The organism is Nocardioides caeni (assembly GCF_004912195.1).
GTDB lineage: Bacteria > Actinomycetota > Actinomycetes > Propionibacteriales > Nocardioidaceae > Nocardioides > Nocardioides caeni.
In genome coordinates, this window is record NZ_STGW01000007.1 from 118,235 (window position 1) to 175,411 (window position 57,177).

50 protein-coding genes (1 of these 50 running past the window's edge) are annotated in these 57,177 nt (G+C 71.9%); 23 read left to right on the forward strand and 27 right to left on the reverse strand.

From position 1 onward, the window contains the following. Positions 1-134: 134 nt before the first annotated feature. Positions 135-1,070: a DMT family transporter gene (locus E9934_RS12405; protein WP_193556908.1), complete on the reverse strand. Its 936-nt coding sequence runs from the start codon at positions 1,068-1,070 to the stop codon at positions 135-137. A gap of 119 nt (positions 1,071-1,189) precedes the next feature. Here E9934_RS12405 and E9934_RS12410 point away from each other — a divergent pair, with 119 nt between their 5' ends. Beyond that, positions 1,190-2,899 (forward strand): alkaline phosphatase D family protein, encoded by a 1,710-nt coding sequence (locus tag E9934_RS12410; protein WP_158294991.1) that lies wholly within the window; start codon positions 1,190-1,192, stop codon positions 2,897-2,899. Between the two features lie 32 nt (positions 2,900-2,931). On the opposite strand, the gene E9934_RS12415 is transcribed toward E9934_RS12410, so the two are convergent. Continuing rightward, complete coding sequence (locus E9934_RS12415; RefSeq protein ID WP_136563195.1) at positions 2,932-3,438, reverse strand: type III secretion system chaperone family protein; 507 nt, start codon at positions 3,436-3,438, stop codon at positions 2,932-2,934. Beyond that, a complete protein-coding gene (gene mshA, locus E9934_RS12420) occupies positions 3,422-4,717 on the reverse strand; it encodes a D-inositol-3-phosphate glycosyltransferase (protein WP_136563196.1) in 1,296 nt (431 codons plus the stop codon). The genes E9934_RS12415 and mshA overlap by 17 nt, the downstream gene beginning before the upstream one ends. A gap of 145 nt (positions 4,718-4,862) precedes the next feature. Here mshA and E9934_RS12425 point away from each other — a divergent pair, with 145 nt between their 5' ends. Then, complete coding sequence (locus tag E9934_RS12425; RefSeq protein ID WP_136563197.1) at positions 4,863-5,615, forward strand: SDR family NAD(P)-dependent oxidoreductase; 753 nt, start codon at positions 4,863-4,865, stop codon at positions 5,613-5,615. A gap of 12 nt (positions 5,616-5,627) precedes the next feature. Here E9934_RS12425 and E9934_RS12430 read toward each other — a convergent pair whose 3' ends face one another. Then, entirely contained in the window at positions 5,628-6,317 is a 690-nt protein-coding gene (locus E9934_RS12430) for an aspartate/glutamate racemase family protein (protein ID WP_136563198.1), read from the reverse strand. Positions 6,318-6,383: 66 nt separating this feature from the next. On the opposite strand from E9934_RS12430, the gene typA reads away from it, so the two are divergent. From typA to E9934_RS12450, 5 genes are all read left to right on the forward strand, one after another. Then, entirely contained in the window at positions 6,384-8,288 is a 1,905-nt protein-coding gene (typA, locus tag E9934_RS12435) for a translational GTPase TypA (RefSeq protein ID WP_136563199.1), read from the forward strand. Between the two features lie 199 nt (positions 8,289-8,487). Beyond that, positions 8,488-8,622, forward strand: coding sequence for a hypothetical protein (locus E9934_RS20460; RefSeq protein WP_275106631.1), 135 nt, complete (start codon positions 8,488-8,490; stop codon positions 8,620-8,622). Continuing rightward, on the forward strand, positions 8,619-9,755 hold the full coding sequence (locus E9934_RS12440) for a N(5)-(carboxyethyl)ornithine synthase (protein WP_136563200.1): 1,137 nt from the start codon (positions 8,619-8,621) through the stop codon (positions 9,753-9,755). Before E9934_RS20460 ends, E9934_RS12440 begins: the two co-directional genes overlap by 4 nt. A gap of 121 nt (positions 9,756-9,876) precedes the next feature. Continuing rightward, the gene (locus E9934_RS12445; RefSeq protein ID WP_136563201.1) at positions 9,877-11,034 is read left to right on the forward strand and encodes an acyl-CoA dehydrogenase family protein; all 1,158 of its coding nucleotides are present in this window, start codon (positions 9,877-9,879) and stop codon (positions 11,032-11,034) included. Then, complete coding sequence (locus E9934_RS12450; RefSeq protein WP_202977284.1) at positions 11,031-12,071, forward strand: phosphotransferase family protein; 1,041 nt, start codon at positions 11,031-11,033, stop codon at positions 12,069-12,071. The genes E9934_RS12445 and E9934_RS12450 overlap by 4 nt, the downstream gene beginning before the upstream one ends. A gap of 36 nt (positions 12,072-12,107) precedes the next feature. On the opposite strand, the gene E9934_RS12455 is transcribed toward E9934_RS12450, so the two are convergent. Both E9934_RS12455 and E9934_RS12460 read right to left on the reverse strand, forming a co-directional pair. Continuing rightward, the gene (locus tag E9934_RS12455; protein ID WP_136563202.1) at positions 12,108-12,704 is read right to left on the reverse strand and encodes a TetR-type transcription factor C-terminal domain-containing protein; all 597 of its coding nucleotides are present in this window, start codon (positions 12,702-12,704) and stop codon (positions 12,108-12,110) included. A gap of 60 nt (positions 12,705-12,764) precedes the next feature. Continuing rightward, positions 12,765-14,099 carry an MFS transporter gene (locus tag E9934_RS12460; protein WP_136563203.1) on the reverse strand — a complete coding sequence of 445 codons (1,335 nt, stop codon included), beginning with the start codon at positions 14,097-14,099 and terminating at the stop codon, positions 12,765-12,767. A 119-nt stretch (positions 14,100-14,218) separates the two neighbouring features. Between E9934_RS12460 and E9934_RS12465 the strand changes: the two genes are divergently transcribed. After that, the gene (locus tag E9934_RS12465; protein WP_136563204.1) at positions 14,219-15,595 is read left to right on the forward strand and encodes an MFS transporter; all 1,377 of its coding nucleotides are present in this window, start codon (positions 14,219-14,221) and stop codon (positions 15,593-15,595) included. Between the two features lie 39 nt (positions 15,596-15,634). On the opposite strand, the gene E9934_RS12470 is transcribed toward E9934_RS12465, so the two are convergent. Further along, a complete protein-coding gene (locus E9934_RS12470) occupies positions 15,635-16,765 on the reverse strand; it encodes an ABC transporter ATP-binding protein (protein WP_136563205.1) in 1,131 nt (376 codons plus the stop codon). Between the two features lie 259 nt (positions 16,766-17,024). On the opposite strand from E9934_RS12470, the gene E9934_RS12475 reads away from it, so the two are divergent. The 6 genes from E9934_RS12475 (at position 17,025) to E9934_RS12500 (ending at position 23,877) form a co-directional block, all read left to right on the forward strand. Continuing rightward, positions 17,025-18,365 (forward strand): ABC transporter substrate-binding protein, encoded by a 1,341-nt coding sequence (locus E9934_RS12475; protein ID WP_238694933.1) that lies wholly within the window; start codon positions 17,025-17,027, stop codon positions 18,363-18,365. Positions 18,366-18,412: 47 nt separating this feature from the next. Beyond that, on the forward strand, positions 18,413-19,414 hold the full coding sequence (locus E9934_RS12480) for a carbohydrate ABC transporter permease (protein ID WP_136563207.1): 1,002 nt from the start codon (positions 18,413-18,415) through the stop codon (positions 19,412-19,414). After that, positions 19,411-20,277, forward strand: coding sequence for a carbohydrate ABC transporter permease (locus E9934_RS12485; RefSeq protein ID WP_136563208.1), 867 nt, complete (start codon positions 19,411-19,413; stop codon positions 20,275-20,277). The genes E9934_RS12480 and E9934_RS12485 overlap by 4 nt, the downstream gene beginning before the upstream one ends. Beyond that, a complete protein-coding gene (locus E9934_RS12490; protein WP_136563209.1) occupies positions 20,274-21,728 on the forward strand; it encodes a glycoside hydrolase family 1 protein in 1,455 nt (484 codons plus the stop codon). The genes E9934_RS12485 and E9934_RS12490 overlap by 4 nt, the downstream gene beginning before the upstream one ends. A 10-nt stretch (positions 21,729-21,738) precedes the next feature. Beyond that, on the forward strand, positions 21,739-22,773 hold the full coding sequence (locus tag E9934_RS12495) for a LacI family DNA-binding transcriptional regulator (protein ID WP_238694934.1): 1,035 nt from the start codon (positions 21,739-21,741) through the stop codon (positions 22,771-22,773). A gap of 99 nt (positions 22,774-22,872) precedes the next feature. Further along, positions 22,873-23,877, forward strand: a complete 1,005-nt coding sequence (locus E9934_RS12500) for a TIGR03617 family F420-dependent LLM class oxidoreductase (protein WP_136563211.1) — start codon at positions 22,873-22,875, stop codon at positions 23,875-23,877. A gap of 128 nt (positions 23,878-24,005) precedes the next feature. On the opposite strand, the gene E9934_RS12505 is transcribed toward E9934_RS12500, so the two are convergent. Continuing rightward, entirely contained in the window at positions 24,006-24,692 is a 687-nt protein-coding gene (locus E9934_RS12505) for an iron-dependent transcriptional repressor DtxR (protein ID WP_136563212.1), read from the reverse strand. Positions 24,693-24,784: 92 nt separating this feature from the next. On the opposite strand from E9934_RS12505, the gene E9934_RS12510 reads away from it, so the two are divergent. Next, positions 24,785-25,498 carry a hypothetical protein gene (locus tag E9934_RS12510; RefSeq protein WP_136563213.1) on the forward strand — a complete coding sequence of 238 codons (714 nt, stop codon included), beginning with the start codon at positions 24,785-24,787 and terminating at the stop codon, positions 25,496-25,498. Further along, on the forward strand, positions 25,495-27,084 hold the full coding sequence (locus E9934_RS12515) for a glycoside hydrolase family 13 protein (RefSeq protein WP_136563214.1): 1,590 nt from the start codon (positions 25,495-25,497) through the stop codon (positions 27,082-27,084). Before E9934_RS12510 ends, E9934_RS12515 begins: the two co-directional genes overlap by 4 nt. A 4-nt stretch (positions 27,085-27,088) precedes the next feature. Here E9934_RS12515 and E9934_RS12520 read toward each other — a convergent pair whose 3' ends face one another. The 6 genes from E9934_RS12520 to E9934_RS12545 all read right to left on the reverse strand — a co-directional run bounded on the left by E9934_RS12520 (position 27,089) and on the right by E9934_RS12545 (position 35,750). Then, positions 27,089-27,547: a MarR family winged helix-turn-helix transcriptional regulator gene (locus E9934_RS12520; protein ID WP_136563215.1), complete on the reverse strand. Its 459-nt coding sequence runs from the start codon at positions 27,545-27,547 to the stop codon at positions 27,089-27,091. After that, entirely contained in the window at positions 27,544-29,136 is a 1,593-nt protein-coding gene (locus E9934_RS12525; protein ID WP_238694935.1) for an MFS transporter, read from the reverse strand. Before E9934_RS12525 ends, E9934_RS12520 begins: the two co-directional genes overlap by 4 nt. Positions 29,137-29,553: 417 nt before the next feature. Further along, a complete protein-coding gene (locus tag E9934_RS12530) occupies positions 29,554-31,638 on the reverse strand; it encodes an ABC transporter ATP-binding protein (RefSeq protein WP_202977285.1) in 2,085 nt (694 codons plus the stop codon). Beyond that, positions 31,638-33,374, reverse strand: coding sequence for an ABC transporter ATP-binding protein (locus tag E9934_RS12535; protein WP_136563216.1), 1,737 nt, complete (start codon positions 33,372-33,374; stop codon positions 31,638-31,640). Before E9934_RS12535 ends, E9934_RS12530 begins: the two co-directional genes overlap by 1 nt. Further along, on the reverse strand, positions 33,374-33,967 hold the full coding sequence (locus tag E9934_RS12540; RefSeq protein ID WP_136563217.1) for a TetR/AcrR family transcriptional regulator: 594 nt from the start codon (positions 33,965-33,967) through the stop codon (positions 33,374-33,376). The genes E9934_RS12535 and E9934_RS12540 overlap by 1 nt, the downstream gene beginning before the upstream one ends. 43 nt (positions 33,968-34,010) lie before the next feature. Next, positions 34,011-35,750 (reverse strand): CocE/NonD family hydrolase, encoded by a 1,740-nt coding sequence (locus E9934_RS12545; RefSeq protein WP_136563218.1) that lies wholly within the window; start codon positions 35,748-35,750, stop codon positions 34,011-34,013. A 285-nt stretch (positions 35,751-36,035) separates the two neighbouring features. On the opposite strand from E9934_RS12545, the gene E9934_RS12550 reads away from it, so the two are divergent. Then, positions 36,036-37,028 carry a patatin-like phospholipase family protein gene (locus E9934_RS12550; RefSeq protein WP_136563219.1) on the forward strand — a complete coding sequence of 331 codons (993 nt, stop codon included), beginning with the start codon at positions 36,036-36,038 and terminating at the stop codon, positions 37,026-37,028. A 64-nt stretch (positions 37,029-37,092) separates the two neighbouring features. Then, entirely contained in the window at positions 37,093-38,640 is a 1,548-nt protein-coding gene (locus E9934_RS12555; RefSeq protein ID WP_136563220.1) for a serine/threonine-protein kinase, read from the forward strand. Here the strand turns inward: E9934_RS12555 and pdxH are convergent. After that, positions 38,592-39,260, reverse strand: coding sequence for a pyridoxamine 5'-phosphate oxidase (gene pdxH / locus E9934_RS12560; RefSeq protein WP_136563221.1), 669 nt, complete (start codon positions 39,258-39,260; stop codon positions 38,592-38,594). The two genes, E9934_RS12555 and pdxH, sit on opposite strands and share 49 nt — an antisense overlap. An 85-nt stretch (positions 39,261-39,345) precedes the next feature. Between pdxH and E9934_RS12565 the strand changes: the two genes are divergently transcribed. After that, on the forward strand, positions 39,346-40,449 hold the full coding sequence (locus tag E9934_RS12565) for a citrate synthase 2 (RefSeq protein WP_136563222.1): 1,104 nt from the start codon (positions 39,346-39,348) through the stop codon (positions 40,447-40,449). Positions 40,450-40,591: 142 nt separating this feature from the next. Here E9934_RS12565 and E9934_RS12570 read toward each other — a convergent pair whose 3' ends face one another. After that, positions 40,592-41,191, reverse strand: a complete 600-nt coding sequence (locus E9934_RS12570; RefSeq protein WP_136563223.1) for a VldE C-terminal domain-containing protein — start codon at positions 41,189-41,191, stop codon at positions 40,592-40,594. Positions 41,192-41,377: 186 nt separating this feature from the next. Here E9934_RS12570 and E9934_RS12575 point away from each other — a divergent pair, with 186 nt between their 5' ends. Further along, positions 41,378-42,811, forward strand: coding sequence for a S1 family peptidase (locus tag E9934_RS12575; RefSeq protein WP_136563224.1), 1,434 nt, complete (start codon positions 41,378-41,380; stop codon positions 42,809-42,811). Positions 42,812-42,882: 71 nt separating this feature from the next. On the opposite strand, the gene E9934_RS12580 is transcribed toward E9934_RS12575, so the two are convergent. Beyond that, on the reverse strand, positions 42,883-44,211 hold the full coding sequence (locus E9934_RS12580) for an aminotransferase-like domain-containing protein (RefSeq protein ID WP_136563225.1): 1,329 nt from the start codon (positions 44,209-44,211) through the stop codon (positions 42,883-42,885). A 68-nt stretch (positions 44,212-44,279) separates the two neighbouring features. Between E9934_RS12580 and E9934_RS12585 the strand changes: the two genes are divergently transcribed. Further along, positions 44,280-44,969, forward strand: a complete 690-nt coding sequence (locus E9934_RS12585; RefSeq protein ID WP_136563226.1) for a pyridoxamine 5'-phosphate oxidase family protein — start codon at positions 44,280-44,282, stop codon at positions 44,967-44,969. Positions 44,970-44,978: 9 nt separating this feature from the next. Here E9934_RS12585 and E9934_RS12590 read toward each other — a convergent pair whose 3' ends face one another. After that, complete coding sequence (locus E9934_RS12590; protein ID WP_136563227.1) at positions 44,979-45,482, reverse strand: GNAT family N-acetyltransferase; 504 nt, start codon at positions 45,480-45,482, stop codon at positions 44,979-44,981. A gap of 118 nt (positions 45,483-45,600) precedes the next feature. Here E9934_RS12590 and serC point away from each other — a divergent pair, with 118 nt between their 5' ends. Beyond that, positions 45,601-46,719, forward strand: coding sequence for a phosphoserine transaminase (gene serC / locus E9934_RS12595; RefSeq protein WP_136563228.1), 1,119 nt, complete (start codon positions 45,601-45,603; stop codon positions 46,717-46,719). Positions 46,720-46,744: 25 nt separating this feature from the next. Here serC and E9934_RS12600 read toward each other — a convergent pair whose 3' ends face one another. The 6 genes from E9934_RS12600 to E9934_RS12625 all read right to left on the reverse strand — a co-directional run bounded on the left by E9934_RS12600 (position 46,745) and on the right by E9934_RS12625 (position 51,936). Beyond that, complete coding sequence (locus E9934_RS12600; RefSeq protein WP_136563229.1) at positions 46,745-47,038, reverse strand: hypothetical protein; 294 nt, start codon at positions 47,036-47,038, stop codon at positions 46,745-46,747. Positions 47,039-47,195: 157 nt separating this feature from the next. Next, complete coding sequence (locus E9934_RS12605) at positions 47,196-47,975, reverse strand: SDR family oxidoreductase (RefSeq protein WP_136563230.1); 780 nt, start codon at positions 47,973-47,975, stop codon at positions 47,196-47,198. After that, positions 47,972-48,562, reverse strand: a complete 591-nt coding sequence (locus E9934_RS12610; protein ID WP_136563231.1) for a carboxymuconolactone decarboxylase family protein — start codon at positions 48,560-48,562, stop codon at positions 47,972-47,974. Before E9934_RS12610 ends, E9934_RS12605 begins: the two co-directional genes overlap by 4 nt. Before the next feature lie 51 nt (positions 48,563-48,613). Further along, a complete protein-coding gene (locus tag E9934_RS12615) occupies positions 48,614-49,600 on the reverse strand; it encodes a DNA topoisomerase IB (protein ID WP_136563232.1) in 987 nt (328 codons plus the stop codon). Between the two features lie 54 nt (positions 49,601-49,654). Next, positions 49,655-50,680 carry a WD40 repeat domain-containing protein gene (locus tag E9934_RS12620; protein WP_136563233.1) on the reverse strand — a complete coding sequence of 342 codons (1,026 nt, stop codon included), beginning with the start codon at positions 50,678-50,680 and terminating at the stop codon, positions 49,655-49,657. Between the two features lie 5 nt (positions 50,681-50,685). Then, positions 50,686-51,936 carry an SAM-dependent methyltransferase gene (locus E9934_RS12625; protein WP_136563234.1) on the reverse strand — a complete coding sequence of 417 codons (1,251 nt, stop codon included), beginning with the start codon at positions 51,934-51,936 and terminating at the stop codon, positions 50,686-50,688. 302 nt (positions 51,937-52,238) lie between these two features. Here E9934_RS12625 and E9934_RS12630 point away from each other — a divergent pair, with 302 nt between their 5' ends. After that, on the forward strand, positions 52,239-54,350 hold the full coding sequence (locus E9934_RS12630; protein WP_136563235.1) for a hypothetical protein: 2,112 nt from the start codon (positions 52,239-52,241) through the stop codon (positions 54,348-54,350). A 37-nt stretch (positions 54,351-54,387) separates the two neighbouring features. Here the strand turns inward: E9934_RS12630 and E9934_RS12635 are convergent, their stop codons facing one another. The 3 genes in view from E9934_RS12635 to E9934_RS12645 are tightly spaced (at most 50 nt apart) and all read right to left on the reverse strand, a layout consistent with a single transcriptional unit that may run on beyond the window. Beyond that, positions 54,388-55,671 carry a hydroxyacid-oxoacid transhydrogenase gene (locus E9934_RS12635; protein WP_136563236.1) on the reverse strand — a complete coding sequence of 428 codons (1,284 nt, stop codon included), beginning with the start codon at positions 55,669-55,671 and terminating at the stop codon, positions 54,388-54,390. Then, complete coding sequence (locus E9934_RS12640; protein ID WP_136563237.1) at positions 55,668-56,552, reverse strand: NUDIX hydrolase; 885 nt, start codon at positions 56,550-56,552, stop codon at positions 55,668-55,670. The genes E9934_RS12635 and E9934_RS12640 overlap by 4 nt, the downstream gene beginning before the upstream one ends. A gap of 50 nt (positions 56,553-56,602) precedes the next feature. Continuing rightward, a protein-coding gene (locus E9934_RS12645; protein WP_202977286.1) for a geranylgeranyl reductase family protein crosses the window boundary here: on the reverse strand, positions 56,603-57,177 show its final stretch. It continues 700 nt past the right edge of the window; 575 of the gene's 1,275 nt are visible here — the last part of the coding sequence; the start codon falls outside the window, past its right edge; it ends in the stop codon at positions 56,603-56,605.

Below are 57,177 nucleotides of genomic sequence, written 5' to 3' on the forward strand. Positions count from 1 at the left end.
CCGGCAGCACCTCGCCGGGTCTCGAGACGGCCGCGGGCGGCCTCCTCGACCACCGGGACGGGCGAGTCCCGGCAGCACCTCGCCGGGTCTCGAGACGGCCGCGGGCGGCCTCCTCGACCACCGGGACGGGCGAGTCAGACCGGGTCCGGCTCGCCCTCGACCTCGATGACGATGTCGGTGCCGGGCTCGGCGCCGGCGGCGGTCGTCGCGTCGGCGTGCGCGGCCCGGCCACCCGCGGCGACGACACAGCCGACGAGGATGAGCGGGAAGCCGACGACCATGCCGGTCGTGATCGCCTCGTCGAGGAACAGCACGCCCAGCGCGATGGCGACGGCGGGGTTGACGTAGGTGATGATCGTCGAGCGGGTCGGTCCGGCCTCACGGACCAGGTGCAGGAAGACCATGAAGGCCAGGGCCGTGCAGACGAGGGCGAGCACCACGATGCTGAGCCAGGCCTCCGCCGGCGCCTCGGTGGGCACGTCGAGTACGCCGAACGGCAGGTAGACGAGTGCGGTGAGGGTGAGAGCGCAGGACATCACCCCGAGCCCGGACAGGTCGGCCAACCAGCGCGTGAGGATGATCGGACCGACGGCGTAGCAGACCGCCACGACCATCAGCTCCGCGACGGCGAGCATGTCGATGTGGTCGAGGTCGAGGCCGACCAGGCACGCGACGCCCGCGAAGCCGAGGACCAGACCACCGGCCTGCTGGGGCGTGAAGCGCTCGGCGTGCGCCGTGACCAGGAAGGCGAGCGCACCGAAGAGCGGCACAGCGGCCACCAGCAGCCCGGCCAGCGACGACGAGATCCGCTGCTCGGCGTGGTTGAGCAGCACCCACGGCACCATGATCTCGATGGCGGCGAACAGGGCCAGCGGACGCCAGCGGGCCAGTACCGGCGCGACCTCGTGCCGCACCAGCGCCACCGGCAGCAGGACCAGCGACGCGATCGCCGTACGCCAGAAGACGAGGCCGGCCGGCGACACGTGCTCCACGGCGATGCGGATGAAGAGGTAGGGCAGCCCCCAGATCAGGCACATCGCCAGGAAGAGGGTCCACCCGCGCTTCGTCACTTGAGCAACCTAGGGCTCGGCACCGACATCCGTCGCGCGATTTCGGGCCGACCACAGTGGCGCGTGTAACGCAGGTCGCACGACGATCGTTGGCGGTTCACACTCGCAGGAGGCCCCCCTTGCCCGACACGTCCCCCACCCCCTCGGCCAGCATCGCCCTGTCCCGCCGCAACCTGGTGGCCGGCGCCCTCGGCGGCGGTGCCGCGCTGGCGCTCGCCTCGTGGCCGGAGGCCGTCGCCGCGTCGGCACCCTTCGTCCACGGCGTCGCGTCCGGCGATCCGCTTCCCGACGCCGTGCTCCTGTGGACCCGGGTCACCCCGTCGGTGGAGGCCGCCCCGGGCTCCGGCATCGGGTCCGACGTCACGGTCACCTGGCAGGTCGCGCGCGACGAGGCGTTCGGCCAGGTCGTCCGGCAGGGTACGGCGGTCGCGACCGCCGCGAACGATCACACCCTGCACGTCGACGCGACCGGCCTGGACCCCGCGACGTCGTACTTCTATCGCTTCCAGGCCCTCGGGGCGACCTCGCGCGTGGGCCGGACCCGCACGGCCCCCGCACCGGGCTCGACGGCCCCGGTGAGGTTCGGCGTCGTGTCGTGCGCCAACTACGACTGGGGCTACTTCCAGCCCTACAAGTTCCTCGCCACGCGCAGCGACCTGCACGCCGTGCTGCACTTGGGCGACTACGTCTACGAATATGCCCCGGGCGGCGTGATCGCCGGCTATCCGAAGAACCCGCGCAACGCCGACCCGCTCCACGAGTGCACCACGCTCGAGGACTACCGGGTCCGGCACGGCTGCTACAAGCTCGAGCAGAACCTCCAGGACCTGCACGCCGCGCATCCGATGATCGCGGTGTGGGACGACCACGAGATCGCCAACGACACCTGGCGCGAGGGAGCGGAGAACCACGATCCCGCTGCTGAGGGCGACTGGGCGACCCGCGCCACCGCGGGCCGGCGCGCCTTCCTCGACTGGCTCCCGATCCGGCACACCGATCCCGACGACTGGGCGAGGATCAACCGGCGGCTCGCGTTCGGGCAGCAGGTCGACCTGTGGATGCTCGACGAGCGCCGCTTCCGCACCCAGCCCCCGAAGAGCCTGCTGCTCGGCTACGGCGCCCTCGGTGGGCTGCTCGGCGGCACGTCGGGCGACCCGGACGGCTCGATGATCGGCGACGACCAGGAGCACTGGCTGGTGCAGGGACTGTCCGCCAGCACCGCCCGCTGGAAGGTCCTCGGCAACCAGGTGCCGTTCTTCCCGCAGAACATCGGGCCGCAGCTGCCGCAGCAGATCACCCGGCTCCTCGGACCGGCGCTGTCGGACAAGCTGGAGGACCCGTTGCTGCAGCTCTATGTCGAGGACTGGAACGGCTTCCTGGACCAGCGGCAGCGGATCGTCGACGGGATGGCCGGGATCAGCGACGTCGTCGTCCTCACCGGCGACGTGCACCAGAGCTTCGCCAGCGAGATCCCCGTGCGTCCCAGCAACTATCTGCTCGACCGCAGGTCGGCAGCAGTGGAGTACGTGACGCCCGGCGTCGCCTCACCGTCCCTGCAGACAATGATCAACCAGGTCGCGCCGGGCATCGGCACGCTGCTCGACGTGCTCCTGACCGCCAACAACACCTTGTCGAACCCGTGGCTGAAGTACGCCGAGGGGTTCAAGACGGGCTGCATGATCGTCGACTTCTCGACCCAGCGGGTCCAGTCCGACTGGTTCCTCGTCGACAAGGGGACGGATCCGGGCAGCCCGGTCCGCTGGGCGGCATCACGTCAGACGGTCGCCGGGTCGCGCCGGGTCACGACGGCCGCGAAGGCGCTCGTCTGACCGGGCCCGAGCGAGCGGTCCGACCGAGCGGCTCAGTCCTCGGCCGGCCCCGCCTCGAGCCAGCCGCGGAAGGCCTCGAGGTTGGCCGTCGACTCGCCCCACTCGATCCGCCATGCCCACTCCTTGCGGATGGACGACTCGAAGCCCAGCTCGAGGATCGTGTTGAACGAGGAGTCGGCATAGGTGAGGACCGAGCCCATCAGCCGGTCGAGGTCGTCGGTCGTGACGGACGACAGCGGCAGGCGGGCGTCGAGGTAGATGTCCCCGTGGTGGTCGAGCCCGAACGCGACGCCGTACATCCGCATGTTGCGCTCGAGCAGCCAGCGGTAGACCCGCTCGAACTGCTCGTCGGGACGACGGCAGACGAAGGCGTGCACCCCGAGGGCGTGCGGGCCGAGATCGAGGCGGACGGGGGTCTGCAGCTTGCTCTCGCCGGGGAGCGAGAAGCTGAAGCCGCCCTCGCCCGTCTCCTCGAACTCGAGGTCGTTGGCCCGGAGCCACTCCCGGACGACATCGGCAGGCTCAGCGGTTGCGCTCATCCGGCAACCGTAGAGGAGCGCGCATGATCCGATGAGCCCGCTCGTAGGCAGCCAGGGTCTGGGCCGCGGTCGCCTCCCACGAGAACTGGCGGGCCTGGTCGAGGGCGCCGGCCGCCAGCCGGTCGCGGTACGTCGGGTCGGCCGCCACGCGCTCGAGGGCCAGCGCCCAGTCGTGGGGCTCGTGCGTGTCGACCAGCAGGCCGCTGTGACCGTCGCGGACGACCGTCGTGAGGCCACCGACGGCAGCAGCGACCACCGGCGCACCAGCGGCCTGGGCCTCGGCGGCGACCAGCCCGAACGACTCGTTGTAGGAGGGCACGGCGACCAGGGTCGCTGCGGCGTACCAGCCGGCCAGGTCGGTCTGCGGGACCGGCGGCACGAAGCGCACGACGTCGTCGATGCCGAGCTCGGCCGAGAGGTTGGCCAGCGACGTCGGGCGGTCGAGCCCGCTGCCCGAGGGGCCGCCGACGACGGGGACCACGAGCCGGGAGCGCAGGTCGGGACGCCGCTCCAACAGCTCGGCGACGGCCCGCAGCAGGACGTCGGGGGCCTTGAGCGGCTGGATCCGGCCGGCGAACAGCAGCACCAGGGCGTCCGCGGGCAGGCCGCGATCACGCCGGGCCGCGGCCCTGCCGGCAGCGTCCAGCGGGCGGAAGAGCGTGGTGTCGACGCCGGGATGGACGACCTCGACGCGCCCGGGGTCGGCGTCATAGAGGTTGATCAGCTGCTTGGCCTCGAGGTCGGTGTTGGCGATGAGCACGTCGGCGGCCTCGACCACCTGCTCCTCGCCGATCACGCGGGCCGCCGGCTCCGGGGTGTCGCCCAGCGCGAGCGCCTCGTTCTTGACCTTGGCCATCGTGTGCATGGAGTGGACGAGCGGGACGCCCCACCGGTCACGCGCCAGCGCGCCGACCTGGCCGGAGAGCCAGTAGTGGGAGTGGACCACGTCGAAGTGGCCCAACGGTTGCGCGGCCTCGGCCCGGAGAACCTCACGGGCGAACACGCACAACTGCCCGGGCAGCTCCTCCTTGGTCAGGCCCTCGAACGGGCCCGCGTGCACGTGGTGGACGGTGATGCCGTCCTCGACGGGGACGACAGGCGGCAGGCTCGACCGGGTCGCCCGGGTGAACACGTCGACCGCGATGCCGCGCGCGGCGAGCCGGCGGGCGACCTCGACGACATAGACGTTCATGCCGCCCGCGTCACCGGTGCCGGGCTGGTCCAGCGGTGAGGTGTGCAGGCTGATCATCGCGACGCGCTCGATCGCGGAGCGGTCCATGGCACCTCCTCGTGATCGGGTCGTGGTCGGATGCTCGGCCTGCCCGACAGTGCCGGGCAGCAGGTCAAACCCTTTCAGTGTGCCCGGCATTCCCGAGCGGCCGGGGAAGAGGCGCCAGCCGGGGACGGTGCGACAGGATGGAGCCATGAGCCGCCCCGTCGCCGTCGTCACCGGAGCCTCCAGCGGGATCGGGGCTGCCGCCGCGCGCCAGCTCGCGGGAGCCGGCTTCGAGGTCGTCTGCGCCGCCCGTCGCGCCGACCGGGTCGAGGCTCTCGCCGCCGAGATCGACGGCCGCGCCGTCGTGTGCGACGTCACCGACCCGGCGTCGGTCGCGGCACTCGCCGACGAGGTCGGGCCGCGGCTCGCCGTACTCGTCAACAACGCGGGCGGCGCCTTCGGTCTCTCGACCGTCGCGGAGGCGGACAGTGACGAGTGGCGCCGGATGTACGACGTCAACGTGATCGGCCTGATGCAGGTGACCCGGGCACTGCTGCCCGCGCTGGTCGCCCATGGCGGGGCCGAGGGCGCGGGCACGATCGTCAACGTCGGCTCGACCGCAGGCCGGATCGCCTATGAGGGCGGCGCCGGCTACACGGCCGCCAAGCACGGCACCAAGGTGGTCACCGAGACCCTGCGGCTGGAGCTCTTCGACCAGCCGGTGCGGGTCTGTGAGATCGCGCCCGGCATGGTCCGCACCGACGAGTTCTCGCTCGTGCGCTTCGACGGCGACCAGGCGCGGGCGGACGCGATCTATGCCGGCGTCGCCGAGCCGCTGGTCGCCGACGACGTCGCCGACGCGATCACCTGGGTCGTCACACGACCCAGCCACGTCAACATCGACGAGATGGTGATCAAGCCGCGCGCCCAGGCCGCGCAGCACAAGGTGCACCGGGTCTGACCCGGATCCGCGTCAGGCCAGCGCGCGATCCAGGGCGGCCTGCACGTGCAGGGTCGTGCAGGGGAAGACCGGGAGCTCGGAGTCGGCCTGGCGCACCAGCAGCTCCAGCTCGGAGCAGCCGAGGATCACGCCACCCGCGCCGGCGTCCCACAGCTCGCTGATCAGCGCGACCACCGAGCGACGGGAGTCGTCGACGACCTTCCCGTGGACCAGCTCGTCGTAGATGATCCGGTTGAGCTCGTCGTGGTGCTCCACGCCGGGGACGACGACGTCCAGCCCGTGGCTGGCGATCCGGTCGGTGAAGAAGGTCCGCGACATCGCGAAGCGCGTGCCCAACAACGCGACGGTCTCGACGCCCTGCTCCTTGCAGGCCTCGGCGACGACGTCACCGAGGTGGAGCAGCGGAATGCCGACGGCGTCCTGGACCTGCTCGGCGACCCGGTGGAAGGTCGTGGTGCAGAGCATCAGGAAGTCGGCGCCGGCCCGCTCGACCGACTCGGCGGCGGCCCGCAGGATGGTCGCGACCCCGTCCCAGTCCTCGGCCTCCTGGAGTGCGGTCACCTCGGCGAAGTCGACCGAGGTCATGACCGTCCGGGCCGAGTGGAGACCGCCCAGACGGCGCTCGACGCCGGTGTTGAGCGCCTCGTAGTAGGCCGCGCTGCTCTCCCAGGACATGCCGCCGACGAGGCCGATGGTCTGCATGCGCTGAGTCTAGGGCGCCGTCGCGGATGCGAGCGGGACGGTCCAGCGCCAGTAGGCTGGACTCTCGTGTCCCAGACTCGTCGTACCGATCTCCGCAACGTCGCCATCGTCGCCCACGTCGACCACGGCAAGACCACCCTCGTCGACGCGATGCTGCACCAGGCCGGTGCCTTCAGCGCCCACCAGGCCGAGGGCGTCGCCGAGCGCGTGATGGACTCCGGTGACCTCGAGCGCGAGAAGGGCATCACCATCCTCGCGAAGAACACCGCGGTCCACTACCGCGGCCCCTCTGCGCAGGAGATGGCCAACGGCGACATGGTCATCAACATCATCGACACCCCCGGTCACGCCGACTTCGGTGGCGAGGTCGAGCGGGGCCTGTCGATGGTCGACGGCATCGTGCTCCTGGTCGACGCCTCCGAGGGCCCGCTCCCCCAGACCCGCTTCGTGCTGCGCAAGGCGCTCAACGCCGACATGCCGGTGATCCTGGTCGTCAACAAGACCGACCGCGGCGACGCTCGCATCGACGAGGTCGTCGACGAGACCTACGAGCTGTTCATGGACCTGCTCGACGAGTCGCACTCCCAGGACGCGCTCGACTTCCCGGTCGTCTTCGCCTCCGGCAAGGCCGGCATCGCGTCGCTGACCAAGCCGGAGAACGGCACCCTGCCCGAGGGCACCGACCTCGAGCCGCTGTTCCGGACCATCCTGGAGACCATCCCCGCTCCCGAGTACGACGACGAGGCGCCCCTGCAGGCGCACGTCACCAACCTCGACGCCTCGCCCTTCCTGGGCCGTCTCGCCCTGCTCCGCATCAAGCAGGGCACCCTCAAGAAGGGCCAGCAGGTCGCCTGGATGCAGCGCGACGGCGGCGTCAAGAACGTCAAGATCACCGAGCTCCTCGTCACCGAGGGCCTCGAGCGCAAGCCCGGCGAGTCCGCCGGTCCCGGCGACATCGTCGCGGTCGCGGGCATCCCGGAGATCACCATCGGCGAAACCCTCGCCGACCCGGAGAACCCGGTCGCACTGCCGCTCATCCACGTCGACGAGCCCGCGATCTCGATGACCATCGGCACCAACACCTCCCCGCTCGTCGGCAAGGGCGGCAAGGGCCACAAGGTCACCGCCCGCCTCGTCAAGGACCGCCTCGACTCCGAGCTGATCGGCAACGTCTCGCTCCGCGTCCTGCCCACCGAGCGCCCCGACGCCTGGGAGGTCCAGGGCCGTGGCGAGCTGGCGCTGGCCATCCTGGTCGAGCAGATGCGCCGCGAGGGCTACGAGCTCACCGTCGGCAAGCCCCAGGTCGTCCTCCGCGAGATCGACGGCAAGACCCACGAGCCGTTCGAGCGCCTCACCATCGATGCCCCCGAGGAGTTCCTCGGCACCATCACCGAGCTCCTCGCCAACCGCAAGGGCCGCATGGAGGGCATGACCAACCACGGCACCGGGTGGGTGCGGATGGAGTTCGTCGTCCCGGCGCGAGGACTGATCGGCTTCCGCACCGACTTCCTCACCGAGACCCGTGGCACCGGCATCGCCCACTCCATCTCCGAGGGCTACTTCCCCTGGGCCGGCGAGATCCGCTCCCGCCAGTCCGGCTCCCTCGTCGCCGACCGCGCGGGCGCCGCCACGGCGTACGCCATGACGTCGTTGCAGGAGCGCGGCATCCTCTTCGTCGAGCCCGGCACGGAGGTCTACGAGGGCATGATCGTCGGCGAGAACTCCCGCGCCGACGACATGGACGTCAACATCACCAAGGAGAAGCAGCAGACCAACATCCGGTCCGCCACCTCCGACAACTTCGAGAAGCTGATCCCGCCGCGGAAGCTCTCGCTCGAGCAGTGCCTGGAGTTCTGCCGCGAGGACGAGTGCGTGGAGATCACCCCCGAGACCGTGCGGATCCGCAAGGTCAACCTGGACGCCAACGAGCGGGCGAAGGCTGCGAGTCGAGCGCGTAAAGCCAGCAAGTGAGGCGCCGGTGACCGAGCTTGCGAGGTCACCGATCAGCGCCGAAGGTTGAGGAGCGCCCGCGACCGACGAAGGAGGTCGCGACGGCGCGTCACGAAACCCGGTTCGCGAAGAGGAAGATCCACCGGTAGGCGGACCCGCGCCCGACAGGCGTACTGTCGAAGGTCGGAGCCGTCCAGACTCCCTCTCAGAGAGAACCGCCATGAGCGACAAGTCGCCGCGCCAGAGCCTCACCAAGAAGACCGGGAAGTCGATCAAGGAGAAGCGCGCCGACAAGCGCGCCAAGGGGGCGGAGGAGACACTCTCCGAGAAGATCCACCCCGCCAAGAAGAAGTGACGTTGCTGGGGCTCGGGGTCATCGGGTCGTCGGCCAAGGAGAACGAGCACCGGCTGCCCCTTCACCCCGACCACCTGGCTGCGCTCGATCCCGACCTGCAGGCACGCATCACCCTCGAGCACGGGTACGCCGCGCGCTTCGGCGTCGACGACGCGACCCTCGCGCCTCACGTGGCCGGGTTCGCCGACCGCGCGGAGCTGCTGACCGGCTCCGACGTCGTCCTGCTGCCCAAGCCGCAGCTCGAGGACGTCGCAGCGATGCGGCCCGGCCAGACGCTGTGGGGGTGGCCGCACTGCGTCCAGGACACCGACCTCACCCAGGTCGCGATCGACAGCCGGCTGACCCTCATCGCCTTCGAGGCCATGAACCACTGGACCCGCGACGGCGCGGTCGGGCTCCACGTGTTCCACAAGAACAACGAGCTCGCCGGCTACTGCTCGGTGATCCACGCCCTCCAGCTCGCCGGCCTCACCGGAGACTACGGGCGTCGACTGAGCGCCGTCGTCATCGGGTTCGGTGCCACCGCGCGCGGCGCGGTCACCGCCCTCAACGCGCACGGCGTCCACGAGGTCGCCGCGCTGACCAACCGGGGCGTCGCCGCGGTCGGGTCGCCGATCCACTCGGTGCGGATCCGCCAGTTCGAGCACGATCCGGACGGCTCGAGCTCGGTGATCACCGAGCGCGGGCGGGAGCCGCTGCCGACGTACCTCGCCGAGAACGACATCGTCGTCAACTGCACGCTGCAGGACACCGGCCACCCGCTCGTCTACGTCCGTGACGCCGACCTGGACGCCTTCCGCCCCGGCAGCCTCCTCGTCGACGTGTCGTGCGACCTGGGCATGGGGTTCGAGTTCGCGCGCCCGACCGGGTTCGACGACCCGACGTTCGTGGTGGGCAACAACGTCCTCTACTACGGCGTCGACCACTCGCCGTCGTACCTGTGGAACTCGGCGACCTGGGAGAACAGCCTCGCGCTCGTCCCGTTCCTGCGACGCGTTCTCGAGGGCGGCGCGTCCTGGGACGCCGACGAGACGCTCAGCCGCGCGATCGAGATCCGCGAGGGCAGGGTGGTCAACCCCGCGATCCTGGCTTACCAGGGGCGCGAGGCGCAGGCCCCCCATCGGGTCAGCTGAGACCGTCGGCAGCCCCCACCTCCACCGAGGGAACCTCGCACCTCGGCGGCCGGGGTTGCCTCGGAGACCCTTCGTGCCGCATCCTTGACTAACCGAACGATCGTTTAGATACGGAGCCGTCATGAACAAGTCCGAGGTCGACGACGTCGTCAGCCGCGTCCGCACCTTCATCCGCGAGCAGGTGATCCCGGTCGACGACGAGTACGACGGCGACATCGCCGCCGCGGGCGGGGACGAGCGCCGCCGCGAGCTGCAGGCCGCGGCACGCGCCGCCGGCGTGTTCGCGCCCCACGTTCCGACCGGCCTCGGCGGGCTCGGGATGAACATGGTGGACCGTGCCCCGGTGTTCGAGGAGGCCGGCTACTCCCTCTTCGGCCCGGTCGCGCTCAACATCAACGCTCCCGACGAGGGCAACATGCACCTCCTCGACCACATCGCGACCGCGGGCCAGCGCGAGCGCTACCTCACGCCCCTGGCCAGTGGCGAGCAGCGCTCCGGCTTCGCGATGACGGAGCCCTCCCCCGGCGCGGGCTCGGATCCCAGCGCGCTCGCCACCACCGCGACCCGCGTCGACGGGGGCTGGCTGATCAATGGGGAGAAGTACTTCATCACCGGTGCCGACGGCGCCGACTTCTTCATCATCATGGCGCGCACGGGCGAGCAGGCGACGATGTTCCTGGCGCCGGCGGACCGGGAGGGCCTGACCGTCGGTCGGCACATGAGGAGCCTCGACACCTCGATGCTCGGCGGCCACTGCGAGATGACCTTCACGGACTGCTTCATCCCCGACGAGGACGTGCTCGGCGAGGTCGGCAAGGGCTTCGCCGGCGCCCAGATCCGGCTCGGCCCCGCCCGGATGACCCATGTCATGCGCTGGCTGGGCGCCGCTCGTCGCGCCCACGAGGTCGCGGTGACCCATGTCGCGGGCCGCGAGGCCTTCGGCACCCGCCTCGCCGACCTCGGCATGATGCAGCAGATGATCGCGGACAACGAGATCGACATCGCCGCGACCCGCGCCCTGCTGATGGAGGCCTGCCGCGTCCTCGACGACGGCGGTCGCGCCAGCAAGGAGACCTCGATCGCGAAGACCTTCGCCGCCGAGGCCCTGCACCGCATCGCCGACCGGGCCGTGCAGATGTGCGGCGGGCTCGGCACGACCCACGACCTTCCCGTCGCCAAGATCGCCCGCGAGATCCGGCCGTTCCGGATCTACGACGGCCCGTCGGAGGTGCACCGCTGGTCGCTGGCCAAGCGCGCCGTTCGGGAGATCACCCGGTGAACGACATCCTCAGCGGCGAGGAGCTCGCGGCGATCGCCGGCGTGATGACCGAGGCCGGCACGGAGCCCGCGGCTCCGCTGACCAGCACCCTGATCGCCGGCGGCAAGTCCAACCTGACACTGCGCCTGAGCGACGGTGTCGAGCAGTGGGTGATGCGGACGCCGCCGCGAGCCGGCCGGACGCCGTCGGCGCACGACGTCGTGCGCGAATACCGCGTGGTCAGCGCCCTGGGCGCCACCGACGTCCCGGTCGCACCCGCCGTCGTGGCCTACGAGGAGGAGGACCTGATCGGTGGCGCCTTCGCGATCTGCGGGTTCGTCGACGGACGCACCCTCCAGACGCAGGCACAGCTGGACCTGCTCAGCGACGACCAGGTCGATGCGGCCATCACGTCCTTGTCGGAGACCCTCGCGACCCTGCACGCCGTCGACCACGTGGCCGTCGGCCTGGAGCGCTTCGGCCGCCCGGACGGCTACGCCGCCCGCCAGCACAAGCGGTGGAGCAGCCAGTGGGAGCTCGTCGGTCAGCACTTCCCGGACGACGTGAAGGGCCTCGCCGCCGAGCTCGCCGACGTCCTCGGCACGGCGCTGCCCGCCCAGCACGCCACCGGCATCGTCCACGGCGACTACCGCATCGACAACACCCTGCTCCGGGTGACCCCGGAGGGGTCCGGCAGCGTGGACGTCGCTGCCGTCGTCGACTGGGAGCTGTCCACCATCGGCGACCCGGTGGCGGACGTGGCGATGATGGCGGTCTATCGCGATCCCGCGTTCGACCTGATCATCGGCAGCCCCTGCGCGTGGACCAGCGATCGACTCCCCGACGTGGCCGGTCTGGCGTCGTCGTACGAGAAGGCCGGCGGGGTTCCGCTGCGTGACTTCGAGCAGCACCTGGCCCTGGCCTACTTCAAGCTCGCCGTCATCGCTGCCGGCATCGACCACCGCTACCGCGCGGGCGCGACCCACGGCGACGGCTTCGACACGGCCGGCGAAGCCGTCGCGCCCCTACTCGCCGCCGGGCTGGCCCAGCTCCGCTGAGCGGTCCGAGCGGGCCGGGCGGGGCTCGATGAGCGGCTACTCGAGGACCGACGGACCGCGGACGAGTCCGAACGCCAGCTCGCAGTAGCGATCGGAGAGCTCGGCGGGCGTGAGCGGACCGCCGGCGCGATACCAGCTGGCGATCGCGGCACCCATGGTGACCAGCGCTCGCGTCGCCTCGACGGGGTACGGCGTCGTGAACTCGCCGGACGCCACGCCGGCCTCGACGATCCCCCGCAGCCGGCGCTCCTGCTCGTCGCGCAGGCCGACGACGAGGTCTCGCCCGTCGTCGTCGAGGCTACGGATCTCCGAGGCGCCGATGAGGGCCTCCGGCTGGCGGGTGGTGTGGAAGAGGACCCACGCGTCGACGAAGGCCCGCAGCCGCGCCGTCGGCGTCGTCCCCTCGTCGTCGACCGAGGTCGTGGCCTCGAGGAGGTCGCGCATCGTGCCGGCCATGATGAACTGCAGGACGGCCTGCTTGCCGTCGAAGTGGTGATAGATGCTGGCGACCGTGACACCGGCTCCGGCGGCGATGTCACGCATCGAGGTGCCGTGGTAGCCGCGCTCGGTGAAGTGGCTCACCGCGGCCGCGACGATGGGGTCACGGCCGCTGCGGACCTGCTTGGTCGTCACACGGCCTCCTCGTCAACCGTCCGGAACAGCGCCGGCCAGTCTGTCAGACCCGGATCCGGGTCAGACCCCGGCGCGTCCGGCCGCAGCCGCGGGAGATCGCCGCATCTCCGGCACGAGGGCGACCAGGCTGAGCAGCGGCAGCGCAGCCAGCACGACGAGACTGCCGCCGACGCCGAGGATGTCGCCGAGACCGCCGACGACGGCCGACCCGATGGAGCCGCCGGTCATGAACACCAGTGTCGCGACGCCGAGCGCGACCCCGCGGACGTGCTCGTGGACCGCGCTGCCGACCGCAGCGCCGAGCGCCGGCTGACCGATGCCGAAGGCGGCACACACGATCACCAGGGCGACGGCGAGCAGGGTCGCGTCGGCCCGGTCGGCGCCCAGCGCGGCGACCAGCATCGCGACGGACGACACTGCTGCCGCGATGCCGATGGCCCGGACAGGTCCGACTCCGGAGATGACCCGGCTCGCCAGACGTGGCAGGACCGCGGACAGCGCAACACACGGGAGCAGGAGCAGTCCCACCTGGTAGGGCTCCCAGTCATGGTCCAGCAGGACCGCCGGGACGGCGATCAGGGAGGCGAACCACGCAGCCGGGACCGCTGACGCCGAGAGGGCGCTCCGCACGACGGTCGGGTTCCGCACCACGTCGATCGGGAGGAAGCCGTCCGGACGCCGACGGATCCAGAACGTGACGGCGGGGACGCCCACCAGCACCAGGAGAGCACCGGCCACGGCCACGGCCACGCCGGTCGACGGGGACTGGATCAGCAGCACGGCCCCAGCCGCCGTGAGGGCGACGAGGACGGCGCCGAGGATGTCGAGCTGCGCGCCCGTGCCCTCGCGGGTCAGCGCGCGCCAGATGAAGGGGACGACCAGCAGGCCGAGGACCGGCAGGGCGAGGACCGCCCGCCAGCCGAACGCCGCCTCCACGACGCCGCCGGCCAGGGGTCCGAGTGCGCTGACAGCGGCGGCCATGGCGGCCAGCCGCCCGAGGGCGAGTCCGCGGATCTCACCGTCGTAGCGCGCGGTCACGATGGTGGCGCCGAGGGTGGGGATCGCTCCGGCCCCTGCCCCCTGGATGAGGCGCGCGACGAGCAGGACCTCGAAGGTGGGCGCGAGGGCCGCGGCGACCGCACCCGAGGTCATGAGCGAGATGCCGATGACCAGCGGGATGCGGATCCCCATCAGGTCCGCGAGCCGTCCGTAGGTCGCAGTCGTGACGGCGAGCATGAGGATGTAGACCGTGATGGTCCAGGTCGCCGCAGCGGTCGTGATCCCGAGGTCCGGACCCATCAGCGGCACCGCGATCGCCGCCGACGCCGAGCCCATGCCGGTCAGACCGAACAGCAGGCCCAGCAGCAGGGAGATACGTCGGGAGTCGGTGGGCACCCGACCCCAACGCCGGGAGCGCGCGAGGATATTCCTGTCCGTGCAGCCGAGCGCCCCGGCGCAGGGACACGGGCCCGGCCGCCGTACGACGGACGGAGGCCATCCCCGACACTGATGGGGTGGGCGATGAGCGAGCGGGGCGAGGCACCTTCCTCGCCCTGGCCGCGATCACCACGATCACCGCGGTGGTCAGCAGCCTCGGCGCGCCCCTGATCCCGGAGATCGCCGCCGACGCGGACGTCCCGCTGACGACCGCCCAGTGGGCGTTGACCGCGACGCTGGTGACGGCTGCGGCGACCACGCCCGCGATCGGCCGGTGGGCGAGCGGCCGGCTGCGCCGGCCCGTGATCCTCGGTGGCCTGGTGCTGGTGCTGATCGGCACGGTGCTGTCGGCCCTCCCTCTCGGTCTCGGCGTCCTCATCGGCGGCCGCGCCCTGCAGGGCGTCGGGCTGGCGCTGGTGCCGCTGGCGCTCGCCGTCGCTCGGGACCTGTGGGACGGACCGCTGCTGGTGTCGCGGATGGCGCTGCTGTCGGTGACGGCGGTGGCCGGTGCCGGCCTCGGCTATCCGGTCACGGCCTTCACTGCGGCGCACTTCGGCGTGAGCGGTGCCTACTGGTTCGGGACGTTCCTCGTCGCCGCGACCCTGCTGCTCGCGGTGCGCCACCTACCCGTCGCCTCGGACGGCGTCCCTCAGCACGTCGACCTGCTCGGGGTCGCCCTGCTGTCGACCGGCACGATCGCCGTGCTGTTGGCGATCAGCCGCGGCGAGGTCTGGGGATGGTCCTCGACAGAGACACTCGGCACGGGAGTCGGCGGCCTCGTCCTCGTGATCGTGTGGATCGGCTGGACGCTGCGCCCGACGCTCCCCGAGCGGCCACCCCTTGTGGACCTGCGACTCGCGGGCCGGGCCGGGCTGCGCGCCCCCAACGTCGTCACGTTCACCATCGGCGTCGGCATGTACGGCTTGCTGACCCTGGTCGTGGTCCTCGTCCAGAGCGAGCCGCACGACGGACTCGGACTCGGCCTGGGCGTCGGGGTGGCCGGGTTGATCCTGGTGCCGTACTCGGTCGCCAGCGTGTCCGGCAACCGGCTCGCTCGCGAGGTCGCGGCACGGATCGGGCCGCAGGTCCTGCTGCCGGTCGGGTGCACCACCTTCGCCGCGTCGATGGCGGTGCTCGCGCTGTGGCACGACCACCTGTGGCAGGCCCTCATCGCGATGGGCATCGGCGGACTCGGCAGCGGCTTCACGTTCTCCTCGCTGCCGCTGCTGATCGTGCCGAAGGTGCCGGTCGCCGAGACCGGCAGCGCGATGGCCTTCAACCAGCTGCTGCGCTACCTCGGCTTCGCGGTGGGCGCGGCGTCGAGCGTCGCGCTCCTCGACGTCCTCGGCGCCGACGACACCGCGTTCACCGCGACCCTGCTCGTCCTTGCCGGGCTCTGTCTGGTCACCGGGGCCGGCGCCGCGCTCGGCGGTCGCCTCGTCCGAGCCGCGTGATCGTGTCAGCAGGAGGCTCTGGGCGCCATCAGCCCTGGCTCAGCCGAGTCGGAGCCCGCTCTCGCCGTCGAAGACGTGCACGGCGGTGGGGTCCGCGACCAGCTCGACCCGCTGGCCCGGCCGCAGGCCGATCCGGCCCTCGATCCGGGCCACGACCTGCGGGATGACACCGCCCGCGGACAGGTCGGCGCCCGGGCCTGCGGTCGGGTCGGCAGCAGCCCCGGCGGGTGTCGCATAGAGGAAGGCGTCGGCGCCGAGCTCCTCGACGACCTGCACGGTGACGGGGAAGCCGGTCTCGCCCGCGCCGCCGATGCGCCAGCCCTCGGGACGGATGCCGAGCGTCACCCGATCGGACCCGGCTCCGGCCACCACGGCTCGGTCCACCGGGATCTCCACGCCGTCGACACGCGCGACACCGGAGCCGTCGACCGTGCCGGACAGGAGGTTCATGGCCGGCGAGCCGATGAAGCCGGCCACGAATGCGTTGGCTGGCCGGTCATAGAGCGCCAGCGGCGTGTCCACCTGTTGCAGGCGTCCGCCGGAGAGCACGGCCACCCGGTCGCCCATCGTCATCGCCTCGACCTGGTCGTGGGTGACATAGACGGTGGTGACGTCCAGACGCCGTTGCAGGGCGGCGATCTGCGTGCGCGTCGAGACGCGGAGCTTGGCGTCGAGGTTCGACAGCGGCTCGTCCATCAGGAAGACCTGCGGCTGACGCACGATCGCGCGGCCCATCGCCACGCGCTGGCGCTGCCCTCCGGAGAGCGCCTTGGGCTTGCGCCCGAGCACCTCGACGAGGTCGAGCATCTCCGCGGCCTCCCGCACCCGCCGCCGCCGCTCGGCCTTCGGCACGCCGGCGACCTTGAGCGCGAACGCCATGTTGTCGCCGACCGACAGGTGCGGATAGAGCGCGTAGTTCTGGAAGACCATCGCGATGTCGCGATCCTTCGGCGCGACGTCGGTGACGTCGAGATCGCCGATCGAGATCGTGCCGGAGGTCACCGGCTCGAGGCCCGCGAGCATCCGCAGCGAGGTCGACTTGCCGCATCCGGAGGGGCCGACGAGGACCATGAGCTCGCCGTCCTCGACGGTCAGGTCGAGCTCGTCCACCGCTGGCTTCGCGACGCCGGGATAGACCAGCGACGCCTTCTCGAACCGCACCTGGGCCATACCGTCTCCACTCCTCGTTCGGCTCCTCGTTCGGCCGTGACGCCGTTCACAGTACGACGCCGACGGGGCCACGTCCAGTGGAATCGCTCTCACACTTTGACTCAGGCGCCCTTCCCGCAATAGCGCCGAGAAAACGGTCCATTGACGCCGATGTGTGACGCGTGTCATGGTGACGGCGTTCAGATTGATGGAAGCGCTCTCACGCCGACATCACCCAGTCACCGCAGACCATCGTCGTCCTGCAGGCAGGAGCAGCACCGTGCGCATCACCAACCCCGGGCCACGTCGTGGGTCCCTCATCCCCGGCACCCGCAAGCGTGCCCACCGAGTCGTAGCCGTCGCGGCCCTCAGCGCGATGGTGCTCGGCCTCACCGCAGCCTGCGGTGGCGGCGACGACCCGACCAAGTCGGCTGAGCAGAAGGACCTCGAGAAGGGCGAGACCCTCACGATCACCACCTTCGGCGAGTTCGGCTACGACGCGCTCATCGAGGAGTGGAACGCGGCCAACCCCGACATCCAGGTCGAGCAGACCAAGGTCTCCCTGTGGGACGACTGGAAGAACGAGCTCAACACCCTCCTCCAGGCCAACGAGGGCCTGCCGGACGTCGTCGCCATCGAGGGCGACTTCATGCCGGCCCTCGTCGCCGCCCCGGAGCGCTGGGTCGACCTCTCCTCCGACGAGGTCGAGGGCCGCTGGCTCGACTTCAAGACCGAGGCTGCCACCACGCCCGACGGTGCGCTGGTGGGCTACGCCACCGACGCCGGCCCCGAGGCGATCTGCTATCGCGCGGACCTGTTCGAGAAGGCCGGTCTCCCCACCGACCGCGAGGAGGTCGCGGCGCTGATGGGCACCTGGGACGACTACTTCGCGCTCGGCGAGCAGTTCGTCGACGCGCTCCCCTCCACCAAGTGGTACGACGCCTCGGGCTCCATCGCCCAGGCCATGCTCAACCAGGTCGAGTTCCCCTTCGAGAAGTCCGACAACACCGTGGACGTCGAGAACCCCGAGCTGAAGGCCGTCTACGAGACCGTCACCGGCCACACCGAGAAGCTGTCGACCAAGGCCTCGCAGTGGGGCGACGACTGGACGGCCGGCTTCAAGAACGACGGCTTCGCCACAATCCCGTGCCCCGGCTGGATGCGCAGCAACATCCGCGACAACACCGGTGACCCGGCGCCCGACGGCATCGACTGGGACATCGCCGACGTCTTCCCCGGCGGTGGCGGCAACTGGGGCGGCTCCTACCTCGCCGTGCCGAAGTCCTCGCCGCACCAGAAGGAGGCCCAGGAGTTCGCCGCATGGATCACCGCGCCGGAGCAGGAGCTCAAGGTCTTCCAGGCGCAGGGCAACGTCCCCGCGCAGGTCGCCGCCCTCGAGGACCCGGTGATGCTCGAGGCCACGGACGCCTACTTCAACGACGCGCCCACCGGTCAGATCTACTCCAACCGGGCCGCGGCGATCACCGTGCAGCCCTACCACGGCCCGCTCTACTCCGACATCCTCGGCAAGTTCCAGGACGCCATCAACCGCGTCGACCAGGGCGGTGACCCGGGCGACTCGTGGGACAAGTTCGTGGCCGAGGTTGCGGCCCTGCAGTGAGCTCTCACCCGAGAGCCTGACCCCCAGGTGAGGACGAGACTCCACCCATGAGCACCCACACCGACCCGTCCGTCGGGGCGACCGCCACCGCGGCCGCTCCGGCGGGCGGGTCCGCCCCCGACCGCCGGCGCCTGATCCGGCGCCACCGGAGATCCCGCTGGGACCTCAAGCTCTCGCCGTATCTCTACATCTCCCCGTTCTTCCTGCTGTTCGCAGTGGTGGGGCTCTATCCACTGCTCTACACCGGCTATCTGTCGCTCTTCGACTGGAACCGGGCCTACTACGTCCGCGGCGAGTTCGTCGGCCTCGACAACTACGAGTTCGTCCTGACCGATCCCGTGTTCCAGAAGTCCCTGGTCAACACGTTCTCGATCTTCGTGATGTCGTCGATCCCGCAGGTCGTCGTGGCCGTGGCGGTCGCCGCGATGCTGGACCGGCGACTGCGCGCGAGCACGTGGTGGCGGATGAGCGTCCTGCTGCCCTTCGTGGTGGCGCCCACGGCGGCCGTGCTGATCTTCGGCAGCCTGTTCGCCGACCAGTACGGCCTCATCAACCAGGCGCTCGATGCGATGGGGTTGGACAAGATCCGCTGGCACGTCGACCGCTGGTGGAGCCACCTCGCGATCGCGGGGATGGTCAACTGGCGCTGGACGGGCTACAACGCGCTGATCTTCCTGGCCGCCATGCAGGCCGTCCCCCGCGACCTCTACGAGGCGGCGTCGCTCGACGGCGCCGGGCGCGTGCGGCAGTTCTTCTCCGTCACCTTGCCGATGATCAGGCCGACGATGATCTTCGTCATCATCACCAGCACCATCGGCGGACTGCAGATCTTCACCGAGCCCCGTCTCTTCGACGACACCCCCAACCGTGAGGGCGGCCCCGACCACCAATACATGACCTCGACGCTCTACATCTACGTCAAGGGCATCGAGGACCAGTTCTACGGTCGCGCCTCCGCCGCCGCCTGGGTGCTGTTCCTCGTCATCGTCACGATCGCGCTGCTCAACTTCGCGATCACCCGCTGGGCGACCAGGAGGTCCGTCGCATGAGTGCTCCCGTCCTGAGCGGCCGCACCCGCAGCCGTCGTACGTCGGACCGACCGGGCTTCCTCGTCTACGGGCTCCTCGTGGCGTTCGTCGTCGGCTCGGCGCTCCCGCTCTACTGGTCCTTCGTCATCGGCTCCCACACCAAGGAGACCGCCGACGACTTCCCGCCACCGATCCTGCCGGGCGGGCACTTCCTCGACAACGCCCGACGGGTGCTCGACACCGTGGAGTTCTGGCAGGCGCTGGCCAACAGCCTGATCGTGTCGACGGTCTGCGCGACCTCGGTCGTCGTCTTCTCCACGCTGGCGGGCTATTCGTTCGCCAAGCTCCGCTTCCGCGGTCGCAACGCCGGCATGGCGTTCGTGGTGATGACGATGGCGGTGCCGACGCAGCTGGCGATCGTGCCGCTCTTCATCGTGATGCGCGACCTCGGGCTGCTCGACACGCTCGCCGCCGTCGCCCTGCCGACGATGGTGACCGCCTTCGGGGTCTTCTTCATGCGGCAGTACCTCAGCGACGCCGTCCCCGACGAGCTGATCGAGGCCGCCCGGATGGACGGCTGCACGATGATCCGGACCTTCTGGACGGTCGCCGTCCCGGCCGGGCGTCCGGCGATGGCGATCCTGTTCCTCTTCACCTTCATGCAGGTCTGGACCGACTACATGTGGCCGCTGGTCGCGCTGCAGAAGACAGAGACCCTGCAGATCGCGCTCGACCGCCTGGCCCTCACCGGCCAGGGCCAGACCACCGACTACGCCCTCGTCCTCGCCGGCACCGGGATGGCCACCATTCCGCTGCTCGCACTCTTCGTCCTCGCCGGTCGACAGCTGGTCGCCGGCATCATGCAAGGAGCAGTGAAGGGATGACCTCCCGCAACTTCCCCCCCGGATTCCTCCTCGGCGCCGCCACCGCGGCCTTCCAGATCGAGGGTGCCGTCGACGACGACGGCCGGACCCCGTCGATCTGGGACACCTTCGCCCGCGTCCCGGGCGCGGTCCTGGGCGGCGACACCGGTGATGTCGCGTGCGACCACTACCACCGGATGCCGGCCGACGTCGCGCTGATGAAGGAGCTGGGCCTGTCGTCCTACCGCTTCTCCATCGCGTGGCCGCGGGTGCGCCCCGACGGCGGCGCGCCGAACCAGAAGGGCATCGACTTCTACTCCCGGCTCGTCGACGAGCTCCTCGAGGCCGACATCCTCCCCTGGGTGACCCTGCACCACTGGGACCTCCCGCAGGCGTTGGAGGACGAGGGCGGCTGGCTGGTCCGCGACACCGCCGAGCGGTTCCGCGACTTCGCGCTGACGACGTACGACGCCCTCGGCGACCGCGTGCGGCACTGGACCACGCTCAACGAGCCGTGGTGCTCGGCCTTCCTCGGCTACACCGGCGGGCAGCACGCGCCGGGACGGCAGGAGGGCGTGGCGGGGGTCATCGCCGCCCACCACCTGATGCTCGCGCACGGCCTGACGATCGACGAGCTGCGGCATCAGGGCCGGGCCGACGACGTCCTCGGCATCACCCTGAACCTGACGGTGCCCGAGCCGTTCGACCCCGACGAGCTCGCCGACGTCGACGCGGCGGAGCGGGTCGACGTGTTCTGGAACCGCATCTTCCTCGACCCGATCCTGCTCGGCCGGCACGCCCGCGGACTGGAGGAGCGGACCGCGGGGATGACGTGGCGCGGCCAGACGTGGCAGGAGTTCGTGCGCGACGGCGACCTCGCCCTGATCGGCGCTCCGCTCGACGTGCTGGGCGTGAACTACTACCACGGCGACGCCGCCTCGGGTCGCCCCCATCCTGAGCCCGAGCTCCTCGGCTCCCGGATCGTGCACCCGCCGCGGCCCGTCGTCTCGCCCTTCCCGGGCGGTGCCGACATCACCTTCCCGCGCCGCGGTCTGCCGGTCACGGGGCTGGACTGGGAGGTGCAGCCCGAGGGGCTGACCCGCCTGCTCGTGCGGCTGCGCGACGAGTACGACGCGCCGCCGATCCACGTCACCGAGAACGGCGCCGCCTACCCTGACACCGTCGACGCCGACGGGCGCGTCCACGACATCGAGCGACGGGCCTTCCTCGCGGACCACCTGGGCGCCATCCTGGACGCGATCGACGCCGGCGTCGACGTGCGTGGCTACTTCGCGTGGTCGCTGCTCGACAACTTCGAGTGGGCCTACGGCTACGAGCAGCGCTTCGGGATCGTCCACGTCGACTACGAGACCCAGGAGCGGATCGTCAAGGACAGTGGCCGGTGGTATGCCGACGTGGCTCGCGCCGGTCGGCTGCTGGACGTGCCGGTGGACGCGGGGGCGGTGGGTTAACGTGCCGCGGGTGACCCACCAGCCGCCCGACCAGGGACCGGGCCAGGCGCCCACCCTCGACGAGGTGGCCCGGCTCGCCGGCGTCTCGCGCGCGACGGCATCGCGGGCGATCAACGGCGGCAACCGGGTCTCCCAGAGCGCCCAGACGGCCGTCGCGGAGGCGGTGCGCACCCTCGGCTACAGCCCCAACCCGGCGGCGCGGAGTCTCGTCACCCGGCGCACCGACTCGGTTGCCCTGGTCGTCCCCGAGCCCGACGAGCGCGTCTTCTCCGACCCGTTCTTCGTGCACACCCTGCGCGCGGTCAACCGGGTGCTGGCGGCGCGCGACCTGCAGCTCGTGCTGCTGCTCGCGCGCCCCGAGGACGAGAGCCGGATGCTGCGCTACCTGGGTGAGCGCCACATCGACGGCGCCATCGTCGTCTCCCACCACCAGAACGACCGGCTCGCCGAGCACCTCGCGGCGCTGGGCCTGCCGTGCGCGTTCGTCGGGCGCCCGTGGACCGGGGAGGACCGCGTGGCCTACGTCGACACCGACAACGAGGCAGGGAGCCGGGCGGCCACCGAGCTGCTGATCAGCCGGGGCCGCCGGGTCATCGGCCACGTCGCCGGTCCGGACGACATGACGGCCGCCGCCGACCGGCGGGCCGGTTGGCGCTCGGCCGTGACCACCGCAGGTCTGCGCGACGACCTCGTCGCCTGCGGCGACTTCACCGAGATCGGCGGCGAGGAGGCGACCCGCGCGCTGCTCGCGCAGTGCGAGGAGATCGACGGTCTCGTCGTCGCCTCGGACCTGATGGCCGTGGGCGTGGTGCGGGTCCTCGAGGCCGCGGGACGCCGGGTCCCCGACGACGTGGCCGTGGTGGGCTATGACGACCTCGGCGTCGCCGAGCGCATCACTCCCCCGCTCACCACCATCCGCCAGCCCATCGGCGACATGGCGGAGCAGGCCGCCCGGATGCTGCTCGACCAGATCGATGAGCGCCGGGCGCCGCGCGCCGTGCGCGTCGTCTTCCCGCCGACCGTCGTCGAGCGCGCCAGCACCTGAGCCTGCAGCTGGCCAGCACGTGGGTCTGGTCTGGGGATCGGCTGAGCGAACTCGGCGAAAAGCCACGGCTCAGCGGTGCGGGTCCGCTTGGATGGGCAGGTGCTGCTGGATCTGCAACTCGACGGCCGTCCCGACCGGGCGCTGAGCCGCGCCCGCGAGCTGACCGAGGCCGGTGCGGCCGGCCTGTTCACCTTCGAGGGACCGCACGACGTCTTCCTGCCCCTGGCCGCGGTGGCCGGGCAGGTGCCGACGGACCTGATGACCAACGTCGCCATCGCGATGCCCCGCTCCCCGATGCACCTGGCGCACGCCGCCTGGGACCTGCAGCTGATGTCGGGCGGACGGTTCCGCCTGGGCCTCGGCTCGCAGATCCAGCCCCACATCGAGAAGAGGTACGGCGCCACCTGGTCGCCGCCCGCGGCGCGGATGCGGGAAATCGTGGCCGCCATCAAGGCGATCCTGCACGCCTGGGAGACCGGCGAGCGGCTGGACTTCCGGGGCGAGCACACCCGACACACGCTGATGCCGCCGACCTTCGTGCCCGGTCCGAACCCGTTCGGTCCGCCGCCGATCCTCCTCGGCGCCCTCGGTCCGCTGATGACCCGCACCGCGGCCGAGGTCGCCGACGGCCTGCTCGTCATGCCCTTCCACTCGCTCCGGCACCTCGAGGAGCGCACACTCCCGGCGGTCCGCGAGGGCCTCGAGCGGAGCGGTCGCCGGATGGATGACTTCGCGATCCTGCCCCAGGCGATCGTCGCGATGGGCCGCACCGAGCAGGAGGTGCAGGCGGCGCGCACCGGCGTGCGGGGGCTGCTCGCGTTCTACGGGTCGACTCCGGCGTACCGCCCGGTGCTGGAGGTCGAGGGCTGGGCCGACCTGCAGCCCGAGCTCAACCGGCTCTCCAAGACCGGCGACCTCGCCGCGATGTTCGGCCTGGTCAGCGACGAGATGCTGGAGACGATCGCCGTCGCCGGCACTCCCGAGGAGTGCGCGGCCGAGATCCGCCATCGCTTCGGCGCGGTGGCCGAGCGGGTCTGCTGCTACTTTCCGGGTTACGAGCCGCCGGTCGAGCAGATCGCCGCGCTCGCGTCCGCCCTGAAGTAGGTGACGGCCGTCAGGGGTGTCCGGGTGGTGCGCTGGCAAGGCGGAGGAGGGAGGCGGCCTTCAAGCGGAGCGGGCCGTCGACCGACGACAACGCGGCCAGGGCGCCGCCCGGGCGCCTCTGACGGCCGTCAGAGGCGCTTGACGAAGATATGGTCGGCGGCCTCGGAGAAGATCTCCGCGGTCTCGCCGCCGGCGCCGACGAGCACGCCGTCGGGGGTGGCCTCGATGGTGATGGTCTTGTCGGGCAGGGCGCCGACGCGACGCATGGCGCTCATCAGCGCCTCGTCCTTCTGCATCTCCTCGGAGATGCGCCGGACCAGCACGCGGGTGCTCTCGGTGCTCGCGGCCTTCGACAGAGGCTCGACGTCGGTCATGAAGCTCTCGCCGAGCTTCTCCTCGCCGAGCTCACCGAGGCCCGGGATGGGGTTGCCGTAGGGCGACTCCGTGGGATGGTCGAGGAGCTCGATGAGCCGCTTCTCGACGGTCTCGGAGATGACGTGCTCCCATCGGCACGCCTCCTCGTGGACGAGCTCCCAGTCGAGGCCGATGACGTCGGTCAGCAGCCGCTCGGCCAGCCGGTGCTTGCGCATGACCCGGACGGCCAGACGACGGCCCTCCTCGGTCAGCTCGAGGTGGCGGTCGCCCTCGACGGTGAGCAGCCCGTCGCGCTCCATCCGCGCGACGGTCTGCGAGACGGTGGGGCCGCTCTGGTGCAGCCGCTCGGCGATCCTGGCGCGCAGCGGGACGATCCCCTCCTCGATCAGTTCGTAGATCGTGCGGAGATACATCTCGGTGGTGTCGATCAGGTCGCTCACGGGCCCCATTGTTCCCTATGGGGTCACGCCGGGCACATGCCGAGCCGTCTGCCGGACCAACTCCTGCTCGGTCGGGCTGGCAGGCTGGTGCCGTGAGCACCTTGCGCATCCCCCGCCGGTTCAACGGGCCGCCCTCCTCCGGCAACGGCGGCTGGGTGGCCGGTGCGCTCGCCGCGACGCACCCGGCTGCCACGACGGGTCCGGTCACGGTGACGCTGCGGCGGCCACCGCCGCTGGAGACCCCGCTGACGTTGTCGCAGGACGGCGACCGGCTCGAGGCTCGCCACGGGGACCTGCTGGTTGCCGAGGCCTCCTCCGCCGTGGCGGCGCCCGCACCGGTCGCGGGCGTCGACCCGGCCCGTGCGGAGGAGGCCATGGCGTCGTACCCCGGGCTGGGGACGCACCCCTTCCCCACCTGCTTCGTGTGCGGTCCGGGACGCGCGCAGGGCGACGGGCTGCGGATCTTCCCGGGCCGGGTCGCCGAGCACGCGGTGGCGGCGGTGTGGACGCCCGACGAGGACGCCGCGCGGGACCCGGCGACGACCTGGGCAGCGCTGGACTGCCCCGGCGGATGGGCCTCCGACATCGAGGACCGCCCCGCGGTGCTCGGCCGAATGACGGCCGTGGTGCACCGCCAGCCCGAGGCCGGCGTACCGCACGTCGTCGTCGGCGAGCTGCGCCGCGTGGACGGACGCAAGTCGTTCACGGCCGCGACCCTCCATGCCGTGGCCGACGGGCGGTGCGACGAAGTGGTCGCGACCGCCGAGCACGTCTGGATCGCCATCGACCCCGAGGAGTTCCGATGACCAGAACGACCCCGCACCCGTGGTGGTACGACGCCGTCGTCTACCAGGTCTATCTCCGCAGCTTCGCCGACTCCGACGGTGACGGAGTCGGCGACCTGCCCGGCATCACCGCCCACCTCCCCCAGCTGCGCGACCTCGGGGTGGACGCCCTGTGGATCACGCCGTTCTATGCCTCGCCGCAGAAGGACCACGGCTACGACGTCGCCGACTACCGTGACGTCGACCCGCTGTTCGGTCAGCTGTCCGACGTCGACACGCTGCTGACGACGGCTCACGACCTCGATCTGCGGGTGATCGTCGACCTGGTGCCCAACCACACCTCCGACCAGCACGAGTGGTTCCGGGCGGCGCTCGCGGCCACGCCCGGATCGCCGGAGCGGGCCCGCTACCTCTTCCGCGACGGCCGGGGTCCCGGCGGCGACGAGCCGCCCAACAACTGGATGTCGATCTTCGGCGGGCCCGCCTGGACGCGTGTGACGGAGGCCGACGGCGAGCCCGGTCAGTGGTTCCTGCATCTCTTCGACAGCACGCAGCCCGACCTCGACTGGCGCAACCCCGAGGTGGGCGACATGTTCGAGGACGTGCTGCGCTTCTGGCTCGACCGCGGCGTCGACGGCTTCCGCGTCGACGTCGCCCACGGGCTCTACAAGGAGGCCTCGCTGCGCGACCAGGTCCGGCCCTCGAAGGCGGAGGCCAAGGCCGCCGAGTCGATGGTCGAGCGGACGGTGCGCGACGAGCCGATGTGGGAGCAGCCGGAGGTCCACGAGGTCTATCGCCGCTGGCGCCGGGTGCTCGAGTCCTACGACGGCGAGCGGATGGCTGTCGCCGAGGCCTGGACGCAGACCGCGGAGTCGATGGCGGAGTTCATCCGGCCCGACGAGCTGCACCAGGCGTTCAACTTCGGCTTCCTGGGCACCCCGTGGTCGGCCGAGGAGTTCGCGGAGGTCATCGAGCACTCGATCGAGGCCGTCTCCGCCGCCGCGGCCGCACCCACCTGGGTGCTGTCCAACCACGACGTCGAGCGCCATCCCACGCGCTACGGCGGCGGGGAGAGCGGTCTGGCGCGGGCCCGCGCGGCCACGCTCGTGATGCTGGCCCTGCCCGGATCGGCCTACCTCTACCAGGGCGAGGAGCTCGGGCTGGAGCAGGTCGACGTGCCGCCGGAGGCACGGCAGGACCCGTCCTGGTTCCGCACCGGCCAGCCGGGCCGTGACGGCTGCCGGGTCCCGCTCCCCTGGTCGGGCGACGCCCCGCCCTACGGCTTCGGCGGCAGCACCCAGCCGTGGATCCCGCAGCCCGACGACTGGGCGGACCTGACCGTCGCAGCCCAGTCGGCCGACCCCGCCTCGACCCTGGCGTTCTATCGCAGCGCGCTCGCGGCGCGGCGGCGATTCCTCGTCGGTGCCGACGAGGCCACCTCCGTCGAGGCGGACGATGGCCTGCTCGTCGTACGACGGGCAGGGGTCACGATCGTCCTCAACGCGTCGACGGCGCCGGCGCCCCTGCCGGACGGTGAGGTGCTGGTCAGCAGCGGTCCCCTGGCGGGCGGGCAGTTGCCGCCGGACACGGCGGCCTGGGTGCGGTGACGGCTCAGGCCTCGAGGGCCTCGTTGTAGCGACGCAGCGACACGACGACCTGCTCGATCTCGACCGGGTCCCAGTCCTCGAGGCGGGCGGCGAGCATCGCGCTGCGCTCGCTGGCCACGGCCTCGAGGCGGCGCAGGCCCTCGGCGCTGACGCTGAGCAGCGTGGCGCGGCCGTCGTCGGGGTCGGGGGCCCGGTCGAGCAGGCCGAGGTCGATGAGGTGCTGGACCTGTCGACTGATCGCGCCCTTGTCGATGTCGAACACGGTCGAGAGCGCCGAGGCCCGCATCGGGCCGTGGTCGCGGACGTGGCCGAGCATCAGGTAGGTGCTGGGCAGCAGGTCGGGGTGGACCTGCCGGGCCCGCTCACCGATCACCCGTCGCACGCGGCGGATGAGGACGCCGACCTCCCCCTCGAGCTCGCGCAGGACGGCTGCGCGCTCGGCCCGGGCCGCGGAGGTGGTCACCGCGAGCCGGCCTCGAGCTCGGTCTCCGCGACGGTCGGACCGAGGGTCGTGCGCAGCGGCACCTCCTTGATGAAGAGGATGCAGACGAAGGCGAGGATCGCGAAGGGCACGGCAGAGAGGAACAGGTGGCCGACGGCCTCGCCGAAGGACGCCTCATAGAGGGCGCGGATGGGCGAGGGCAGGGCGGCGAGGTCGGGGATGTCGCCCGTCGAGTGCTGCATCTCGGCCACCTGCTCCGGGCTGACCTTGCCGGACTGGACGAGCGCAGCGACACCGTCGGTGACCTTCGCGGTGACCTGGTGGGCCAGGACCGCGCCGAGCGCGGCGATCCCCGCGGAGCCGCCGATCGAGCGGAACATCGCGACCACCGAGCTGGCGGCGCCGAGGTCCTCGGGGGCGGTGCTGTTCTGCACGGCGAGGACGAGGTTCTGCATGGTCGCGCCGAGCCCGACACCGGTGATCGCCATGTAGGCGCCGACGACGACCAGCGAGGTGGTGGAGTCGATCGTCCCGAGCAGCGCGATGCCGGCGATCACCAGGACCATGCCACCCACGAGCCACCGCTTCCACAGACCCGTCGCCGAGATCACCCGGCCGCTGAGGATGCTGGAGACCAGCAGCCCGCCGACCATCGCGACCGACATCAGCCCAGCCTCGGTCGGGCTCATGCCGCGGGCGAGCTGGAAGTACTGGCTGAGATAGACCGTGGCACCGAACATCGCCACACCGATCATCACCGACGCGAGGGTGGCGAGCGCGGTGGTGCGGTCACGGAAGAGGCGCAGCGGGATCACCGGCTCGTCGACACGGGACTCGACCCACAGGGCAGCCCCGATGAGGACCAGGGCACCGACGACGAGGGCGGCGGACGCGGTGGAGACCCAGCCGAAGCTGCTGCCGGCGAGGCTGACCCAGATCAGCAGGAGGCTGATGCCACCCATGATCAGGGTCGCGCCGTCGTAGTCGATCTTGACGTCGCGCTTGATGGTCGGCAGGTGCAGTGTCTTCTGCAGCACCACGAAGGCGATGGCGGCGACGGGGATGCCGATGATGAAGGTGCCGCGCCAGCCGAGGGCGCTGTCGACGACGAGCCCACCGATGAGCGGGCCGCTCACCGTCGCGGTGGCGAACACGGCGCCGATGTAACCGCTGTAGCGGCCGCGGTCACGGGGCGGCACCATCGAGGCGATGACGACCTGCACCAGGGCGGTGAGACCGCCGACGCCGAGGCCCTGGAAGGCGCGGGCGCCGATGAGGACCTCCATGCTCGGCGCGAGAGCGGCGACGACCGAGCCGAGGGAGTAGATCACCAGCGCGACCTGGACCAGCAGCTTCTTGCTGAACAGATCGGCCAGCTTGCCCCAGATCGGGGTGGTGGCGGTCATGGTCAGCATCGTCGCCACGACGACCCAGGTGTAGCCGGTCTGGCTCCCGTCGAGGTCGGTCACGATCGCGGGCAGCGCATTGCTGACCACGGTGCTGGAGAGCATGGCCACGAACATCGCCAGGAGCAGCCCGGTCAGGGCCTCCAGGATCTCGCGGTGGGTCATCTGACCCGGAGCGGCCTGGGCCGCGGGTGCTGCAGTCATCGGTGTCGTCTCATCTCGTCACGTCGGCAAGTGGTTGCCTGTGTCAACCATATGGCCGATTGGTTGATTCCGGCAACTTTCCGTGACCCGTGCCACCCCCACGCGAGAAACCTCCGCACCTCGACCGAGAGAACGTCGTACTTCGACCGAGAAAGAGACGCACTTCGGCCGAAAAAGCAGCGACCCGCAGGTGTGGTCCGGGAGGACCGGGCCCGGTGGATGGTCCGGGCTCACCTGCGGGTCGGGGGGCTGCTGTGGTTTCGCGTCGCAGCCGGGAGTTCAACTGCTGGGCTGCTAGCGGGCAGCCACCTCACGCATCCGATGAGAAATCATTCTTCGGACCACCTCCTTTCCCGTGTACGACGAGGGTAGGTCGCGGCGCGCACCGGGACAACGACTTTTCTGCGGCCGCCCGACTCACCCCGTGGCGGCGGCGAACTGAGCCGCGTGCAGCCGGGCGAACGCACCGCCCGCAGCGAGCAGATCGGCGTGCGATCCCTGCTCGACGATCCGCCCGTCCTCCATCACCAGGATCAGGTCGGCGTCGCGGATCGTGGAGAGCCGGTGGGCGATCACGAACGAGGTCCGGTCGGTACGCAGCGCCGCCATCGCCTGCTGGAGCAGCAGCTCCGTGCGGGTGTCGACGGACGAGGTGGCCTCGTCGAGGATCAGCAGGTCGGGCCGGGCGAGGAAGGCCCGGGCGATCGTGATCAGCTGCCGCTCGCCGGCCGAGAGGTTGGAGCCCTCGTCGTCCACGCGCGTGTCGTAGCCGTCGGGCAGCGAGTGGACGAACCTGTCGACGTACGTCGCTCGCGCCGCCTCGCGGATCTCGTCCTCGGTCGCGTCCGGCCGGCCGTAGGCGATGTTGTCGCGGATCGTGCCCTCGAACAGCCAGGTGTCCTGCAGCACCATCCCGATCCGGCTGCGCAGCTCGGCGCGGGACAGCGCGGTGATGTCGGTGCCGTCGAGGGTGATCCGGCCTCCCCGCAACTCGTAGAACCGCATGATCAGGTTGACCAACGTCGTCTTGCCCGCACCGGTCGGGCCGACGATCGCGACCATCTGACCGGGGTGCGCGACCAGCGAGAGGTCCTCGATGAGCGGCTTGTCGGGATCGTAGGAGAACGACACCCGCTCGAACATGACCTCGCCTATTGAATGGGCCGAGCGTGTCGCAGACGCCGCTTGCCGCACGGAGCTCGCTGCGCTCGCCCCGCGGGCGTCACGACGTGCCGCTTCGCGGCGGTGCGACACGCTGCCGGCCTGCGCCTCCTCGACGACCCGGACGACACCCCAGGCGTCGGCCTCCTCCTCGGCGTCGAGCAGCTCGAAGACCCGCTCCGCGGAGGCGATGCCCGACTGGAGCAGGTTGGCCATCGAGGCGATCTGCGTGATCGGCTGGGTGAACATCCGGGAGTACTGGATGAAGGCCTGCACCTCGCCGAGCGACATCGTGCCGGAGGTGACCCGCAGGCCGCCGACGACCGCGATGACGACGTAGTTGAGGTTGCCGATGAACATCATCGTCGGCATCACGAGACCGGTGATGAACTGCGCCCGGAAGGAGGACTGGTAGAGCTCCTCGTTGGCCTCGTCGAACTCCGCCTCGACGGCCGGGCGCTGACCGAAGACCGTGACGAGGGCGTGGCCGGAGATGGCCTCCTCGACCTGGGAGTTGAGCCGACCGGTCTGGCGCCACTGGTTGATGAACTGGCTCTGCGAGCGCTTCATGATCCGCCCGGTGGTCAGCATCGCGGCCGGCACCGAGAGCAGCGCGATCACGGCCAGCAGGGGCGAGACCCAGAACATCATCCCGAGCACCCCGACGACCATCATCAAGGACGTGAGCAGCTGGCTCATCGTCTGCTGCAGGTTCTGCGCGACGTTGTCGATGTCGTTGGTGACGCGGCTGAGGATCTCGCCGCGGGGCTGCCGGTCGAAGTAGGACAGCGGCAACCGGTGCACCTTGTCCTCGACGTCGCTGCGCATCTGGCGGACGGTCGCCTGGACGACGTCGTTGACGAGGTAGCCCTGCAGCCAGCCGAGGACCTGGCCGCCGACATAGATCAGCAGCGTCACCAGGAGCAGGTCGCGGACGTGGTCGAAGTCGACGCCCTGCCCGGGCACGATGTCGAGCCCGCGCAGGAAGTCGGCGAACCCGCCGTCGCCCGACGCCTCGGCCTGCGCCACGGCGTCGGCCTTGGTGCTGCCCTCCGGCAGTCGACCTCCGATGAAGCCGTTGAAGACCGCGTCGGTGGCCTTGCCCATGAGCCACGGGCCGATCGCGACCGAGGCGACGCTCCCGGCGGCCAGCACGAGGACGGCGATCGCCTTGATCCGCGAGGGCCGCAGCAGGCGCAGCAGCCGCCGGGCCGAGGCGCCGAAGTCGTCGGCCTTCTGACCGACCATGCCACCACCCATCGGGCCCACGCCGGGGCCACCCTGGCGCACCACGCGCTCGGTGGTCTTCATCTGCCCCTGTCCGGTGCCCTGCGCCGCCATCACGCCACCTCCTCTCCGCCGAGGCCCTGGGAGGCCGCGATCTCCCGGTAGGTCGGGTTGTCGGTCAGCAGCTCGTCGTGCGTGCCCTGGCCGACGACCTCGCCGTCCTCGAGGACGAGGATCACGTCGGCGTCGCGGATCGTGGCGATCCGTTGGGCGACGATCAGCACCGTCGTCTCCCGGGTCACCGGCGCCAGCGCCGCCCGCAACCGGGCGTCGGTGGCGACGTCGAGTGCGGAGAAGGCATCGTCGAAGAGCAGGATCTCGGGGCGCCGGACGAGGGCCCGGGCGATGGCCAGGCGCTGACGCTGGCCACCGGAGACCGTCGTACCTCCCTGGGAGATGGCGGTGTCGAGCCCCTCGGGCATGGCCCGGACGAAGTCGGCGGCCTGCGCGATCTCGAGGGCCTGCCACAGCTCGTCGTCGCTCGCGTCCGCGCGGCCGTAGCGAAGGTTGGAGGCGACGGTGCCCGAGAAGAGGAAGGCCCGCTGCGGGACCAGCCCGACCTTGGACCAGAGCAGGTCCGGGTCGAGGTCGCGGACGTCGACGCCGTCGACGCGTACGACGCCCGCGGTGGCGTCGAGCAGGCGCGGGACCAGGTTGACCAGGGTGGTCTTGCCGGCGCCCGTCGACCCGATCACCGCTACGGTCTGGCCGGGGCGGGCGGAGAAGGTGACGTCGCGCAGCACCGGAGCCTCCGCGCCGGGATAGGTGAGACCGACCCCGACCAGGTCGAGGTGGCCGGAGACGCGGACCTCGGTGACCGGCTCCGCGGGCGGGACGACGCTGGAGGCGGTGTCGAGGACCTCGGCGATCCGGTCGGCGCTCACGGCTGCCCGCGGGATCGACATCAGCATGAACGTGCCCATCATCACCGACATCAGGATCTGCATCAGGTAGGCGAGGAAGGCGGTCAGCGCGCCGACCTCCATCTGGCCGTCGTCGACACGATGACCGCCGAACCAGATCACCCCCAGGCTGGCGACATTGGAGACGCCCATGACGAGGGGGAACATCAGCGCCATCCAGCGGCCCGCCGTCAGGGCGACCCGGGTGAGGTCGTCGTTGGACTCGGCGAACCGGCGGGTCTCCTCGGGCTCGCGGACGAACGCGCGGACCACCCGGATGCCGGTGATCTGCTCGCGCAGGATGCGGTTGACGTCGTCGAGCCGCTGCTGGACCGACCGGAAGGCGGGCACCATCCGCGAGACGACGAGACCCATGCAGACGAAGAGCACCGGGACGACGGCGACCACGAGCCACGACAGCCCGAAGTCCTCGCGCATCGCCATGATGATGCCGCCGACCATCATGATCGGGATCGTCACCGCCATCAGGCAGGTCATCATCGCCAGCATCTGGACCTGCTGGACGTCGTTGGTGGCGCGGGTGATCAGCGACGGCGCCCCGAAGGAGGAGACCTCCCGGGCCGAGTAGCTGCCCACGCGACGGAAGATCGCACGGCGCAGGTCGCGGCCGAACGCCATCGCCGTCTGGCCGCCGAACCAGGCCGAGCACATCGAGCAGGCGGCCTGGACGAGGGAGACGCCGAGCATGATCGCGCCGACCCGCAGGACGTAGTCGTGGTCGCCGCGGGCGACCCCCCTGTCGATGATGTCGGCGTTGAGGCTGGGCAGGTAGAGCATCGCCGCCGTGGCGGTGAACTGCAGCAGCACGATGATCGTGAGCCAGCGTCGATAGGGCGCGAGGTGGGTGCGCAGGAGGCGCAGCAGCATCAGGACTCCTCGGTGACGCGCGTCGCGACACCGCTGAGCACGGTGTCGACGATCTGGGCGGGGGTGAGCAGGTCGTTGTCGGCGATCTCACGGTGGGAGCCGGCGAAGGTCAGCAGACGCCACACGTGCAGCACCTGTGCCGGCGGCATGGTGAGGTGCTCGGCGTCCGGCTCGATCAGCGCGAGCAGGCGGCGTCGTACCTCCTCGAGGCCCTCGACGATCTCGGGCCGGTCGTGCAGGTGCCGCGGCGGACCGACCGCGCCCAGCGCCCGCATCAGCTCGAAGATCGCAAGGAAGCGCTGCTGCAGGATCGACGTCATCGCCAGCAGTCTCGCCCGCAGCGGCAGGTCCGGGTCGATCTCGTCGAGCCGGCGCAGCACGTCACCGGGCTCGAAGGCCCGTGCGATGGTGGCGTCGACCAGCTCGTCCTTGGAGTCGAAGACGCGGAAGATCGTCCCCTCGGCAACGCCGGCCGCCTCGGCGATCAGCTTCGTGGTCACCCGGGTGCCGTGCTCGTAGAGCAGCGGCCGGGTGGCCCGGATCAACGCCTCCCGTCGGTCCTCGGGCGACAGTGGTGCGGCGCGCGGTGGCATGCCCGTCACTGTAAGTGAGTGAGCGCTCACTCACAACTTCCTGTCAACGGAAGGTGAGCTCCCCGCCGGGTGCGACCGGCACGCGCAGCACGGCACCGTCCGCGCTGCCCGTGCGGAGGGTGTGGAGCGCGGGCAGGGCGAGCGGGGAGGCCAGCGACGTGCCGACGAGCTGCAGGCGGAGGCGGTGACCGGCCCGGAAGCGGTTGCCGACCGGCCAGAGCTCGACCTGGTAGCGACGGAACCTCCCCGGCGTCGCCGGCACGGCGTGGGTGTAGTCGCCGTAGGGCTGGACGACCTCGCCGTCGACGATCAACGACTCCTCCTCGACGATGCCAGGATGACTGGTCGACAGCCGGCCGACCGTCAGCGGGTGGGAGCTGCCGTCGGGCGCCACGTCGGAGAGGACGACCCAGATGCCGGAACCGGGCGTCGTCGTGGCGAGGTCCAGCTCGAGCGCGAGCGGTCCGACGAGGTCGACGTCCGAGCGCAGGGCGCGGCTGGTGTAGGCCAGCCCCGTCAGCCCGTCGAGGCTGGCGAGCGTGGTCTGCGTCAGCAGGGGCAGCGACCCCGTGAGGGCGCGCAGTCCGGCTGCGTCGAGGAGGGCGATGTTGGGGACGTCGGTCATGGTCGGGATCGACGGCACCGTCAGGTGACTGGCGTGGCCCGTCGTCGCGTCGCCGTCGACGGCCAACGACCGCGAGCGCGTGAGCGCCAGCTCCGTCCAGGCGGTGCCGGGCAGCGGCCAGTCGTCGCCGGTGACGGTGACGTGGTCGCCGTCGAGATAGCGGTGCCGGTCTCCGGCAGCGAGGGTCAGGCTGACGCGCGGCGTGGCCTCCACACCGTTGTCGATCCCGCGGACGTGGTGGTCCAGCCAGGCCCGGGCCTCGCCGGCACCGCCGTCGGTCCCGGCCGGTACGCCGTCGTGGCCGCCCTCCATGACGAGGTGCGCGCCGTCGGCGCGCAGTGCCTGGAACGCCTGGAAGGCGCCACGGGACTCGACGTCGAAGAAGCCGTTGATCATCAGCACCGGGATGTCGTTGGCGTCGCCTCGCCAGCCCCGCTCGCGCCACCACCCGTCGAGGGTGGGGTGGGCCAGCACGTTGAGCCCCGTCGCGAAGAGCCCGCCCAGCACGTCCAGCGAGGAGGCGGGGTCGCGCCGCAGCCGGTCCGGTCCCTGCAGCAGGGCGGGAGCGCCGATCAGGCCGAGGACGCCGGCGCCGGGCAGCAGGTTGAGGATGCCGCCGGGCACGAGCAGGTCGCGATAGAGCTCGTGCGTCCCGGACTTGAGGATCGCGGCCTCGACGCACGGCAGCTCCTGGTGCCAGGAGTTGTAGAGCGTGATCGCGCTGGCGGAGAAGCCGTTGAGCGCCAGGCGACCGTCGCTGAACGGCTGCGCGCAGGCCCACTCCAGCACCTCGACGACGTCACGCTGGGTCGTCGGCCCGAGGGCGTCGAACGAGCCGTCGCTGTCCCCGGTGCCGCGGATCTGGACCAGCAGGAAGTTGTAGTCGGCGGTGACGTCCAGCGTCTCGCTGTCCCGTCCGTAGGGCGAGAACTCCACCACCGTGGGCTTCGCCACCACCGGCCCGGCGCTGGTCAGGGTGGTCTGCAGCTCGACCCCGTCGGAGGCGGTGAACCGCTCCTGCACGACCACGGTCTCCCCCGGCGCGGCCGGGACGGGCGCGCCCTCGTCGGCCTGCACCGCGACCGGCGCGAGCGTGGCGCCGGCGAGGACGAGGAGGGCAACGACATTCAGGGCACGCGCACCGAGAGCAGGTCTCACACACCCTCAACGAGAGCAGGTGGCGCAGGTCACATCTCCTCGCTGCCCGCCGACAGACCGGCCGGCCGGGCGGGCGGGCGGGCGGGCGGGCGGGCGGGCGGGCGACGGATGTAACACGTCGTTTGACCACCTGCGGGGACCGTGTCGGATGTACACGACCCGCGCAGCCGCCGAAATCGACGACACAGGTCGTGAACACCGGGCAACGACGTGTCACATGCGGTGCCCAGCCGACGACACGTCACGACCTGGGTCCGGCTCCACAGCGACTGGGAGGATGGCGTCATGGCTCGCGTCGCACTCGTCCTCGGCTCCGGCGGCGCCCGCGGCTACGCCCACCTCGGCGCGGTGCAGGAGCTGCGGGAGCGCGGGCACGAGGTGGTCGCGGTGTCCGGTACGTCGATGGGCGCCCTCGTCGGCGGCCTGGTCGCCACCGGCCGGGACGAGGAGTTCGCCACCTGGGCCTCCACCCTGACCGGACGGCGGGTGCTGCGGCTGGCCGACCCCACCTGGGCGGGCGGCGGAGCCGCGACGGCCGAGCGACTGATGGAGGCGCTCGACGAGCTGGTCGGCGACGTCGTGATCGAGGACCTCCCGATCCCCTACACCGCGATCGCCACCGACCTGCTCGCGCGGCGCGAGGTGTGGTTCCAGCGCGGCCCGCTCCTGCCCGCGATCCGCGCCTCCATCGCCATCCCCGGCCTGTTCACGCCCTCCGTCGTCGACGGACGGGTTCTCGTCGACGGCGGTCTGCTGAACCCGCTCCCCCTGTCACCGACCGCCGCAGCGATCGCCGACTTCACCCTCGCCGTGTCCCTGCAGGGTCCGCGCGTTCCCGGAGAACCCGAGTCACCGGCCCGCGGCTTCTCGGTCCGCCGGGCCGAGTGGGCGGCCGACCTGCGCCGACGCCTCCGGCGGGGCGAGGATGCGGCGGCAACCGGCGCGGCGGTCGAGCCGGCGCCCCCGTCGTCGCCCCAGCCCCCTGTCCAGCCCCAGCCCCCGGTCCAGTCCCAGCCCCCGGTCCAGCCCCCGGCGCCCGTCTCGCCGCTCGACGCGGTCGACGTACGCCCGGACATGCGCACATCCGAAGTCGTCGCGATGTCCTTCGACGCGATGCAGAGCCTCATCACCCGCTACCGCATCGCGGCGTTGCCGCCGGACGTGCTCGTCACCGTGCCCCTCGGTGCGGCCCGGACGCTCGACTTCCACCGTGCCGACGAGCTGATCGCGCTCGGTCGGGAGCTGACCCGGATCGCCCTCGACGACGCGGGCCGCTGAGGACCCGGTGACCGGTTGGCGCATTTGCCCTCCAGCACCGTCCCCCTCAGGGCATCATTCGCCCATGGGCATGGGGCTTGCATCGGACACGCGCGCCACGATCGCGGCGTTGCTGGCCCACGTCGCACCCGAGCCCCTGCCGGCCGAGCAGGCTATCGGCCTCCTCCAGGACGTCCAGTGGACGGACGTCGCCGAGCTCGGGCGACTCGCCTACCACGCGTTGACCGGCGTCGACCCCGGCGACGGCGACCCGGCTACCCCCGGCGAGGTGCAGGCCGGGTTCCCACCCTTTGCCGCCGAGGTCCTGATGCGCGCCATCCTCGGACCCGACCACCGGCGCCCCACAGCCCAGGCGCTCCTCATCGTGCTCGACACCGTGCCGACAGCCTCCTGGCCGACGGCGGGACGGCCGTTCGTGACGCTCCCCGAGACGCCGGCCGAGCCGGTCGCCGTCGAGGAGGCCGAGCCAGCCGGCCCGGCCGAGGCCGAGCCGGAGGCAGATCCGCAGGCAGAGCCGCAGGCAGACGTCGCGCCGTCGGTCGAGGACGGCCCCCCGTCGGAGAGCGCGCCGGAGAGCAGCCCGGAGAGCAGCGCCGGGCCTGAGATCGACACCACGCCGCCGGCACCGGTCGGCCGGGCAGCACTCCACGCCGAGTTCCGCAGCATGCTCACCCCCTCACGGGAGGTGCCACGCTTCGATCCTCTGAGCGCCCCGCTTCCCGACGTGCTCGGCGACCCGCTGCGCCGCCGGATGGGAGACCCGCTCACCGACCCCTGGCAGGACGACGAGGACGGCGGTGTCCCCGCGGACCAGGCCGTCGAGCCCGTCGAGACCGAGCCCGAGTTCGTCGAGGCCGAGCCCGTCGAGACCGAGCCGGAGTCCGTCGTGGCCCTCGAGCCGCCGCCGGCCGAGGAGCCGATCGACCAACCTCACCCGGAGCCGACCGACGAAGGGGCCCAGGAACCCATCGCGGAGCCTGTCCCCGAGCACGTCGAGGACCAGGCCGACCAGGCCGAGGAGCCGGAGCCGGTCTCCGCCCTCGCCGAGGAGCTGGAGCCCGCGACCGAGCCCGCCGAGGTCGTCCAGGTCGTCCAGGACACCGATCCGGCCGCACCGCGCGGCATGCACGAGGAGTTCCGCAACCTCGTCGACCCGTCGTTCCGCCCAGCGGCAACGCCGAGCGCACCGGCTCGCAACGCTCCCGTCGCCGCCGTCGATCCCATCGAGCGTCTCGAGGCGTTCGAGGCGCGATCAGGGTCCTCGCCCTCCACGGAGGCGTCCGCGGGCGCGGCACGAGACGAGCTGTCCGACGCCGCGGTCCCCCGCCGGACCGACCGCCGGTCAGATCGCCGGCCAGATCGCCCGTCCGATCCCGCCGGGCAGGGCAGCCGGCGGCGGGCTGTCGAGAGCCGGGAGACCGACGACGACACCGGTGCAGGCGACCGTCAGCAGACGCTGCTCCTCGTGGCCCTGCTGGTGGTGATCATCGTGCTGGGCATCGTCTTCGCCACGTCCCGCGGCGAGTCGGACGCCGACGGCTCCGACGACGCGCCGACCTCGCCTCAGGGGGCGAGCCTGGTCCTCGACCAGCCGGTGGACGACCGCGCGTAGTGCAGCCGGTCGTGGAGACGACCGCGCCGGCCCTGCCAGAACTCGAAGCTGGTCGGCCTCACGCGATAGCCGCCCCACTCACCGGGCACCGGCACGTCCCCCTCGGCGAAGCGCTGCTCGGTCTCGGCGAGCCGCCGCTCGAGGTCCGCTCGGCCGTCGATGACCTGCGACTGCGGCGACGCCCAGGCGCCCAGCTGCGCGCCGCGTGGGCGCGAGCGGAAGTACGCCGCCACCTCGTCGGGCGGCACCGGACGGGCGGTGCCCTCGACGCGGACCTGTCGCTCGAGCGCGTGCCAGGGAAAGAGCAGCGCGCACGCCGACTGCGCCGCCAGGGCGACCCCCTTGCGGGAGGCGGTGTTGGTGAAGAACGTGAAGCCCTCGGCCGGTCCCTCGGCGGCGACCCCCTTGAGCAGCACCATCCGCGCGGATGGCGAGCCGTCGGGGTCGACGGTCGCGACCACCATGGCGTTCGGCTCGTGCAGGCCGGCGGCGACCGTGGTGGTGAACCACTGCTCCCACAGGGCCCATGGTCCCTCGGGTGCGTCCTCCTCGCGAAGGCCGATGTCGCCGTACTCCTGACGCAGGGCCGCCAGATCCACGGCAGCGTGCTCCCCGGGCATGTGCCGACGCTAGCGCGTGCGGCACAATGCCGAGTGGCCCCGGCCACTCGCCGATGAGCCGCCCGCACGCACGAAGGAGTCGCCGATGCCTGAGGTACACCACGGACTGGAGGGCGTCGTCGCCTTCGAGACGCAGATCGCGGAGCCCGACAAGGAGGGTTCGGCGCTGCGCTACCGCGGCGTCGACATCGAGGACCTCGCCGGCCGGGTGCCCTTCGAGAACGTGTGGGGTCTGCTGATCGACGGCTCGTTCACCCCCGGCCTGCCGCCGGCCGAGGCCTTCAGCCTCCCGGTGCACACCGGCGACGTGCGGGTCGACGTCCAGGCCGCCATCGCCATGCTGGCGCCGGCCTTCGGCTTCGGACAGACCTACGACATCACCGACGAGCAGGCCCGCGAGGACCTCGCCCGCGTGGCCGTCATGGTGCTCTCCTACGCCGGCCAGTCGGCCCGCGACATCCACCTCCCCGTCGTCCCGCAGCGGCTCGTCGACGAGGGCAAGACCCTCGCCGAGAAGTTCCTGATCCGCTGGCGCGGCGAGGCCGACCCCAAGCACGCGCACGCGATCGACGCCTACTGGTCGTCGGCCGCCGAGCACGGCATGAACGCCTCGACCTTCACCGCCCGCGTCATCACCTCCACCGGCGCCGACGTCGCGGCCGCCTTCTCCGGCGCGATCGGCGCGATGAGCGGCCCGCTGCACGGTGGCGCCCCCTCCCGCGTCCTCGGCATGATCGAGGAGGTCGAGAAGTCGGGCGACGCCCGCGCCTACGTCAAGAACCTGCTCGACTCCGGCGAGCGGCTGATGGGCTTCGGCCACCGCGTCTACCGCGCCGAGGATCCCCGCGCCCGCGTGCTGCGCCGCACCGCCAAGGAGCTGGGCGCCGCCCGCTACGAGGTCGCCGAGGCGCTCGAGCAGGCCGCGCTCACCGAGCTCCGGGAGCGCCGCCCCGACCGCGTGCTGGAGACCAACGTCGAGTTCTGGGCCGCGATCGTCCTCGACTTCGCCGAGGTCCCCGCCAACATGTTCACCTCGATGTTCACCTGCGCCCGCACCGGTGGCTGGTCGGCGCACATCCTGGAGCAGAAGAAGACCGGCCGCCTGATCCGCCCGTCGGCGATCTACACCGGCCCCCCGACCCGCCCCGCCAGCGACATCGAGGGCTGGAACGCCGACTGGGCCCAGTAGCCCACGAAGTGTGGAGGTCTCTCGCGCGAGGTACGCCGGTTTCTTGCACGAGGTACGACAGTTTCTCGCCGTACCGAGAAACCTCCGCACTTCGGCCGAGAAACCTCCCCACCTCGTGCGAGAAACCACCCCACCTCGGCCGTCAGAGGCGGTCGGCGAACCACGAGGTCAGGCCGCGAGCCGCGGGGCGCGTGATCGAGACGTGGACGTGGTCGCGGTGGCGCAGCGTGGGTGAGCAGCGGCGCACGGTCGGGCACGACGAGCTGAGGTAGGGCTCGGGCCGGAAGCCGTCCCAGGCCGACCACATGCGGTCGGCCCAGATGACATACATGATGCCCATCCGGCGAGCGCGGACGTGCCGGTTGCCCGCCGCGTCCGGGGCGAAGATCGTCTCGAGGAAGCGGCGGACGCGCAGGCGGTCGGCCCTGCTGCGCACGTTGACGCCCCAGTCGAAGGCGCGTCCCTCCTTGTGCTCCGACGTCCCCGGACCGCAGGCACGCGAGATCGAGCCGAGACGGCCGCCGAAGGTCCGCACGGTCCAGCGGGCGAGGACGACCGTCCCGGGCTTGGGGCGTGGCGAGCACCCCGTCTGCGGCTGGTACGACGCATAGGGCTCGAGCTCCGGCACCGGGCCAGCGACGGCGGCTCCGGCGGGGCTGGTGGGCCAGCCGAGGGCTCCGACCAGCACGATCACGAGCAGCAGGGCGGGGCGCGCGGTCGATGCGCGGCGGCGGTGGGACACGGCGTACTCCAAAGGGGGCGACCCGATCCCCATCGGCCGGCGCACGGCCGGCCTGAGCCTCGACGCAGCCGGGAGTGTCAGCGACCCGACACATGTCGGGTCGCGCACCCGACGGAGCGTCGCGTCGCGCGGATCGAGACTTCTCGGCATCGGGCCCGAAGGCCCACCGATCCCGAGGAGCCCACCATGTCGCACACGATGAAGCACTCCGTCCGCGGCGCACTCGCCGCCACCGGCACCCTGGTCGCGCTGACCGCACTGACTGCGGTCGCCACCCCCGCCCAGGCCGAGGAGTCGGCGGCACCGACCGAGGCCGATCGTGCTGCCGAGGTCGCCGCGCTGACCCAGCCGGGCGTGGTGCAGGAGGAGATCTGGTTCGGCGCGAACGTGTGGAGCGAGACCCTCGGCGACTACATCAGCGGCGAGCCGACGTGGGTCAGCTACGTCTGCAGCGGCTTCGTGGTCAGCCCCGACGGGTGGATCGCGACCGCCGGTCACTGCGTCTCCAACGACCGGCAGGTCGCGGACGACATCGAGCAGCAGCTCATCGAGGAGTGGGTGGCGGACGACCCGACCTGGGACGCGGAGTTCCTGGCCAGCGACTTCTCGGTATTCACCGAGGACGTCGAGCGTGAGGTCTACGTGACCCTGCCGGCCGCAGTGACCGGCAGCGACGTCCGCGAGGACCTCCTCGCGCGGGTCATCGACGAGCAGACGGTCGAGCAGGGCGACGCCGCGCTGCTCAAGATCGAGGCGGACGGCCTCAACGGTCTCGCGCTGGCCGAGGCGGACCCGGAGATCGGGCAGGAGATCACGAGCGTCGGCTATCCGGCGATCGTCGAGGACGCGACCACCGATGACCTGACGCCGACCTTCCAGCCCGGCACGATCAGCTCGGAGAAGACCTTCGACGGTGAGTACACGCCCGTCTACCAGCTCAGCCAGGACCTCGAGGGCGGCATGAGTGGCGGACCGGTCGTCAACGGCGACGGCGAGGTGATCGGCCTGATCAGCGCCGGCTTCGACGGCACCGACCTGAGCTACGCCGCGCCGGTGGCCCGCCTCACCGAGCTGCTGGCCGCCAACGGCGTCGACCCTGTCCTCTCCGAGTCGTCGACGGCCTTCCGCGACGGCGTCCGTGCCTTCTACGACAGCGACCGCGAGACGTCCGTCGCCCAGCTGCAGGCGGTCGTCGACGACCAGCCGCGCAACACTGCGGCAGCGGACTACCTGGAGCGCGCCGAGGCGCTGCCGGTCGCGGAGAAGCCGAAGGCGGACGACAAGGACGGCGAGGACGCCATGTCCAACGTCTGGATCATCGTCGGCATCGTCGCCGGGTCCACCGTCCTGATCGCGGCGATCGTCGTCGCCGCTGTCGCCGTCAGCCGGCGCCGGGCCACCCGGCAGACCGCCTACGGCCAGGTCGGCTCGTGGCCCGCCCAGCCGGTCCAGCCGGTCGCGCCGGTCGCGCCCGGATTCGCCGCCCAGCCCGGCCAGCAGTACGCCCAGCAGCCCGGTCAGCAGCCCGGTCAGCAGTACGGTCAGCAGTACGGCCAGCCGCCGGTCGGCTTCGCCCCGCAGGGGCAGCCGTCGCCGACCACCCACCGCTGGCAGGGCTGACCTGCACCGCTCCCTCCCCCACTGCCCGGCGGGCGTCGACCACGAGGTCGGCGCCCGCCGTCGTGTCCCCCTCAGTGCGACAGCGCGGTGGCGATGACGGTCAGCGCCCGGTCGAGCTCGTCGTCGCTGGCTCCACCGAAGCCGACGACCAGGCCGCTCAGCCGGGTGCTGCGGCAGTAGTCGCGCAGCAGGTTGATCCGGAAGCCCGCCTCCTCGGCCGCCGTCCGCGCCCGGACCGCGCGGGCGTGGGGCAGCAGCCAGGTCGAGTACATCCCGGCGACCGGACCGGCCAGCTCGGCGTACGGCGACAGCGCGGCGACCACCCGCGGCGCGCGCTCGGCGTAGACCCGGCGGGCCGAGCGCACCACCGCGTCGACGTAGCCGTCGCGCAGCAGGGTGAGCATCGCCCGCTGGACCGGCCACGGCGGCACGTCGTGGGTCACCTCCCGGTGGGCGTCGAAGGCGTCGAGGATGCGGTCGGGCACGACTGCCCAGCCCAGCCGCAGGGTCGGCAGGATCGCCTTGGACGCGGTGCCGAGGTAGGCGACCCGGTCGGGGGCGAGGGTGGTCAGCGCGGGGACCGGCGCGACGTCGTAGCGGAACTCGGAGTCGTAGTCGTCCTCGACCACGAGCGCCTCCGCCGCCCGGGCGGCCCCGAGCAGGGTGAGTCGGTCCGCGGCGGGCATGACCCGTCCGAGCGGGTGCTGGTGGGCCGGGGTGACGTAGGCGGCGGCGCAGCCGGTCAGGTCGGTGACCGGCGCGAGGGCCGGAAGGTCGCGGACCTGACGCCCGGCCGCCTCGACGGCCGCGGCCGCGGCGCGGTAGCCCGGGTCCTCGATCGCCACCGCGCCGGGCGGCAGCGCGGCGAGGACGTGTCGCAGCCCGGCGCCGGTGCCACCCGTCAGCCGGACCGCTGCGGCGTCGACGGCCAGGCCCCGGGTGCGACCGAGCCGCTCGGCAAGGAGTCCGCGCCGCTCGGCCAACCCGCGCGGGTCGTCGTATCCGCGGGGCGGCGTGGCCGTCGACACCTCGCGCCACGCTCGCCGCCAGACCGCCTCGTGCCGCGGGTCGATCCAGGGCGTGCCCGCGTCGAGCATGACCAACGGCCGCTCCGCTCTCGCGGCGGTACGACGGCGGGCCGGTGTCGTGACGGGCCCGCGACCACCCGCGACCCAGGTCCCGGCGCCCCGCCGTGCCTCGATCCAGCCCTCGGCGAGCAGCTGGTCGAAGGCCTGCTCGGCCACGGCGCGGGAGACGCCGAGGTCGTGGGCGAGGCGGCGGGTGGCCGGCATCCGGTCGCCCGGCGCGAGGACGCCGGTGAGCACGAGCCGACGCACCTGATCGGCGAGCTGGGTGCCGAGGGGTCGCGGATCACCCCGGTCGATGCGGACGGGCAACATGATTGGCCTGTCTGAACGGGTGCGAACTGGCCCGTGTGCACAGGCCACTTGTCGAGGACCATGGTGCCATGACGACCAGCGCCCTGACTCCCCTCGAGCCGACAGCCCGGACCCGGGTCGGGCGGGGCCGCAACCGCGCCGTCGGCGACCGCGCCGCGATGCATGCCTTCCTCGCCGAGGGCCTCGTCGCCCACCTGGGCGTGACCGTCGGCGACCACCCGATCGTGCTGCCGACCGCCTATGCGATCGACCTCGACGGCCCCGATGCCGACGGCAGCCTCTATCTCCACGGCTCGGTCGCGGCCCGATGGCTGCAGCAGGCCGGCGGCGCGACGGTGTGCGTGACGGTCACCGAGGTCGACGGCCTGGTGGCGGCCCGGTCGGCCTTCCACCACTCGATGAACTATCGCTCGGTCGTCGTCATCGGCGCCACGCGCGTGGTCGAGGATGCGATGGAGCGCCAGCACGCGCTCGACCTGATCATCGACCACATGCTGCCGGGCCGGTCCGCGACCCTGCGGCCGAGCACCCGCAAGGAGCTGGCCGCCACCGCCGTCCTCGCGGTCCCGCTGCGGGAGGCGTCGATGAAGGCCCGGGCCGGCGGGCCGGTCGACGAGCCCGCTGACGCCGCGGCCGGCGTGTGGGGCGGCGAGCTGCCCGTCCGTCGGGCCTTCGGCTCGCCGGTCCCCGCGGAGGACAACCTGGCGGGCCTGACCGTCCCGCCGGACGTCACGGCCCGGGTCCGCCCCGCTGTCTGAGGCGGGACCTCAACCACCGAGTCGCTTGCCGTAGCAGCGCGACAGGGGCGCGTCGCGGTAGTAGCCGAAGCCGGGGATCTCGACGTAGCCGGCGCTGAGGTAGAGCGCGATCGCCTCGGGCTGGCGCAGGCCGGTCTCGAGGATGACGGTGTCGTGCCCGGCCGCGCCGGCCGTGTCCTCCAGCTCGGCGAGGACGGCACGAGCGAAGCCGCGCCCCCGCGCCTCGGGGACGACGAACATCCGCTTCACCTCGACGGCACTGGTGCCGTCGAGGACCTGCACCGGGGAGCGTCGCCACGCGCCGGTCGCCACCGGAGCACCGGCCGACCCGTGCGACCCGGCGTCGTACCCGACGACGAAGAGGCCCTCGGGCGGGTCGAAGACGACCGGATCGACGGGGCTCTCGTCGGGCGAGCCGTAGCGCTCGACGTACTCCGCCTGCACCCGCGCGACCAGCGCCTGTGCGTCCGGGTGCAGGTAGCCGACGCGGCGGAGGGCGAGAGGCGTGTCCATGTCAGGAACCGATGTAGCACCTGCGACACCCGCCTGTCACACTGATGGCATCTCACAGATGGCCCTGACAGCGTCGTCAGCCTCCCCTTGTGCTCGCCCCGATGGATAGGTTGAGACCGTGACCGACGCGATCCAGATACCCGCTGACCTCAAGCCCGCCGACGGCCGCTTCGGCGCCGGCCCCTCGAAGATCCAGACCAGCCACCTCGACGCGCTGGCCGCGACCGGCGACAGCCTGATGGGCACGTCCCACCGCCAGGCGCCGGTGAAGAACACCGTCGGTCGGGTGCTGCAGGGCCTCGGCGACCTGTTCTCGCTGCCCGAGGGCTACGAGATCGTCGTCGGCAACGGCGGCGCCACCGCCTTCTGGGACATCGCCGCCTTCGGCCTGATCGAGAAGAAGTCGCAGCACCTCTCGTTCGGCGAGTTCTCGAGCAAGTTCGCGGCCTCGACCAAGGCGGCGCCCTGGCTCGACGAGCCCTCGGTCATCAAGGCCGAGCCCGGCTCGCGCCCGGAGGCCGTCGCCGAGGAGGGCGTCGACGTCTACGGCTGGGCCCACAACGAGACCTCGACCGCCGTCATGGCGCCCGTCGTCCGCCCGGCCGGCACCGACGGTGCGCTGGTGCTGATCGACGCCACGTCGGGCGCCGGCGGCCTGCCGGTCGACCTCACCGAGAGCGACGTCTACTACTTCGCGCCGCAGAAATGCTTCGCCTCCGACGGCGGCCTGTGGTTCGGCATCTTCTCGCCCGCCGCCATCGAGCGTGCGGAGCGGATCGCCGCCTCCGACCGCTACATCCCGCCGTTCTTCAACCTCAAGACGGCCATCGACAACAGCCGCCTCAACCAGACCTACAACACGCCGTCGGTCGCCACCCTCTTCCTGATGGCCGAGCAGCTGGACTGGATGAACGGCCAGGGCGGCCTCAAGGGCATGGTCGAGCGGACCACCGCGTCGTCCGACGCGCTCTATGGCTGGGCCGAGCGGACGTCGTACACGACGCCCTACGTCGCGGACCCGTCGCACCGCTCGCTCGTGATCGGCACCATCGACTTCGACGACGCCATCGACGCCGCCGCGATCGCCAAGACCCTGCGCGCCAACGGCATCGTCGACACCGAGCCCTATCGCAAGCTCGGCCGCAACCAGCTGCGCGTGGCGATGTATCCCGCCATCGACCCGGCCGACATCGAGGCGCTCACGGCGTCGATCGACTTCGTGGTCGACAACCTCTGACAGGCAGTACGTCGACGCGGGTCGATCAGACGAAGAGGTCGACCCGCGGCCGCTCGATGACGTCGTGGCCGATCGCGTCGGCGAGGTCATAGCGGGCGATGCCGGAGACGGCGCCGGGGGTGGCGAGGGCGACGACCACCGAGCGCTGCAGGTCGCGGTGCTCCTGGAAGTGGCGGAGCGCGGCGAGGCGCCACTCGTCGGCGCCGGCGAGCGCGGTCACGCCGATCTGCTCGACGGCGGGACGGCTGCGGGTGAGCCACAGCGCGCACAGCCCGGCGACGGTGAGGGCCAGGAGCGCCGAGGTGAGTTCGATGGTCATGGTCGCCGCCTTTCGGTCTTCGGTGCGGTGGGGGTTGCCTCGATCAACGAGACCCTCCGCACCGGGTGACGACCGGACCGCCGAATCAGGACCAAGGTCCCGCCGAGGCGGATAAACCCCCGCACCTCGTGCGAGAAACCCCCGCACCTCGGCGGGACTAGCGACCGGCGCCGAGGCTTCCGCCGTCGACGACGATGGTGGCGCCGGTGACGTAGCCGCCGGCGCGCGAGGCCAGCCACACCGCCGTACCGCCGATCTCCTCGGGGCTCCCGATCCGTCCGAGCGGGATGGTGCCCATCGCGAGCTCGTTGACCTCTGGGGTCTCGACGATGAAGGCCGACATCTTCGAGGCGAAGAGGCCGGGGGCGATCGCGTTGACGAGGATGTGCTCGGGAGCGAGGCGCCGCGCGTGGTGGCGGGTGAGCTGGATGACCGCTGCCTTGCTGGCGGAGTAGGAGGAGTTGTCCATCATCGGCGCGTGGATGCCGTCGATGGAGGCGATGTTGATGACGCGCGCAGTCAGCTCGGGCGTCGCGGCGGCGCGCAGCAATGGCAGCAGGCTCGTCGTCAGGTAGTGCAGGGACTTCACGTTGAGGTCCATGACCTTGTCCCAGCCGACCTCCGGGAAGTCGTCGATCGACGCGCCCCAGGTGGCCCCGGCATTGTTGACGAGCACGTCGAGGCGTTCGGTGCGCTCGGTGACGGCGGCGGCGAGTGCCTCGACGCCGGCCAGCGCGGCGAGGTCGGCGACGATCCCCTCGGCCTCCCCCTCGCGCGACAGTACGTCGACAGCGCCGGCGAGCTCGTCCTCGTGACGGGAGCAGACGAGCACCCGCGCACCGGCACGGACGAGCTCCGTGGCGATGCCCAGGCCGATCCCGCGGGAGCCTCCCGTCACCAGGGCGGTGCGACCGGCAAGGGAGAAGAGGTCGTTCATCGGGGCATTCCTTCGTCGGTGGCGGCGGCGACCGGCCACGGCCGCATCCAGTCCTCGTTGGGCAGGGCCATGGCGTTGCAGAGGGTGCAGATCGTCCGATACCACCCGGCGACGACGAGTAGCTCCATCCGCTGCTCGTCGGTCAGGTCGAGCGCGGCCCAGATGGCGTCGCCGAGCGAGCCGGTGGCCTCCAGCTCATCGACGGCCGCGATCAGCGCGGAGTCCTGGGGCGACCAGCGGGGATCGTCGGGCCCGGTGAGGACGAGGGCGTCGCACTCGTCCTCCGTGAGTCCGGCGATCGGTCCCCAGAAGGCGGCCTGGCCACCCCACTCGTAGGCGCAGCGGATCTGGGCGCAGGTGCGCAGGATCGCGATGGTGCGCTGTCGGGCGCTCAGCTGACCGTGCAGATAGAGGGACTCCCCGAGCGCCCGCGTCCGGTCCGCCAGCGCCGGGATCCGTTGCAGGCAGCGGGTCAGCAGCAGCGGCGGATAGGTCGCCTCGGGATGTCCCCAGCGACCGATCGCGGTCGCGTCCTCGTCGCTCCACGGCTGCGCCAGTGGCGCCACGCGTCCTTGGGTGTCGGCCATGTCGGGAGCGTACTTATCGGCACTACTGCAGGCAAGTGTCGCCTGCGGGGGTCAGCGTCCACCGACCAGCCGCAGCGTCGCCCGCTCCAGTGCGGCCCGACGGGCGTCGTCCTCGGCCTCCGCGGACGTACGGCGGACGGCGGCCCGGATCGTCCGCCCCTCCTCGTAGGCGTCCACGACCCGCGGGTCGACGTACGACGAGCGCGCGAGAGCGGGCGTGTTGCCGAGGAAGTCGGAGACCTCGCGCATCGCCGCGGCCACCGTGCGTTTGCGGGCCGTCTTCGAGACCTCCGGCGCGGGCGGCGCACCGGCGAGCGCGACGGCCGCCAGGACGGTGCCGTGCCAGGTGCGGAAGTCCTTGGCCGTGACGTCGAGACCACTGACCTCGCGCAGGTAGGCGTTGACGTCCGCGCCGACGACGTCGAGCAGCCGTGCGTCCGTGCGGCGGCGCCGGCGGCGCCGCTCGAGCGCGGTGACGGCGACCTGGTCGTCGATCTCGACGTGATGCTCGACCCCGGACTTGCCGACGAATTCGAACACCAGCACCTCGCCGGAGCGGCGCACGTGCTGGCGCTCCAGCGTGGTCAGCCCGACCGAGCCGTACTCCTCGGCATAGATGTCGTTGCCGATCCGGAAGCAGCCCAGGTCGATCATCCGCACGGCGAGCGCGCAGGTCGCGCGCGTGCCGAGGTCGTCCTCTCCGAGGTCGGCGAGCACCTCCTCACGCAGCCGCGGCAGGCGACGGCCGAGACCGATGACGCGGGCGTGCTTCTCGTCGCTGCGGCGGGAGACCCACGCCGGGTGGTAGAGGTACTGCCGGCGCCCGGCGTCGTCGGTGCCGACCGCCTGCAGGTGACCGTTGGGGTGCGGACAGATCCACACGTCCTCCCACGCCGGCGGGATGACCAGCTCCTTGCACCGCTCGGCGTCCTCGGGCGACAGCCGCACCCCGTCGGTGTCGAGGTAGACGAAGCCGCGACCGGACCGGCGCCGGGTCCAGCCCGGCTGGGAGGCGGACGTACGACGCAGCCGGGGCATGCGCGGACAGTAACCGGAGGCAGCGATCCCAGCCGGTCAGCCCGGTCAGCCCGGTCAGTGCCGTCGCAGCGAGCGGACCAGCACGATCACCAGGAGGAGACCGACGAGACCGCCCAGGCCGCCGAGTGCCCACGGCCACCAGCCGCGCTCGTCGTCCGACGAGACGTCGACGGTGCAGGCCATCGCCGAGGCCGGGCACGGGTCGTCCGCCGGGAACTCCGAGGACAGCTCGCCGGGCTCCGCGGCCATCGCGGCCTGCACGTCGGCCGGCAGCTCGACCCGCAGGACGTCGGCGTGCTCCCCCTCGGAGCTGACGAGGATGTCGCCGGACTCGCTGACGGCGATGCCCTCACCCTGCGGCTGCGCCGGCAGGTCGAAGGTGCCGAGCCGCTCGAGCGCGGGCCAGGTGTAGACGGCGGCCTGGCCGTAGTTGCGCAGCAGCAGGTGCTGGCCGTCGGGGAAGAAGGTGCCGTCCGTCGCGACTCCGAGGACCCGGCCGTCGGGCTCCTCGAGGGGCGTCAGCTCGTTGACCCCCGAGGCGTCGAGCTCCTCGGGCGCCTCATAGATCCGACCGATGAACTCCTTCGCCACGACGTAGATCCGCCCGGTGACGGGGTGGACCAGCAGCGTCTCGGCGTCGTGCGGGCCGTCGCTGTAGGCGAAGCGCCACTGGGTCGCCTCGAAGTCGAGATCGCCCCGCGCGAACGGGACCTGCGAGACGACGACCTCCTCACGAGCCGCGGCGTTGTCGCCGATGTCCCCGACGAGCACGGAGTCCGTGCCGTCGGCGCCGGGGGCCAGCGCCTCGATGTCGACCGCGTCCGCCGACCACTCGCTGGTCCCGACCGTCTCGCCGGTCGCGGGGTCGACGGTGAAGACGCGACTGGAGTCCCCGGAGTCGTTGACGGTCACGACCAGGCCGGACCGGGCGACCAGGCCGCTGGACTCGCGGATGTCGACGTCGGCGAAGGAGAAGGCCACCTCCGAATCCGCCGGTTCCAGGGCCGATCCCGGTGTCAGCACGCCCACCACGAACGCCGTCGGCAGCAGGGCGAGCAGCACCCGCTCGAGTCCGCTCATCCGCCTCATCCGCCCGCCAGGAGCTCGCCGAGCCGCGGCCGCACGCCCCAGGCGGCGACCAGCTCGTCGTACTCCCCGACGACGGAGGCGTCGGGGACGTGGCCGGTCCGCACCGCACGCAGCAGCGTGTTGCGGGGCGTGTGCTGGCTGTCGACGAACTCCATCACGTCGACCCGGTAACCCTCGCGGCGCATCAGCATGGCGCGCACGGTGTCGGTCAGGGTGTCGGCGAACCGCTCTCGCAGGATGCCGTCCTTGACCAGTGAGGAGTACGGCGCCGGGGCGCTCCCGCGGCGCAGCTGAGCCGCGAGGTCGTGGTGGCAGCAGGGGGCGGCGAGCACGAGCGGCGCCCGCCAGTCGACCGCTCGCGCCAGGGCGTCGTCGGTGGCGGTGTCGCAGGCATGGAGCGCGAGCACGACGTCCGGCGGCTGGGGAAGCACCGCGTCGCCGATCGTGCCCGCGACGAACGACGCGTCGATACCCAGCTCGGCTGCAACAGCCGCGTTGTGGTCGCGCGACTGCTCCTTGACGTCGACGCCGATCACCCTGACGGGCAGCTCGCGCCGATCGGCCAGGAAGCGCTGCGCGGCGAAGGTGAGATAGCCGTTGCCGCACCCGAGATCGACGACACGCAGCGGGTCCTCGGCGCTCGGCCGGCGCAGGTGACCCCGCTCGAGGGCGTCGGCCACCGAGCGGTCCAGGATGCGCAGGAAGTCCTCGACCTGGCGATACTTCGCCATCCGGCTCGGCTTGATCCGTCCGCGCTCATCGGCCAGCCCGAGTGTCCGGAAGAGCGGGTCGTCCTCCGGCAGCTGTCGCTGTTTCACCCGGTCGTGGCCGCCCGTCTGCCCACCCGGCCGGCCGTCGGCCCCGCCGCCCGATGTCGCCTCTCCGGCGGCGCGGCGCGCCTCGTGGACGGCGGCCTCGCCCTTCTTGGTGACCCGCAGCGTCAGCTGCCGCTCGCGTGCCTCGACGGTCCAGTTGCCGAAGGGCTCCGCGAGCAGCCCGGCGACCGCCTGCGCAGCGGCCTCGCCCCGCAGGTGGTTGGCCGTGTGGGCCTGGGTGGCGTCATAGCGGGTGACCTGGAGGTGCCGCCCGGCCTTGAGGTCCACCCAGCGCAGCTCGACGCGCCGCCACGGCGGCGTCTCGGTGCGACGCCGTCCCGAGCCGACGGCCCGCACCAGGGTGGCCTCGTCGAGCAGGGCTACGCCGACGGCGTCGAGGCCGTCGGCGAGCGGCAGCGTCCGGCTCGCCATTCAGTGCCTCACTTGACGGCCGCGACGACCACGATGACCAGCAGCAGCACGAGGGCTGCCGGGATGATGAGTCGTCGGTGACGCGGATTCACCCCTCGATCGTACGGCGGGCACCAGCCCCGCCCCGCCGCGAGGTCCCCTCTCCGGCGGCGCACGCCCCACCTCCCCCGTGGGCAAAGTTTCCGGCGAGCAGGGCAGTCCGGCCGGGATCCCGCGTTAGAGTGCCCGGGATCCACTGGACCCTTGGGGGAGGGGACTGGAGTAGCACGGTGGCTGTCCTTTTCAGGCCATTGCTCGCTTTGATGCTGGCCGTTGCGGCCTGGCTGGTGGTCGGCAGCACCCCCGCCGCCGTCGCCGCGCCGACGCTGTCGCTGACGCGGCTGACCGCCATCCCCCAGCTCGGCGGTGAGCTGACGCTGCAGGGACGCACCAGCGACCCCGACCTCGCCGGGCTCTCCGTGGAGGTCTGGGCGGGCAGCGCGGCCGGGTGGCGCCCGACCAACCTCCCGCTGAGAGCCACCGGCGACGGCGGGTTCGACGTCGTCGTACCGCTCGACCGGTCGCCGCTCGACGTCGGCGGCCACCACCACTACCGCCTGGCGGCGGCGACCTCGGGCGAGCAGCCCGCGGCCACCTCACCCACGCTGAGCGTCTATGTGGTCGGCGGTCCGACGACGCCGTTCACGAGCGCGCCCTATCCGACCGTGACCGGCATCCCGACCGTCGGCGCCACCCTGCAGGCCGTGCCCGGCACCTGGGCGCCGACACCGGCCGGCGTCGGCTTCCGCTGGAACCGGGACGGCGTCTCCACGGGGGTCACCGGGGCGTCGTACCGCCTGACCGCGGCGGACCTCGGCCGCCGGATCACCGTGACGGCCGTGGGCTTCCCCAAGGACGGCTCGGGCCAGACCTATCGCGACTCCCGCCCGGGGACGCCGGTCTCCCCCGGCACGTTCACCACCACGCCGCCCGAGATCGTCGGCCGCGCCATCGTGGGCGAGCTGCTGCGGGCCGAGGTGTCCGGATGGTCCCCCGCGCCGACCACCCTGGGCTACCAGTGGCTGCGGGACGGCACCGCGATCGACGGCTCGACCGCGGCCACCCACACCATCGGGCCCGAGGACGCGGGGACCACGCTGTCGGTCGCCGTGCACGCGGAGACCGTCGGCGTGGCCGCGACCGACCGCACCAGCGCCGGGCTCCCGATCCCGGTGCTGGCCAGTGCCCGCGTGAGCCTGGGCAGCCGGATGACACCCCTGTCGACCCAGCCCTGGACCTCCGCCGACCTGACCTGGCGCATCGGGCTCACCAGCCCGGCCTGGTCGGCGACGACCCGCACCCGGTGGGACGCGCCCGGCGCCTTCACCCACTCCCAGGTCCCCCAGCCGCTGTTCACCCTCGCCAGCACGATGTTCGGGGTCGACTGGGCGCGGGCGGCCAACGGCGCGGAGTATCCCGGCACCAACCCGTCGGTGAAGAACGCCGATGTCTCCTTCCGGGTGACCGGCCGGCGCTTCGCGATCGCCTACCAGGGCACCCGGGCGATGGATGCGATGGTCTGGATCGACGGTCGCCCGGTCACCGGCACACCGATCCCGACCCAGAGCCCGACGGAGACCGGTCACGCCCTCAACTGGATCACGGTCGAGCTCCCCGCCCGCCGCACGGTGGGCGTGCGGTTCGCCGGCCCGCGCAGCTTCGTGGGCGTCGACGCGCCGGCCGCCGACGACGTGGTCGTCACCGCCGCGGCGCCAGAGCACACGGTCGGCGTCCTGTCGGACTCCTTCTTCGAGACCTGCGCCGAGGCCCTGTGCATGAGCCGGTCCGCCGCGGTCACGCTCGGGAGCCTGACCGGGTGGGGGGTCTGGAACTTCTCCGAGTCGGGGACCGGCTTCCTCAACGCCGCGTCGAGCCAGGCCTTCGGCCCGTACCAGTCCGGCGTCTTCGGATCCCCCCGGCGGCTCGCCGCGATCAGCCAGGCGCCGATCGACCTGCTGGTCGTCAGCGGATCGATGAACGACGTCGTAGCGGCGAACTACTCCGTGGCGGGGCACCGCGCGGCGGTCACCACCTTCCTCACCGAGCTCGCCGCCCTGCGCCCTGACCTGCCGGTCGTGCTCGTCGGGATCGAGCCGATGGGAGTGCTCAAGGCGCAGGTCTGGGACGACCGCGCCCGGGCGCTGACCGCGAATCTCGCCGCCATGGTCGGTCGCCACCCCAACGTGGTCGGCTTCATCGACCCCTACACCGACCGGTGGCTCACCGGCACCGGATCGATCGCCAGCCCCCAGGGCGACGGCAACCAGGACCGCTACATCGGCGTCGACGGAGCCCACCCCAGCGTCGCCGGAGTGGCCTACTACGTCGGCCGGATCGTCGAGGAGATGAGGACGCTGCGGGTCCCGGCACCGTGATCGGTGCCGGTGTCCGCGCGGGTCCGCGGCTGAGCGCTCACCAGTGCTCGAGCGAGGCGGACATGATCACGGCGATGTCGTCGCCGGTGACCGCCTTGGGTGCGGTGGCCAGCAGCCGCTGCTGCTGCAGTGCACCCTCCACCAGGTCGTCGACGTCCGCGGCGCCGTAGCCCACGGCAGCGAGACCGTTGGGGATGCCGATGTCCTGCATGAGCCGCGCCAGCACGTCCGGGAGTACGTCGCCTCCGGACCCCTGCGCGGCAGGGTCCAGCAGCCGGGCGGCCCGCAGGTGCCGCTCGGGCGCGGCGTCGAAGGTGAACCGGAAGGCCTCGGGCGCAGTGAGCGAGACCGCCATCCCGTGCGGCACCATCGCCTCGTCCTGGGGATAGCCGGCGGGCCGGAAGTCACGCACCCGCCCGGCGATCGGATAGGCGTTGGCGTGCGGGATGTGGACCCCGGCATTGCCGAAGCCGAGACCGGCGAAGGTCGCCGCCAGCGCCATCCGGTCGGCCGCCTCGGCGCCGCCCGGGTCCCCAGGCTCGCGGTTCACGGCCTCGCGGAAGGACTCGGCGAGCAGACCCAGGGCCCGCTCCGACCACAGGTCCGCGATCGGGTTGGAGCCGCAGTAGGGCACCCGCTGCTCCGCGGTCTTCGCGGGGAACTCCCCGAACCAGCGGGCGGTGTAGCTCTCCAGGGCGTGGCAGAGGATGTCCATGCCCGCGGCTGCGGTGACGCCTGCGGGCTGGGTCGCCGACAGTGCGGGGTCGACGACCGCCAGCCGCGGACGCAGCGCCGCGTGGCTGATCCCGGTCTTCACCTTGAGCGAGAGCACGTCCATCACGCAGATGGTCGTGGACTCACTGCCCGTGCCGGTCGTCGTCGGGACGGCGACCAGCGGCAGCACCGGCTGCTCGGGCGCGCGCGCCTTGCCCACCGGCGCGTTGACGTAGTCCATCAGCTCGCCCGGGTTGGTCACGAGCAGCGCGACCGCCTTGGCGGTGTCGATGGCCGAGCCGCCGCCGACGGCCACCACCGCGTCGAAGGGTCCCTCCCAGCGCGCGAACTCCACCGCCTCGACCAGCGAGACGTCCGTCGGCTCGACGTGGGTGCCGTCATAGACCAGGACCTCGATGCCGTGGCCGCGCAGGCTCGCGGCAACGGTCTCGGCGTGCCCGGCGGCCGCCACGCCGGGATCGGTGACGACCAGCGCACGGCGCGCACCCCAGCCGCGGACGTCGTACCCGACCTCGTGGGCGGCGCCGCGGCCGAACTTGAGGGCGGGCGCGGCGTAGGTGAAGACGGTCTCGGAGGGGGTGGTCACCCAGCCACGTTATCGCCGGCGAGCTCGATCGCGGCGCGCACCGACCCGTAGACCTTGAGCTTGCCTGCGGCGACGTCGGCCAGCGGCACCCAGGCGACGGCGTCGGTCGTGCCGCCGGTCTCGACGACCCGCGGCTCGCCCGCCTCGACGTCAGCGCGATAGACGATGCCGATCGCGTGGAAGTCCTCCGCGCGCCCGTTGGGCGCCGTGCCGGTGAAGTGGTGGTCGAGCACCGCCAGCAGGTCGGCGGCCTCGCCCTGCAGGCCGCACTCCTCCCACAGCTCGCGTCGCACCGTGTCGACCGGCGACTCGCCGTGGTCGATCCCGCCGCCGGGCAGGTGCCAGGTGCCGGGGTCGGGCGCGAGGTCCGAGGTGCGGGTCAGCAGGATCGCGTCGTCGCGGACGACATAGGCATACGCGGCAGCGCGCTGACGCTGCCGGATGCGGTAGGACGCCAGCGCCTCGGTCACGAGGGACACCGTCGGCACGGTGCCGTCCAGCACCTCCGCGATCGGCTTCCAGGCAGCCTCGGCGGTCGAGCCGTCGATCTCGACCACCTGTGGCTCCGGCGAGTCGGCCGGCACCCAGCCCTCGTAGACGATGCGGACCGAGTGCGCATCGACCTTGCGGCCACGCCGCCACGAGTCGGCGACGTGCAGGGAGTGGACGTGGGCGGTGTCGTCCACCGTCGCGCTGAGTCCCGTCTCCTCGTGGATCTCGCGGATGACCGCGTCGATCGGGTCCTCACCGTGGTCGACGCCGCCACCGGGCAGCGACCACAGCTCGCGCTTGGTCACCCGCTCGCTGAGTCGCGACAGGAGGATCTGGTCGCCGCGGACGATGACGGCGTACGCCGCCAGTCGCTGCACCCGCTGCCCCATCACCGTCTCCTGTTCGTCGTCCTCCACCCTAGTGGTGGGCGCAGTCCGGGTCAGGAGAAGGGCGGCCGGGCGTCCCGGGCGAGTGAGCGCCGGCCGGCCCAGCGCCAGATGCGGGCGGACCGGTCCCGGTCCTCGTCGGTGACCAGGTTGCCCATCCAGCGCAGCGCCAGCGTCATGAGCAGGTCCGAGCGCATGCCGACGGGGCCCAGCGCGGGCAGCAGCCGGGGGACGGTCACGAGACCGGCGAGGCGCCGTGCGATGGAGAACGCCTCGCCGTACTCCGCGCGCAGGAGGGCGGGCCACACGACGGCCAGGTCCGCGTCCGGCGTCCCGACGAGCAGCTCAGCGACGACGCGGCCGGTCTCGAGCCCGTAGTCGATGCCCTCGCCGTTGAGCGGGTTGACGCAGCCGGCGGCGTCACCGATGAGGGCCCAGTTGCGGCCGGCGACGTGCGACACCGCACCGCCCATCGGCAGCAGCGCGGATGTCGGCATCCGCAGCTCGGTGCCGAGGCCGAACTCCTCGCGGAGGCGGTCGGCATAGAGCGCCATGAGCGGCTTGATCGCGACGTCGGCGGGACGCTTGGCGGTCGCGAGGGTGCCGGCGCCCAGGTTGACCTCGCCGC

What these genes read in the sequence shown, in the direction of transcription:
- E9934_RS12415 (WP_136563195.1), bottom strand. Translation starts at nt 3,438, where the DNA reads ATGAGCGCAACCGCTGAGCCTGCCGATGTCGTCCGGGAGTGGCTCCGG.
- mshA (WP_136563196.1), bottom strand. Translation starts at nt 4,717, where the DNA reads ATGGACCGCTCCGCGATCGAGCGCGTCGCGATGATCAGCCTGCACACC.
- E9934_RS12425 (WP_136563197.1), top strand. Translation starts at nt 4,863, where the DNA reads ATGAGCCGCCCCGTCGCCGTCGTCACCGGAGCCTCCAGCGGGATCGGG.
- E9934_RS12430 (WP_136563198.1), bottom strand. Translation starts at nt 6,317, where the DNA reads ATGCAGACCATCGGCCTCGTCGGCGGCATGTCCTGGGAGAGCAGCGCG.
- E9934_RS20460 (WP_275106631.1), top strand. Translation starts at nt 8,488, where the DNA reads ATGAGCGACAAGTCGCCGCGCCAGAGCCTCACCAAGAAGACCGGGAAG.
- E9934_RS12445 (WP_136563201.1), top strand. Translation starts at nt 9,877, where the DNA reads ATGAACAAGTCCGAGGTCGACGACGTCGTCAGCCGCGTCCGCACCTTC.
- E9934_RS12470 (WP_136563205.1), bottom strand. Translation starts at nt 16,765, where the DNA reads ATGGCCCAGGTGCGGTTCGAGAAGGCGTCGCTGGTCTATCCCGGCGTC.
- E9934_RS12480 (WP_136563207.1), top strand. Translation starts at nt 18,413, where the DNA reads ATGAGCACCCACACCGACCCGTCCGTCGGGGCGACCGCCACCGCGGCC.
- E9934_RS12485 (WP_136563208.1), top strand. Translation starts at nt 19,411, where the DNA reads ATGAGTGCTCCCGTCCTGAGCGGCCGCACCCGCAGCCGTCGTACGTCG.
- E9934_RS12490 (WP_136563209.1), top strand. Translation starts at nt 20,274, where the DNA reads ATGACCTCCCGCAACTTCCCCCCCGGATTCCTCCTCGGCGCCGCCACC.
- E9934_RS12515 (WP_136563214.1), top strand. Translation starts at nt 25,495, where the DNA reads ATGACCAGAACGACCCCGCACCCGTGGTGGTACGACGCCGTCGTCTAC.
- E9934_RS12525 (WP_238694935.1), bottom strand. Translation starts at nt 29,136, where the DNA reads ATGACTGCAGCACCCGCGGCCCAGGCCGCTCCGGGTCAGATGACCCAC.
- E9934_RS12530 (WP_202977285.1), bottom strand. Translation starts at nt 31,638, where the DNA reads ATGGCGGCGCAGGGCACCGGACAGGGGCAGATGAAGACCACCGAGCGC.
- E9934_RS12535 (WP_136563216.1), bottom strand. Translation starts at nt 33,374, where the DNA reads ATGCTGCTGCGCCTCCTGCGCACCCACCTCGCGCCCTATCGACGCTGG.
- E9934_RS12540 (WP_136563217.1), bottom strand. Translation starts at nt 33,967, where the DNA reads ATGCCACCGCGCGCCGCACCACTGTCGCCCGAGGACCGACGGGAGGCG.
- E9934_RS12550 (WP_136563219.1), top strand. Translation starts at nt 36,036, where the DNA reads ATGGCTCGCGTCGCACTCGTCCTCGGCTCCGGCGGCGCCCGCGGCTAC.
- E9934_RS12555 (WP_136563220.1), top strand. Translation starts at nt 37,093, where the DNA reads ATGGGCATGGGGCTTGCATCGGACACGCGCGCCACGATCGCGGCGTTG.
- pdxH (WP_136563221.1), bottom strand. Translation starts at nt 39,260, where the DNA reads ATGCCCGGGGAGCACGCTGCCGTGGATCTGGCGGCCCTGCGTCAGGAG.
- E9934_RS12565 (WP_136563222.1), top strand. Translation starts at nt 39,346, where the DNA reads ATGCCTGAGGTACACCACGGACTGGAGGGCGTCGTCGCCTTCGAGACG.
- E9934_RS12575 (WP_136563224.1), top strand. Translation starts at nt 41,378, where the DNA reads ATGTCGCACACGATGAAGCACTCCGTCCGCGGCGCACTCGCCGCCACC.
- E9934_RS12580 (WP_136563225.1), bottom strand. Translation starts at nt 44,211, where the DNA reads ATGTTGCCCGTCCGCATCGACCGGGGTGATCCGCGACCCCTCGGCACC.
- E9934_RS12585 (WP_136563226.1), top strand. Translation starts at nt 44,280, where the DNA reads ATGACGACCAGCGCCCTGACTCCCCTCGAGCCGACAGCCCGGACCCGG.
- E9934_RS12590 (WP_136563227.1), bottom strand. Translation starts at nt 45,482, where the DNA reads ATGGACACGCCTCTCGCCCTCCGCCGCGTCGGCTACCTGCACCCGGAC.
- E9934_RS12600 (WP_136563229.1), bottom strand. Translation starts at nt 47,038, where the DNA reads ATGACCATCGAACTCACCTCGGCGCTCCTGGCCCTCACCGTCGCCGGG.
- E9934_RS12605 (WP_136563230.1), bottom strand. Translation starts at nt 47,975, where the DNA reads ATGAACGACCTCTTCTCCCTTGCCGGTCGCACCGCCCTGGTGACGGGA.
- E9934_RS12610 (WP_136563231.1), bottom strand. Translation starts at nt 48,562, where the DNA reads ATGGCCGACACCCAAGGACGCGTGGCGCCACTGGCGCAGCCGTGGAGC.
- E9934_RS12615 (WP_136563232.1), bottom strand. Translation starts at nt 49,600, where the DNA reads ATGCCCCGGCTGCGTCGTACGTCCGCCTCCCAGCCGGGCTGGACCCGG.
- E9934_RS12620 (WP_136563233.1), bottom strand. Translation starts at nt 50,680, where the DNA reads ATGAGCGGACTCGAGCGGGTGCTGCTCGCCCTGCTGCCGACGGCGTTC.
- E9934_RS12625 (WP_136563234.1), bottom strand. Translation starts at nt 51,936, where the DNA reads ATGGCGAGCCGGACGCTGCCGCTCGCCGACGGCCTCGACGCCGTCGGC.
- E9934_RS12630 (WP_136563235.1), top strand. Translation starts at nt 52,239, where the DNA reads ATGCTGGCCGTTGCGGCCTGGCTGGTGGTCGGCAGCACCCCCGCCGCC.
- E9934_RS12640 (WP_136563237.1), bottom strand. Translation starts at nt 56,552, where the DNA reads ATGGGGCAGCGGGTGCAGCGACTGGCGGCGTACGCCGTCATCGTCCGC.